Raw genomic sequence first — 55074 nt, 5'->3', positions numbered from 1 at the left:
CTCTTCCAACCCCATCAGGTGGCGGCCCTGCGCCGACCCCGTACAGAAGCAAGACCCCGGCGGGCGGACAACGCAAAGGGATTGACTAATCGAGGCCCGTTACAGAAGGGTGGGCAAAGGCGCACTTCGCGCCGTGCCCACCATCAAGAGCGGCGCAAGTAGCGGTGGGCACGCTGCGCTTTGCCCACCCTACGGCGTCGCCATGATGAACTAGGCTTTCGCCGCAACCCAATCCGCCACGAGCAATCCGGCGGTCGACGCGACCGCCGTCACCAACGAACCCCACGCGATATCCACGATCGCCACCGGCCAGCTCCAGTGCTTGAGCAGCGCCAGCGATGTCAGGTCGAAGGTCGCGTAGCAGAAGAAGCCGAACAGCGCGCCATAGAGCAGCGTCGATTGCGAGCTTGCCCCTGCCCCGCCGCTGACGAAGATCACAGTGCCGGCGACGTAGAGAAGATAGAACAGGATCGCCGGCACGAGTTTGACCTCGCCCAGCATGTTGCCGACCTCTGAGGTGAAAAACCCCTTGGCGACCACGCCAAGGAACAGGAAATCGGCCGGGACGATGACCGACAACGTCACCAGATAGATCACGGCATATCGGTTCACGGGAAGCCTCCAGCCCGCCAACGAGGGGCAATCATTCGCAGTAGAGGCAAACTACGAACGCGGAGACTTCAGGTTTCAGCGGCGGCGTGATGCGCCGCCGCAATGGCTCAGGCGGCGCGGACGCGATCGAGGAATTTCTCGACCTCGGCCTTCAGGTGCAGGCTCTCACTCGAAAGATTCTGCGCGGAGGCAAACATCCGGCTCGACGTCTCGCCGGTCTCCTCGGCGCCCTGCGCGGCGTTGCGGATATTGGCGGCGACGTCGGCCGTGCCGCTCGCCGCTGCGCGCACGCTCTGGGCGATGTTCTGGGTCGCGCCGCGCTGCTGCTCGACCGCCGCCGAGATCGAGGTGGCGATATCGCTGATGCGCTCGATGGTCTGGCCGATCGCCTTGATCGCGCTGACCGACTCTTCGGTCGCAAGCTGCATGCTGCCGATCTGGCTGGAAATCTCCTCGGTCGCCTTCGCGGTCTGGCCGGCGAGGCTCTTGACCTCCTGCGCCACCACCGCGAAGCCGCGGCCGGCGTCGCCTGCCCGCGCCGCTTCGATGGTGGCGTTGAGCGCAAGGAGATTGGTCTGCTCGGCGATCGAGGTGATCAGCTTCACCACGTCGCCGATCCGCGCGCCGGCTTCGGACAGTTCGTTGATGCGCTGGTCGGTGGCGACCGCCTGCTTGACGGCGTCGGCCGCGATCCCGTTCGACTCCTGCACGCGGCGGGTGATTTCCGCGATCGAGCTGGAGAGTTCGTCGGAGGCAGCCGCCGCGGTGCGGACGTGCTCGGATGCGGTCTCGGAAGCGCCGGCCGACTTGCCGGAAAGGCCGGCAGTTGTCCGTGCGGTCTCGGTGAGTTGCCGCGCGACGCGCTCGAATTCACCGGAGGAGGTCATTACCTTGTCGATGATGCCGCCGACGCTGGCCTGGAACTCGTCAACGAAGCCGCGCAGCTCGGCCTTGCGCTGATCGGCGGAAGCAACGGCTGCCGCTGTCTGCTCGTCGCGCATGCGGCGGCGTTCGGCCGAATTGCTCTTGAAAACGGCGATGGTCCGCGCAATCTCGCCGATCTCGTCCATCCGGTCGTCAAAGTCGATCTCGACATCGGCGTTGCCGTTGGCGATCGCCGTGATCGAGGCCGTGACCGAGGTCAGCGGCTTGGTCACCCGGCGCACCAGCACCATGGTCAGCAGCATCACCAGCAGCGCGGCAATGCCGGCGGCGATCGCCATGTTCTGAATGGCATGCGACAGCATGGTCTCGTAGTGCGCCATCGGAATACCCACATAGAGAAGCCCGATCACCTTTCCGGCCGCATTCACGATCGGGTAGTAGGCCGTCATGAAGGTCTTGCCGAACAGCGTTGCCGGTCCCTTATAGGCATCGCCGCGGCGGACCACCGCCTGGCCGGGGTGGTCGGGGGCAAGCTGGGTGCCGACGGCGCGGTCGCCGTTCTCCTTCTTCACATTGGTGGTGCGGCGCACGAATTGATTGCTCGCCTCGTCATAGACGAACAGCGTCGCGTTGCCGCCGGTATAGCCCACCGCGCGGTCGACGATCGCGTGGTCCTTGAATTCGGGCATCTTGGGAATTTCGGCGCGGACGACGGCCCCATCCCTGATGGTGATCTTGGCATCGCCGTAGGTCTCGGCGAACGCCAGACCCAGTGTGCGCAGGTTGACCTCGATGTCGCGCAGCGCGCGATCGCCGAACTCGGAGGTGAGTGACCAATGGGCTGCGCCCACAACCAATCCGGTATTGACCGCGATCAGAAGGATGGCGGAAATGACAGCCTTGGTACCGAGGCGCAGCTTGAGCGCCGGCAGAAACTTTCCAATGGATCGCGTGGTCATAACGAGAAATCCCCCAAAACCGAGCCCAATCTGCCGCGTTTTGCTTACGATCGCCTTAATGGGCACAACTCAGGGAAAATACTGATAAGGCTCATGAAATTTACACGTGCATGGCGACCAAGCGCTCTACCTCAAACTGAGCGACGGTTGACCAGTAGCACCGCCGCAGCGCAGGCCACCATTCCGGCGATCGAGATCGAGTCCAGCCGTTCACCGAACAGCACATACGCCATCAGGGCCGTGACGGCGGGGACCAGGTAGAACAGGCTCGCCACCGAGGTCGCGGCCGAGCGGCGGATCAGCCAGTACAAGAGCCCGATCGATCCGATCGACAGCACGACTGCAAGCCAGGCCAGCGCCAGGATGAACTCCGTGGTCCAGTGCACCACATTGGTCTCGAACAGCCAGGCGCCCAGGCCGAAGAAGATCGTCACCGCGACGTATTGCACGAGATTGCCGGACCGCCAGTCGATCGCGCTGCAGTAACGACGCTGGTACAGCGTGCCAAGCGTGATGCTGACCAGCGAGACGGCCGAGGCGAGCCATCCCCAGCCCGCCTCCCCGCTCATCGGCCGGTCGTGCAGGATCAGCGCGACGCCGGCGAGCCCGAGCAGCAATCCGCCCCATTGCAGCGGCGTGACGCGTTCGCCAAGCCAGCGGCTCGCAAGCGTCGAGGTGAGGATCGGCTGCAGCCCCGGGATCAAGGCCGACAGCCCGGCCGGAATCGAATGCGCAATGGCGATCGCCGTGCCGCCGAGATAGATGCCATGCACCAGAATGCCGGCGACGGCGCTGTGTGCAATGCCGATGCGATCCGGCCAGCGTGGTCGCGCCACCGCCACGATGATCGCCATCAATCCCACGACAAACGCCATGCGGATCGCGAGATAAGTCAATGGCTCGGCGCTGTTCAGGACATACTTGGTGCCGATGAAGCCGGTGCTCCACAGCACGACAAAGATCGCGGGCGCCGCCCGTGCGGCTATTTTTTCGAAGTCGCCGGTCATTTGCCGTCCGTGTTGCCTGATCATGTGCTATGCGGCAAGGACCGATCGCGCGAGGTAACCCGCGCGGGAAAGGCACCGCCTTCGGCGGCGCGCGGGGCCGCACCGACGTGCCGAAGGTCGGCGACTGGTACATGCAGGGCAAGATCCAGATCGACCCGATGATCACGCATGTGATGCCGCTTGCCGAGATCAACAACGCATTCGAGCTGATGAAGCGCGGCGAGTCGATCCGCGGCGTGGTGACGTTCTAGGGCGGCGTCGCGCGTCTCCCTCACCATCGCTCGTCATATCCCGCGAATGCGCATGCGGGATATCCGGTACCTGTGGCTTCTCGATTCGATAACAGGCGTTTCTGGAATACTAAATCGCCCGCTTTCGCGGGCGATGACGAGGGCAAAGGCCCAAACTCAGTGAACCCAGCTCACCACTCCTCCGGACAGGGATCGACGATCCTCCAGAGCTCTTTGCCGTTCTTGATCTTCTTCATCTCGGTGGTGAGCCCGCCGTTGCGACGGATCCAGTCCTTCACCGTTTCCGGATAATAGGACATCAGATCCGACGTCCCCTCCGCACTCGTGACCTTGATGCCGAAGGTGAAGGCCTTGTCGTAATAGGCCTGGTGGAAACCAACGCTCGCCTTCGGCGTCACGCAGATCTTGTTCATCGGCACGATGCCGAACACCAGCGTGCACGCCGAATTGCAGATGCCGTCGATGATCACGCGCTCCTTGCGGTCGCGGATGCGCTTGTACTTGGTCTTGTACTCCTCGACATACCCGCCATGGTCACGCGTAATGTGCAGGTCGGCGCGCGCCGGGCTCGCGACCAGGACCGAGAGGAACAGCAGGGCAAGGGGCGTGATGCGCATGGGATCGATCAGAAACCGGATGGCCTTTCAGACCTGGAATAAGTCGGTCCGTCTACAGGACCGGGCAGAACTCTGGCCGGACTGTGTTGGGAATTCGTTAAGCATCCCTTGAGGCCAAAAATAGGCGCGCCAGGGTGCTTTTCCGCAGCTATTCTACCGGCCTCTCCTGAAATGGGAGACCAGATGGGCCAAGATATCGGAGGTGCCGGCTTCAACCGAATCAGAACTTGAGCTACTATCTCACTGTTTTAGCAAACCTTTTTGATGAACCACCATCCGCTCAGACCGAATCGCGCCAGTTCCAGTGAGGCTTCCGGAGAATCGAAATGACCAAAGCGAAGTTTTTCGTTGCCGCCGCCCTCCTCTCCACCGCGGTCCTGGCGCCAAACCTGGCGGACGCCCGCCATAATCGGCACTACCATTTGTACAATTGGGGCCTGCCCTACCCGATCAGCTTCCTCCACAATTACGGGCCCGGCGTGGAACCCGGCAGGTTCGCCTATTACGACGGTCCCTCCACCGTCCTGTGCCGCCAGGGCGCGGCCGCCTATATCGGCCAAGACCGCCGGCGGCATCCCTGCTACTAGCGCGTCGCGGCTGGCCCTATCAGACCAAGTCTGATACGAGCCAGCGCAAGGCGCTCGTAGCTCAGCTGGATAGAGCATCGGATTTCGATTCCGAGGGTCGGGAGTTCGAATCTCTCCGAGCGCGCCACGCCATTTATTTTATTTGCGGTCTGTCGAGGCGGGTTCCGCCGCGTCGTTTGCCGGCATGGCGGCCTCCGGGTTCATCCACACGAGCTCGAACACGTGACCGTCGGGGTCTTCAACAGCGCGATTGTAGAGGAAGCCCATGTCGATCGGCGCGCGGGTGTCGGCCTTGCCGCCGGCTCTTGCTGCAGCCTCGGCAAGCGCATCGACCTCCGCCCGGGTGTCGCGCGACAGGCACAGCAGCACCTGGCAGGTCGCATGCGCATCCGCGACCGGTTTCGACGTGAAGGTCGTGAAGTAATCGCGCGCCAGCAACTGGAAGTTGATCAAGTCCGACCAGACCATCGACGATGCCTTGTCGTCGCTGAACTGCTCGTTCTTCCGACACCCGATCGCTTCATAGAAGCGGGTGGATGCGGCGAGATCCGCCACAGGAAGGTTCACAAAGATCATTTTTGACATGTCTTCTCGCCGTTCTAACGCTGTCATATGGTTCGACGTCGAGTGCCGAAACCTGCACCCTTGAAGCAAGGGATAGTTGCAATGCGTTCCGGCAACAATGACCTAAATCCGGCAAAAAAGGCCATGAGCCGCGCGATCGCTCTCGATTGCGTCGCTGAGGCGGCGTGCTGCTTGTGGTCGCAGCGCCAAATCGTAGGCAGTCGCGCATTCTCGGGTTCTGGCGTGTGATAGGCTCCGGTGTCATAGCGCCACGGCGAAGCAATAGTGCCCATCTTCATGGGCCGTGGCGCACCATTCTACGCCAGTGCACGCTGCAGGCGCCTTTTGGGGTCCGCACCCGTGCTCTCATTGTTGCCGCTCACGCTGGACCGCTGAGGCGAACTCGCGGCACACGTTGGCGGCTATTGTCCGGGTGACTTCAAGCCCCAGATCGAGGGCATCGTCAAGGCGGTCTCAGGTGAGCGAACTATCGAACGCGACGACCAGCGATTGGTCTTGCGAGACGTTCAGGGAACGATTCAGGCCATACTGAGACCTTGAACCGGAACATAGCTTCGTCCCTCGCGCAGATGTGCATGGGGCGCTGCTAGCGCCGGCACCGTCGTGCTCCGGCCCGGGACGAAAAATGCAGCTCGTGACCCATAAAAAGCTGAAGGCCGGCCGCCTGATGCCCTGGGGCAAAGGCACGGTCGTCACCGGGGCAAAGGGATTGGTTTCCTCGCCGGCAACACTGCGACCACCGACGACTACGAGCCCTTCCAAAAAGGCGGCGGCGCCGTGGGCGACGCGGCTGCCCAGTGGCGCAGCATACTTGCCAATATCAAGGCCGACCTGGAGGAACTCGGCACCTCGCTCGACCATCTGGTCAAGCTGACGTTTTTCGTGAAGGGACCGTTTCCCAACGGTGGCGTGTTGAGTTCTCCCAACTTCCGTCAGGACGTGATGGACGCGTTTTCGCGCGGCATTGCCCGAAGCATTGCAGCAGCAACAATCCGGCCCCTCCGAGGTGATCGGAGTTGCGGCGCTCGCACATCCCGACCTCGTCATCGAGATCGTAGCAGTCGCGGCCCTCCCCGATTAGCCTCGCCCCACGCTCCGCCACGCCCTTCACAGGGACGCCGTTACGAGACAGGCAGCATGCCGATCAGGAACAAATCCAAATGATCGCAACCGCAATCGGAACTCCCAAACCAAGCGCCCCGAAAATCGCCGCAACGAATTCGGAAAGCAGATTTGCTTGGTGTCGTACGCCAGGTGACGACATGACGTTGCTCCTTGGAGCCCCGCGAGCTCCCGCCCGCCCCCAAGATGAACGATCAATCGCGCCTACGGGCTAACGTCCGTGGCGACTCCCATTGACGGCCATGCTGGGACGATATGGTTAACAAGACGTTAACCGACACGGAAAAGCTTGAGTGGCGCCTATTTGGCGCCACTCCTTTTAGGCGTTCTTACGCCGATCAGAACGAGCAGCCATAGGCTGTGAGCGAGGCCTTCGTCGCGTCCAGGGTCTGCTTGCAGGTCGCTTCCATGGTCGCCTTGGTCGACGGATTCTTGGCCATGTCGACCCACGCCTTGCGGGTCTGGTCGATCTGCGTCTTGTACATCGCACGCTGTGCCTCGGGGACCTTGGAGACGATGCAGGCGTCGTACTTGGTCAGGAAGTCGTCGCAAGAGGCGATGCCGGTGCTCTGCGCGTGGGCAGCGGTGACGCTCGCGAGCAAGGCGACGCCGGCCGCGAGTGATAGCGCCTGTCGACGATTCGCGCACGAACCGGTCGCCGCCTTGGATGTTGCTTGACGCATGACTTTCATTCCTCTGTATCAACTGAATAATTTGGATCGCCGGCAAACGTCTGGTGTCGCCCGTATCTCCCCGATCGACTCGCAAAGCGTCGCGCGCCGACAACCGGTCGGCGTTGCGGACGTTGAGCAATTCAAGCGTGCAGTTCGAGGCGAGACCGGCACTATCGTGCCGGCCACGAATAAGTGTTCCGTCAATTTGGCGAGATTATGGGTGACAACACGGTGACGTTGTGGTGGCCGCTTGCCGGCAATAGACGGGCGCCATCAAGTTGCCGCGCGACGCCCGTTGCGCGGGAGAGATCACGCCGTCGAAGTATCAATCGAGCGGCGTATCACCTTCCGCACCTCGGCGTTGGAGAGGAACAGGTCGTGGTTGATGACGCCCCAACCTGAATCGGACGCATCGATGACGCGCACCCCGAGCCGCTCGATAGCGGCCTTCTCGGCGGCGCCGACCCGTGTCATTCCGCCGGCCAATCGCCCCGAGATCGCCAGCGCTCGGTCGTTCGTCGCGGCGACGACGGTGATCTTGCGGCCGAGCGGGCCCATGCGGGTAATTGACGACGCGAATATGTCCATGTCGATATCAGGCGAGGCGAACACCACGGCTCCGATCCTGTCTGAAACGGTGTCGCCATTTCGCGCATAGAGCTGGCGCAAACTTTCGAGCGCGAGCATGGTGCCCATGCTGTGCGCGACGATGTGGACACGCCCGGCGCTCGGGCTCGTGACGGCCGAATTGAGCACGCGCTCGAAATCGTCGCGTGACCACATCGCGCTGTCGCGATCATAGGCATAGTCGAACAGCCCCGCCTTGGACGGCCACGAGAACACCATCGTCCGGCCGCGGAATTTGATGCCGTCGGCGAGATGCGCGGCATCGAGCGCCGCCGTCTCGAAGGTCTGCTTGAAACCATGCACGTAGATCAGGACGTCGCCCTGCCCGAGAAGATCGCTGACGTCCCCCGACACCGGCTCGACGGCATCGAGACGCCAATCACCGATACCCGCCGCGGCGAGCGAGAAACGGCTCTCGTCAGGCGGCACCAGTTTCGCCCGGGCGACGGTCATCCTCGTAGCGCGCTCCGGCCCGAACCAGGGCTTCGCCCGCGCACCGTTCGCCGGCTTGCGCGTGGTGGCGACGAGCAATGTCGGCTCGGCCGAGAGCGAGGATGCGTCGTAACGCGCGCCGGTCGCGCCCAGGCTGGCGCATCCGCCGAGCGCCAGCACGCTGGTTGAAGACACAATCCCGCGCAGAAACGCACGGCGGGATGTCACGGTCTCGTTTTGCAGCAAATGTTGGACGATCACACTGGACCTTTGGGAACAACGCCCCTTCGCAGAACCCGCCCGACGCAGGTCTCCTCAATCAGCATGGCGAGAAAAGGGCGGGCGGCGGAGATCGCAATTGTTCCGGTTCCATCGCGCTTCTGTGATCCCCTAGCGGCCGCGACGAAACCGTTTTGCCCCTGCCGCGAAGCGCTCCGGAAACAAAGCGCCGTTACGGTTTGGCCCAATCAAGCACGGGGTTAGATCATGTTAGTAACGGTCCTGAACCTCATTTACCGCGAGTTCCTCAAGCGTGCCCTCTCCGGCATGACCATACAGGGAGGAAGGCTATGACCGAGGTCGTGACGGCGTTCCTCATCTTCGTCAGCATCGGCGTGTTCCTGGCCCACGCATTTGATGCCTATCGGCTGCGCTAGGTCTCCGCGCCGCACCTGACACGGTTGCTCCGCGAGCGCTGTCGGCATTTTCGCGCACGCTTTGCGGAGCCGTTATCAGGTGCCATCCCTGCCGGCGATGAACACGTCGCGATCCGGGAATTTTCCGAACGCCTCCGCCGGCTGTCCGAAATTTGTGGCGAGCACGTCCTTGGGATTGGCTGCGATCCATTGCGACAGGTCGATGGTCTCGTAGGTGCCGTCATTGAATCCGATCAGGATGCGTGCAGCACGGCTGCCGACATTCTCGATCGAGTGCCCATAGCCTTGCGGAATGTAGCCGACGTCGCCCTTCTGCAATCGCTCGGTCCGGTAGCGGCCGTGAGAGCCGAACAAGGTGACGCTCACCTCGCCTTCGATGACGTATTGCCACTCGTCGGCGTTCGGGTGCCAGTGCAGCGTCCGCAGCGCGCCGGGATCGAGATCGAGCACGACACCGGTGATCGTCTTCGCAATCGGGAAGCGGCTGGAATCGACGCGCCACTCGCGGCCGCCCCGATAGGTCGCATGCGGCGGCTGCGCCAGCAGGCGGTATTTGTGGGTCTCCGGCGGCAGCTTCCAGCCCTGCAGCGGTACTGAGGGCTCGGCCGGCGGCGGTTTGCCGCGGGCGAAATACACTTCCTCCTTTGGAAACGTCGCGAACGTAGCTTCAAGCAGGCCGAAATTCTTCGCCAGCAGCGCCGGCGGCGTATGCCCGATCCAGTCGGTGATGCTGAAGGTGCCGAACTCGGAGAAATAGCCGTTGTCGAAGATCAGGATGAAGTGGCAGGGCTTGTCATCAAGGCACTGCAGCATGTGCCCGTGACCGCGCGGGAAGTACCAGACGTCGCCCGGGTCGAAATCGTTGGTCTCGGCAAGGCCGTTGGGGTCGACGACGGTGGTGCGCACCCGTCCCTCGATGACGAACGCCCATTCGGCGGCGGTAGCGTGCCAGTGCAGCTCGCGCATCGCGCCGGGCTCGAGCCGCATTGAGACCCCGGCGATCCCCTTCGAGATCGGCAGCTGCGCGACGGTTGCCTCCTTGCCGTAGCTGCCGCCGATGACCTTGCCGTCCGACTTCTCCAGCGCGAATTTGAAGGTCGGCAGATCCTTGCCTGCGAGCTCGGGGTCCGGGATGTTGTTCATGAAGCTCGGATCGCCGCCGGCGGCTGGCTGCGCCACAGCCAGCGCTGTCAGCGAGGCGATGCCCGCGGCGGCCAGAAATTCCCGGCGTTGTGGATCGGACATGATGCATTCCTCCGCGACCATAAATTCCCCGGGCGGCCGTCAACCCATATGCCACCAGAGGTCACTCTATACCACGCCGACACCCTCCGGTCCTGGGGTGGCCTATTCGAATGGCCATTAAATCAACTAGTTAGACAGACGCTCTGGGATGGTGCTAGAGATCGCTGGCGCGCAGCGGGATTTTGCGATTCCGAAGGTCGGGAGCTCAGGTCTCTCCCGGGCGCGCTCGTCGCTCACGGCTATTCGGACATTTCAATATGAAAAAGATCATCCTCGCGCTGGCGGTGCTCTATCCGGCCGCGGCCTTTGCGCAAACGACCGCCCCAGCCCCCTCCGCCGCTCCTCCGACGGTCGGTGGCAAGCCCCTGGTTCAAGTCGGATCGAAGGGCAAGAAGGAAGCCCCGGCCAAACCCCTGTCAGCCGCCCAGAAATTGCAGGCCTGCCAGGACATCGACGACGAGACCAAGGAACGGCTGAATTGCTACGACGCCGTTTATGCGCCGCAGCCCAAAGCGAAGGCGCCGGCGGCGAAGAGCGTCAGCGAGTGCCGCTTCGTCAAGGAGGAAGACGAGCGGCTGACCTGCTTCAACGGTTTTGCGGACAAGATTCCGAAGCTGCCGCGCTAAATCAGGCGAGCAGGCCTACCAGGTCCAGGTTGAGCGCGAGCTCGGACCGCCGAAGAAGCCGAATTGCGACTGCTGTGCGACCCGCACCTGCGGCGGTTGCGCAAACTGCATCGGCGGCGCCTGACGGCTCCTGGCGACCTTGCGCTTGCGCTGAACCTGCGGCTCGGGCTTCTTCGCCTCGCCCGGGACGAACTGGGCAAACGTCTCCCGCACACGGGCCTGCGCGTTGGCGTCGGCCGAGGCAGGGGGCACGGCGGCGGATGCGGAAGGCGCAGTGGCCTGGGCGATCACGGCCGGCGGCGGAACAATGGTCGGAAGGCTGGTGTCGTAGACCACCCGCTCCGGCAGCTTCTGGTCGGAACGAATGCGAACGACGGTCTTGTCGACCGAAGGAGCGGCTTGAGAAGCGGCTTGGCTGGCCACGACAGCCTGCTGGGGAACAAACGCATCGATCGCCAACAACAGCGCGAGCAGCACTCCGCCGACAAACAGGAAATAACGCGCTACGGGCATTGGACTCGCTCCCCCCGCGCGAGCATCGCGCGGTTCAATCGCTCAACGGGCGATATACCGATTAGTTCCTGGCCGACCGGCAAGGTTCAAAGGCACAGCTCACATTTCCGGGATGAAAGGCGGATTCACGCGGCGCAGACGCAGGGTTAAATACGGCTGGCGGTCACCAGTGAACATTTCGCCTTATTTGCGTTGACGTTGACGAACCCCACGAGCATGCCGGCATAGCGCTTCCGGCTCTTCATGTTCACGGTATCGGGGATGATGCGCCGGCGGTCGGTCAGATGGCTGCCGTCCTGGCGGACGAAGCGGCAGGCAATCTCGATATCCTTCACCGCGTAGTCATTGGTATTGCGAAGCGTGAAGGTCACCAGCGCCTTCGAGCCGAGCCCGCCCCTTCGCCATGACTGGGAGACAATGCGCAGGCCGTCGAGCGGCGACCCGGCGGGGGCCACCATTTCGGGCGGCGCGATATCGGAAGGCACTGCGGCGGCGGGGTTAGCATCCGAAGGTGCCTGGTTCGACAGGGTCGCCTGAGTCGCAGCCGTCTCGTCCGTGCGGGATGCATCTTGCGTGATACGGGTGACTTGAGGAGGCATCGCCGCGGAATGGCTCTCGGCGTCGCTCGCTTGCGGGAGCATCAGCCAAATGGTGCATCCGGCAATGGCGATGGCCGGCAGTGCGGCAAGCCGCGCTTCCGACTTTCCGAGCGACCAACCGGCGATCCTCATAGCCGTGCCCTCAACCCGGCAGCGCCGACGATTGCCGTGCCGCGCATGAAAAAAGCCCTACGGGCGTTTTCCCGTACGGCTATTCTCACGACCGCCGCTGTACGGATCCCGCCGCGCATCAACAATCACCCAAGGCAGAAATGGTTTCATACCACCTCGACAATATTGCGGCGGTAGCGCAAGGCTTGCAGGATGGAATCGTGGATACGCGGCGACTAGATTGCCGCCGCACTACGACGTCGGCTTTGGAGCCGCAACAACAACAATGGGGAAGACCGAAATGCCTACCGTTACCTGGGACCATGTCCATTTGCGCAGCCCCGATCCCGAAGCGACCGCGACTTGGCTGCAAGACGTTCTGGGCGGCGAAATCGTCCGTGGCCCGGGGCGGATCGACGTCAAGCTCGGCGGCGCCAATGTCTTCATCGCGCCGGTCACCGCCGGCGACGGCGTCAACACACCGCCGGTCACGCCCTATCAGGGCCTCGACCATTTCGGCCTGACGGTGAAGGACATCGACGCGGTCGCCGCCGAGATCAAGGGCAAGGGCGTCGAGTTCACGAAGGAGCCGACTACCATCCGGCCCGGCGTGCGCATCTGCTTCATCCGCGGGCCGCAGGGCATCTCGATCGAGCTGCTCGAACGCGACAGGAAATATGCGTGACCGCTAGGTCATGCTGCCCGGCATGAAACAGCGGATGCTCAATCCCTGATAGCCGCGGATCGGCCAGACCATGGTCCGCCCGACGCGGTTGGGCTCGGTGATGACGGCATCTTCGGGCACGTCATGCCACTCGCCGTCGATGCGAACGCGGTAGCGCCCGCTCTTCGATTCCCAATCCACGTCGCTGACGGCGCTGCCGTCGGCGTCGGAGCAGCACGGTCCCTTCCCGCTCCTCAGACTGTCGAACCATTGCTTCAGCGGTGAGTTGGCATAGCGCCCGTCGGGATCGCGGGCTTCGCCGGGATTGGAGACGAGCGGCATCAGCAAAACGCCGCCGATGATCAGCGGTTTTTTCCAGCGGCCCGCGCGGTGACGGCCCGTGGTTACAAGACTGCCATTCTCGGCGTAGAGGTGCGGCACGTGGCCGCCGGAATTCATCCAGTTGGTCACTGTTTCTCTTGCTCCAGCACCCGCCGGCCGGTGCCGAAATCAACTATGCATTTCGCGGGCCAATTGCGTCGCCTCGTCCCCCGGCCTCATCCCTGCGTCACGCCGGAGTGGTGCGCTTCACGTTTGCTTCCTGCACGGGAACAGGCAGGCCTCCTGACGCGTTGACGGTGCAGGCCACGCTTTGGCATAACCCCTTGATCGGCTTCGGTGGGCGCTGCGGCCGGCACCTGGGACGTCATGAAGAACGGGCTCTATTCGATCCACGTCACCCTGCTGGATGGGCGTACCGGCAAGGGCAGCGGCGTTATTTTATTCCGGGATGGTCAGATTCTCGGCGGCGATGCCTATCTGTTTTATACCGGCAGCTACACCGTCAAGGGCGACACATTCAAAGGCGAAGTCCTGGTGCAGCGTCACACCACCCCGCGCGATAACGACAATCCGTTGTTCGGCGGCCCCAGTCCGGTTGGCATCGGCGTATCCGGCACGTTTACCGACACCCGCGGCAGCATGAATGGAACCGCGCTCGTTGGCAAAGCCAGCCAGATCTTCGGCGCCACGCTGCACAAGCTCGCGGATATCAACTAGCGGCTCCGAACGCGTGTCTACTCCGCCGCCTGCTCCAGCGGCGCGGTGCGCGGCAGAATCATCTGGATGCGCGTGCCGCCGCCCGGCTGTGAATCGAGGTCGAGCCGGCCACCGAGGCGCGTCGTCACGATGCTGTAGACGATGTGCAGGCCGAGACCGGTACCGCCCTGATCGCGCCGCGTGGTGAAGAACGGATCGAACGCGCGGCGGCGGACATCGAGGCTCATGCCGCAGCCATTGTCGGAAAAAATGATCTCGACATTATCCTTGCCGGACTCCCGCACCTGGATATCGACCGTGCCGGGCTTGCCGTCCGGAAACGCATGCGCCACCGAATTGAGGAACAGGTTGGTGAGCACCTGTCCGTAGGGCCCCGGATAGCTGTTCATGATCAGGTTGGGCTGGCACTCGACATTGAGCGTCAGATTGTGTTTGCGCAGGCCAGGCCGCAGGCTCATCACCACCTGCTCGGTGAGATCGCCGAGGTCGAAAGAGCGCTGGTCCGAATAGTTGCGGTCGGCGGCGACCTGCTTGAACGACTGGATGAGCTCGGCCGCACGGTTGAGGTTGGCGACGAGTTGCGACGACGCATCGCGGCTGGTGCCGAGAAAATCGTTCAGGCTGGAGCGCCGCAATTCGCCGCGGGCGACCTCGGCCGCAAAATTCGACGTCTTGCGCTCCAGGGCGGAGGCGACCGTCAGGCTGATGCCGACGGGATTGTTGACCTCGTGCGCGACGCCGGCCACCAGCCGGCCCAGGGCGGCGAGCTTTTCCGCCTCGATCAGCGAATTCTGTGTCTCACGCAAGTTTCGCAGCGCGCCCTCCGCCGCATCCTTGGCCTTGCGCATCTCGGATTCGACCCGCTTGCGCTCGCCGATATCGAGCGCCACGGTCACGATGTTCTCGATCTCCCCGGCCGCATCGAGGATCGGCAGCTTGTTGACCAGCCACTGCCGCATCTGGCCGGACACATCCTTGTATTCCTCCTCGTAGAAGCCGAGCTCCTTGCCGGCCGCCAGCACCCGCTTGTCGGGTTCGCTGGTCTTTTCCGCGCCGTAGCGCGACATCAGGTCGGCCGTGGTCCGGCCGATCGCATCCCCCGGCTCGACCCCGAAAATGCCGGCCATATAGCGGTTCATCAGGACGTAGCGAAGCTGCCTGTCCTTGACGTTGATGACCGCAGGCACGGTGTCGATAACCATCTGCAGCAAGCGTCGGCCTTCGGCGACCGCATCCTCGGCGCGCTTCTGGTCGGTGATGTCGCGCACCGTTCCCTCGTAGCGGACGATGACGCCGGCCTCGTTGTGCACGGCGCTGGCGCTGTCGGAAAGCCACAGCACCGAGCCGGTGCGCGTGCGAACCTGGTACTCATATTCGCGAACCATGCCGTCACGCTGCATCAACCTCTCGTATTCCGTCCGCGCCTCTGGATGGACGTAGACGGTATCGGCGATATCGCCGATGCCGTTGATCAGATCCTGCGGCGTGGCATAGCCCATCATCCGCGCCAATGCCGGGTTGGCGTTGAGCAGCGCCCCGCCCGGCGTCGTGACATAAATTCCGTCGACCGAGGATTCGAACAGCTTGCGGTAACTTTCCTCGGCAAGCCGCTGCTCGGCGAGCGCGCGCACCGCCGCCTCGCGCGCACTGTCGGCATCGACCAGCGTCTGCCTGAATACTTCCGCAGCGCGGGCAATGTCGCCGATCTCGTTGTCCACATCGGTCGCCGGAATCGAGGCGCTCTTCTCGCCGCCGGCCACCGCGCGGATCGAGGATGCAATCGCGGCAAGTGGACGCACGGTTCGGCGAACAACAAGCAGCGAGGCAAACAGTCCGATCAGCACGCCCGCAGTGCCGAGAACGATGCTCTGCCACTTGGCTTCCGCCAGCGTGCGGGCGAAATCGCGGGAGAGCACACGCCCTCGCCGCTCGCTGACGTCGCGCAGTAATTCCGTGACGCGCTGGATCAGGCGGCCCTCCGCGCCCAGCACCTCCTTGTCGATGTCGGAGATCTGCCCTTCGCGCCTCGATATGCCGATAATCGCGTCGGCATAACCATCAACAGCCGCGCGGAGTTTCGGCTCCGTAATGGTCATAGAGCGCATGCCCTCTGCGGCATTTTCGGCAGCCGATGGATTACGCGCCAGCAGCGCCGAAGCGATCCGGCTCTGGCTCTGAAACAATGCCGACGCAACATGGGGATCGGGCGTGTCGGCGATCGCGGCGTCGAACTTTTCGCGCAGGGGCGGCAGCGCAACGATCATTTCGGCGCGGCGGTTGATCAGCGCGGAAATCCGCTCGATACCGTTGCGGTAGGTCGTCAGGCGCTCGGATACGCCGTCGATCATGTCCTGCTGCTCGGGAGCGAGTTCCAGCCGCGTCTTCTTCAGGACCTCACTGAGCGCGGCCGCGGCGTCGCCGACCTGGAGCGACTGGTTGCCGGGATCGGTGACGAAATCCCGCGCGGCAAGCCGCAACTCGTTCATGCGGCGGTCGATGTCCTCGGCGAGGTCGCCGACGCTCTGCAGCCGCTGAAGCTCGGCAAAGGTCGAATCGATGTGGCGAATGGCGATGACGCTGGCGGTCGAGGTGATGATGATCACCGCCAGCACCAGCATGAAACTGCCGAATGTCAGTTGGCCGATCGAAAGCGAGAACGATCGCGGCGGCAGCGAATTCGGCGGCGTTTCAGCGGTCATGTGGGGTCGGGGCAGGCTCCAATCGGGCGCAATATACGATGACTTCCGGGCCGTGGGGAACATGCCGGCGGGTGGTTTAATGACGGTATATGAGCCGAATCGCCCGGATCAGCCCGGCCCCGGCTTCAGGGCCTTCGCCAGGTCCGAGGGCATCAGGCCGAACATGTCGCGAAATGCGCTCGAGAAATGTGCCGAGCTCGCGAAGCCGGCCGCGTGGGCGGCCTCTGTCAGGGATGCCCCCTCGCCGCTGGCGCGGACCGCGGCCCCCATCCGGTTCCAGATGCGGTAGCGCCGCAGCGGCACCCCGGTCTCCGCCTTGAACAAATGCAGGAAGCGTGACGGCGACAGGCCGGCGCGGGCCGCAAGGCTGGTCAACCGGTGCGCGCGGTGCGGCTCGTCCCGCATGTGCCGCAGCGCTGCAGCAATTCGCGCGTCGGGACTAGCCTGCCCGCCGATCCCCAATAGCCCACCGAGGGATGCGCGCCCCTCCGGTGCCGCGATCCGGTTTTCGGCCAGCCCCATCAGGACCTCGATCACGGCGGGTTCTTCCCGCAGATCGAAGGCTGCGCTCGGCGTCGCGTCCCTCATCCGCGGGATCAGCGCCCTGAGATCGCGTCCGAACGGATCGACGTAAAGGAATGCCATCCGGCCCCGTTCGATGCGCAAATGGTGCACGCTGTTAGGCAGGATCAGCACGCTGCGGGCTGTGCGATAACGTGTCGTGCAATCGCTCGGATCGTCAGCGACTTGCAGCGGCCCGTCGAGGCCGACGGCAAGGACGGCGGTCGCGTTCCGGTGCGGCGTCAGCCCGAAGGCCGGGCCCAGATATAGCACGCGGGCGCCCCACCCGATCAATTTCGCTGCCGCCGTCTCGCCCATAGCCAGTTCTTGAAAGCCCCGAAGGTTCGGCCGGTCCAATCATTGCGGATGACAACGGTCAACGAGATGGACAACGATGGCAAATAGCCGTCCCGAAATCGAGCCCGAAGCTGCGGTCGAGCGCAACCGCCAGGCTCTCGGCCGCTACGCGAGCGCCTGGCTCGCCGGCGATCGTGCAGCGCTTGCCGCCTGCTATCATGACGACTTTACGCTGCATTATTTCGGTCGCCACCCCCTTGCCGGCGATCACAGCGGGAAGGCCGCCGCGCTCGCCATCCTGGCCGAGGTCACCAGGCGCACCAATCGCCGGCTGCTCGCCATCGTCGACGTCATGGCCGGACCCGAGCGCGGCGCGCTGCTGGTCCGCGAGCGCTTTGAGCGCGACGGCAAGACAGCCGAGGTCGAGCGCTTGCTGGTGTACACTGTGCGCGACGGCCTGCTCTCCGAATGCTGGGTCTACGACCAGGACCAGGCCGTGGTCGACGCCTTCCTCGCCTGAACGGGGTTCACGCGGCCGCGGCGGACCGCTTCCGGGCAGGGATCGTCATGGCGGCGACGCTGACGACGACACAGGCAAGCCCGATCCAAATCGTCGAGCTCAACTGCTCGCCGAGGAAGATCACGCCCACCGCGACACCGATCGGCACCCGCAGGTAGGCCTGCGCGATGGTGCCGACCGAGCCCAGGGTGCGGATCAGGCGGAAATAGATCACGAAGGCGAGCGCCGTCGAAAACACCGCGAGCGCGACCAGCGCCAGTACCGAGCTGATCGACGGCTGCAGCGTCCACGGCCGCTCCGCGACCAGGCTGACCGGAATCAGGATCGCCGCACCGCACAGCAGCGAGCCCGCCGCAGGCACAATCGGGTCGAGACCATTGAAGCCGCGGCCGAGGATCGCCGCGCCCGCGTAGCAGACGGCGGCCAGCACCATCACGATCTGGGCTGTCAGTTCCTGACCGAAGCCGGACAGCGCCTGCACGCCGACGATCAGGCAGATGCCGGCCATCCCGGCGACGACGCCAAGCAGCTTCCGGGACGTCACGGCCTCATGGCGCGTGATGGCAAGCGTCAGGAAAAATGTGAATATCGGCGCAGTGGAATTGAGGATGGTTGCCACCCCCGCGTCCAACGCCTGCGCGCCCCAAGCGACCATGATCCACGGGATGACGCTGTTGAGGCAGGCCTGAAACAGGAAACGTCGCCAGGTCGCGGCATCAACCGGCATGCTCACGCCGCGCCAGCGCATGATGGCCAGCAGCAATCCGGCAATCAGCGTGCGGCACGCGATCAGGGTGATCGGCGGAATCGTCGCTACGCCGATCCGGATGAAGGTGTACGAGGCACCCCACAGCGTCGCCAACGTCATCAGCAGCGCCAGTTCGGTCGTCATGCCCGCAGGTCGCGGATGTACTTCTGCCATGCTTCGCCGGCCCATTATGATTGCCTTCGAAGCAGAATCTACCGCGCTTGCATACAGAGATACTTCGTTACCCGTCGAACTGTGCTATCCGACCGAGCCGACCTCGAACACGTCGCCGTCATAGCCGGCTTCGAGGGGAATCCGAAGCTGGCGGCCGCCATTATTCCTGGTCATCACCGGCGTCACGGTGACAACGGATTTGCCCCTGGAGTCGTCGAGCGCGGCCTGCACGCTGGCTTGCTTGCCGAGCTTGATCAGGTTGCGCGTGGTCGGGAACGGCAGCTTGAAACGTCCGCTCTCGCCGCCCTCCAGCGCCTCGCGCGGCGAGACCCAGATCGAGTCGGTGGATTCCTTGCCGTCATGGGCGCCGACCTGTTCGGGCGGCGCGGCGGCGAGGAAGAACCAGGTGTCGAACCGTTTTGGCATGCCCTCCGGCGTAATCCAGTGCGCGTACGGCATCAGTTCGTCGAGCGCCAGCACCATGCCGTTGTCGCTGAGCACCTTCAGGAAGCTGATCTTGCTGTCGCAGAGGTCGGCGCGATGCGCCGCCTCGATTTCGCTGGCGCGCTTGGCGTCGACCAGCGTCCTGGAACCTTTTGGCCGCGTCAGCAGGATGCCGCTCTCCTCAAAAGTTTCGCGGATCGCGGCGATGCGGAAGCTCAGCGTGGCATCGTCGAGCCCCTCGCCGCCCGAATAGAGTTCGGGCCGCGCGATGATCTCCTTATCGCCCTTGTCGACGCTGCCGCCGGGAAACACCAGCGCGCCGGAATTGAAGTCGATCTCATAATGGCGGACCATCATGAAGACCTCGATCTCCCTGGCGTCAGCGCTGTCGCGCAGCAGCAGGATGGTGGATGCAGGACGCGGGACGACGGCTTCGGCCATGTGACTAGCCCGCCGCGCTGGATTGCGGTTGCAGGTTGGCGCGGCGATCGACGCGCGCGACCCGCGACAACAGATAATCGACCTCGGCCTTTGCGGTCGCCGTGATCGTCGCCCCGGGCTTGCGCTGGGCGCTGGACGAAATGATGCCGCGCTTCTGCAGCACGTATTTGCGTACCGACAGGCCGGCGCCGGGCTGCTGCTCGTAGCGGATCAGCGGCAGATGCGCGTCGAACAGGTCGTGCGCAGCATCGCGCTTGCCGGCCTTCGACAGCTTGACGACGTCGATCAACAATTCGGGGAAAGCGTAACCGGTCATGGCGCCATCGGCGCCGCGCTCCATTTCGAAATCGAGGAACAGCCCGCCATTGCCGACCAGGATCGACAGCGGCCGCAGCGAGCCGTCCTTCTGGAAATTGCGCAGCGTGGTGATTTTCTCCAGGCCCGGCCAGTCCTCGTGTTTGAGCATCACGCAGGACGGCGAATCCATCACGATCTTGCGGATCACGGCGGGCGTGAAGATCACGTTGAGCGTCAGCGGATAGTCCTGCAGCACCCAGGGAATCTCGTCGCCGATCGCTTCCTGCGCCTGCTTGAAATAGCCCGTGATCTGGTCGTCGGTGCGCAAATGCGGCGGCGGCGCGATCATGACGCCGGCGGCGCCGGCATCCATCGACGCCTTGGCCAGCGAGCGCATCGAGGCAAAGCCCGGCGCCGAGACGCCGACGATGATCTGCATGTTCTTGGCGCGCTTGACGAAGCGAACCGCCACCTGCTCGGCTTCGGCCGCATCGAGCTTGGGCGCCTCGCCGAGAATGCCGAGCACGGTGACGCCGTCACAGCCGACTTCGGCGTAGAAGTCGGTCAGGCGATCGATGGATTTTTCGTCGATGCGGCCGTCATCGTGGAACGGGGTCGGCGCAATTGCGAAGGTGCCGGCGGCCTGGGCGGTGAGTTTGGTCATTCGTGCGTCTATCCTCTTTCGTCGTTCCGGGGGCGCGCGCCAGCGCGAAACCGGAACCCTTTCGCCCGTGCTAGCATGGATTCCGGGCCCACGCCTCGCGAGCCCCGGAATGACAGCTATTTGAATCGCCGCGCCGACTTCTTGATATCTTCCTCGGAGAAGAAGATTTCCTTGGCGTGGGTCACGATATCCTCGGCCTTCCACCCCGTAAACGGCGGCGTCCAGCCTTCCATTTCCATCATCCGCATCTCGCGGACCCCACGGGGGCCGGAAACGCCAAGTACCTTGCCGGTCTGGTCGCCCGACAAGTCGCTGACCATGTAAAGCACGGCCGGCGCGATGCCATCAGGGCCGAGCGCGGCGCCCGGGTTCTCCTTATAGCGCGGCAGATCAGCGGTCATGCGGGTCAGCGCGCCCGGAGACAGCGTCCAGACCCGGATGTTGTACTTGCGGCCTTCAATGGCCAGCACATTCGACAGTCCCCAGATACCGCCCTTGGCGGCGCCGTAATTGCTCTGGCCGAAATTGCCGATCAGGCCCGAGGTGGAGGACGTGTTGACGATGACGCCGCCGCCGTTCTCGCGCATCCATTTGAATACCGGCTGGGTGCAGCAGAAGGTGCCCTTGAGGTGCACCTTGATCACCTTGTCCCAATTGGCCTCCTTGGCCTTGGCGAAGGTCTCGTCGAGCAGGATGCCGGCGTTGTTGACCAGAATATCGGCGCGACCGAAATTCTTGATGGCGTCGTCGAACACCGACTGCCCGCCGGCCATGGTCGAGATGTCGGAACCGTTGGCGACGGCGCGGCCGCCCTCGGCCTTGATCGCATCCACCACCTGCTGGGCCATCGACTTGTCGGAGCCGGAACCGTCGCGGGGACCGCCGAGGTCGTTGACCACGACCGCCGCGCCCTCGCGCGCAAACAATTTGGCGTAGGCCTCACCGAGCCCGCCGCCCGCGCCGGTGATGATGGCCACCTTGCCGTCGAGTAATCCCATGGTGTTTTTCTCCCGTTTTTCTTTCTTGCTTACCTTCGCCCCGCTTGCGGGGAGAGGTCGGATCGCCTCGGCGATGCGAAGCATCGTCCGGTGCGATCCGGGTGAGGGGGTACAGGTTTATCCAGCGACACCAGACTCGCGGATAGGCCCCTCACCCCGACCCTCTCCCCGCGAAGAGCGGGGCGAGGGAGAACACTGCCCTCGCCGCTTCTAACCCAGCACCGTCTTGCCGCTCTTGATCACGGTGACGCCCCTCGCCTTCACTTTCGCTTCGAACGAGACGACGTTGCCGTCCTTCCACAATTCCATCGTCACGGTCTCGCCGGGATAGACCGGCGAGGAAAACCGCGCCGCGTGCTGCTTGAAGGCGGACGGATCGTAATCGGCATAGGTCTGCAGCACGCCGCGGCAGGTGATGCCGTAGGTGCACATGCCGTGCAGGATCGGCCGCGGAAAGCCGGCCTTCTTGGCGAATTCGGGATCGGAGTGCAGCGGGTTGCGGTCGCCGCAGAGGCGGTAGACCAGCGCCTGGTCGGGCCGCGTCGTGATGTCGACGACCTGGTCGGGGGCGCGGTTCGGCACCTGGTGCGGTTCGGGCTGGCCTTCGGACGGACCGCCAAAGCCACCGTCGCCGCGCGCGAAGCGCGAAGCCATCAGCGTCGCCAGCTTCTCGCCGTTCTCATCCTTCAGTACGGTCTGGTGCCGGATGACGGCGCCCTTGTCCTTGCCCTTGTCGAAGACGTCGAGCACGGTCGAGTCGGCCGTGATTTTGGCGGCGCTCGGCAGCGGCTTGTGGAAGGTGATGTCGCGCTCGCCATCGACCACCATGACGCGGTTGAGGTTCATCTCGCCGGGGTTCGAGCCCCAGGCTGCCACCGAGGCGAAAGTCGGCACGACCTTCAGGGGACGCGGGGTGAAGGTGCCTTCGTTGACATAGGCGAGCTCCTTCTCGTCCATGGGATCAGCGCCCATCCCGATGCCGTAGGCGTAGAGCATCACGTCACGGTCGGTATAGGCGTATTTCTGGCCGAGATTTTTCAGGGCCATGAGCTGTTCGTAATTGATTGGCATTAGTTTCTCTCCCGAACCTCTTTTCGCCGATGCCGATTTGTTGCGCCCTCTCCCCTTGTGGGAGAGGGCATCGCTGGCAGCAGCCACAAACTCTCTTGGGTGAGGGGTTGGCTCCACGGACACATCTGTCTCGTGGATAGAACCCCTCATCCGGCGCTTCGCGCCACCTTCTCCCACAAGGGGAGAAGGGAAGATGGACCGGCAGCTTGGCTGCCACTTCTCCCACATCCGCCTTCGCCTAGGCTTCGGCGGACATGAGGGGAGAAGGTATTTTTCAGGCCGCGGTGAAGAACGGCAGCGGCGCGCCGTCGGTTGGTTTCCACACCAGCTTGACCTTCTGGCCGATCTTGATCTTCTCCAGATCGCAATCAACGATGTTGGTCTGCAGCGACGGGCCTTCCTTCAGCGTGACATAGGCGATCGCATAGGGACCGGTCGGCGATTTGCGCATCAGGCTGTAGGTGTAGACCGTCGCCTCGCCGGAAGCTTCCTCCCACTCCGTCTTGTCGGAGAAGCAGAACGGGCAGATCGAGCGCGGGAAATAATGCCGCTCGCCGCAGGCGGTGCAGCGCTTGATCAGGAACTTGCCGGCCTTGGCCGCTTCCCAGAACGGCGCGGTCTCGGGATTGGTCACCGGCGTCGGATATTTCTTGGCTTCAGCCATCACACGCGCTCCAGAATGCAGGTTGAGGCGGCGTGACGCACGCCGAGAAGTCCGCCGGTACCGTGGGCGATCGCGAGGTCGCAATTCGGAACCTGCACCTTTGGATGGGCTTCGCCACGCAATTGCCGGACCGCTTCGAGGATCTTCGTCATGCCGCCGCGGTTGACCGGGTGATTGCTGCAGAGGCCGCCGCCGTCGGTGTTGAACGGCAGCTTGCCGACGCCGGAGATGAGATTACCGTCGGCGACGAACTTGCCGCCCTCGCCCTTCTTGCAGAAGCCGAGATCTTCGAGCTGCATCAGCACCGTGATGGTAAAGCTGTCGTAGATCGAGGCGTATTTGATGTCCTTCGGCGTCACGCCCGCTTCCTCGAAGGCGCGCGGGCCGGACCAGACGCCGGCGGAATAAGTCAGATCGAGATCCTTGCCACCGCGCGGGCCCTTCATGGCTTCGCCATGGCCGATCAGCCGCACCAGCGGCTTCTTCAGGCTCTTGGCGATCTCCGGCGTGGTCACGATAACAGCGCCGCCGCCGTCGGTGACGACGCAGCAATCCATCCGGTGCAGCGGGTCCGAGATCATCGGCGAGTTGATGACGTCCTCGACCGTGACGACATCCCTCAGCATCGCGTGCGGGTTGTATTGGGCGTGATGCGAGGCCGCGACCTTGATCCAGGCAAGTTGCTCGCTGGTGGTGCCATAGTCGTGCATATGGCGCATGGCACACATGCCGTAGGCATTGTGGGTGGTGGCCCCGTACGCCGCCTCGAAGTCGGCTTCGGCGCCGGCGGCGCGCGGCGGCATCGGCCCGGTGCGCGGCTTGCCGGCGAGCGTCACCAGCGCGATCGAGCATTTGCCGGCGGCGATCGCCTCGGCCGCATGGCCGAGATGGATCAAATAGGAACAGCCGCCGGTCTCGGTGGAATCGACGTGGCGTACCTTGAGCCCGAGATAATCAACCATCGGCCAGGCGCCGCCGGGGGCATCGCCGGCGCAGAAATAGCCGTCGACGTCGGCCTTGGTGAGCCCGGCATCCTCGATCGCGCCCTTGGCGACCTCGGCATGCAACTGCGCCGTTGATTTATCGGGTGCGTGCCGGGTGGGATGCTCGTAGATCCCAGCAATGTAGGCTTTGCCTTTGATGGTCAAATCGTTCTCCGTTGGCGTTTCTTCTTCCTGAAAGTTTTTTCTGGCCTGTTGGACGAACCTTGGCAAGCGCGGAAATATTCCGCCGGGCGAGAGGGTAGCGACTAGACTCAAGTCGGGATGATTATCTGCAGAAATCGTATCAGGTCGGCGAGGCGGATATGCCAGCGCGTTCTCGCGGCGCGACGCGCCCGAGTTGTGCATGGTCACCTGCCCTCGTTGTGAGAGGGCGCAGGGAAGACCGGGTGCGCGCTGCACCCGCGGTCTCGTGTGCAATGTGCATAAGGAAATGCGCACACGAGCATACAGGTCCAGCGGAGAGCATCCGGCCTTCCCTGCGCAATGGTTTGACGGCTTATGGCGCGCTCTCCCTGGAGACGAATTCCTCTTGCCTCCATCGCCGGCGGATTGAAGGGTTTGAAAACCCGGTCGGGTCTTGCAAAACCTCCGCCGGCTTAACGCCAGCCACGGGCGCCAGAACCACACGCTTTTGCCGTACGCGAAATGCGCCGCTCGTCCTGCGCTGAGATCGATCGCTCACAGCCGTAAAGGCCGCCCTGCAATGCCTCGCGCGCGCGAGCGCTTTCGCGTCCATCGCTCCCCGCACTCCACGTATCGTGACGACGCGTACGCCCCTCTTCATGAGGCGGGATGGCGCGAACATGGAGCTGATTTGGGGGAAATGAGAAGCGATATATTTTCGCAGCGCGATCTGGACGACCCAAATCACGTTGAATCGGCTGGTGAAATTCGTTTATTCGCGCAAGCCGGATTTGCGGCGGGTTTGGGCCGCGCGGCAAGATCGGCGCCCGTTGATCGCCGACGGGCCAATTGGCAAGCGTCAGCCCGTATTCCTGACCGCATCGACCAGCATGGCATAGAGCTGGCGCTTGGTGAATTCCTTCGGCTGCGTTGCTGCAGGCTTGGTCGCTGCCGGCTTTCGCGGAGACATGACCTTGTCCGCCGGGCGGTCACAGGCCGCTGACAGCGCCGTCTTTCGTTTCGGTGCCGACACGATCATGGGGCTCGCGGTTGGCGGCTTGTGACCGCGCTTCTGGCCCATGCGCTTCAACTTGGCGCTCACGGCATTGCGGCTAAGGCCGAGCCGACTTGCGATCTGACCGGCACTGTGGCCGTCGGCCCAGAGTTTCTTGAGCAGTGCTACGTCGTTCGCATCCCAACCCATGAGGATGATTATACATCGACTGCGAGCAACAGGCTAGTCGTTGCGCACGTTGCTTGAACGAGTAGATGGTCTTGTCGTTAACGCCGCGTCGTTGAGAGGATGGCAAGCGACTAGCCCGCCGTAGTTCAACGAGCGAAGGCCCCCCCACCGCCACGAGCGGAGTGTGAGATGGTGGGCACGGCGCGTCGCGACCTTGCCCCACCCTACGCGGCTCAACAAAGCCAACGGTGCGCGCGAACTAGCATCAGAGCCATCGAGCGCGTTTGAAACGCAGGTAAAGCACCGTGCAAAGCAGGGCAATAGTGCCAATGACGACAAAATAGCCGTACTGGGTCTTCAACTCGGGCATATTCTCAAAGTTCATGCCGTAAATCCCGGCGATCGCGGTGGGGACGGCCAGTATCGCGGCCCAAGCGGCCAACTGCCGCGTGATGACGCCCTGACGCTGCTGCTCCAGGAGATTGCTCACCTCGAAGACCGAAGTCAGAACGTCTCGCAAGGCGTTCACCATCGCATCGACGCGTCGCACATGATCCAGGACGTCCTGGAAATATGGACGGGCGTTGGCGTCGAGACATGGTGTATCAAGATGTACGAGCCGGCCGCAGACCTCCGTCATGGGGCCGATGATCCGCTTAAAACGGATCAGCTCCTGGCGCAGCCCGAAAATTCGCTTGATCTCTGCGCGGCTGAGGAAGCTGTCGAGAGCGCTTTGCTCCATGACCAGCACGCGTTCCTCGATCGTTTCGACGACGGGAAGATAGCCATCAACGATGAAGTCGAGGATGGCGTGGAGAACATAGTCCGGGCCCTGGCCCAGCAGGCTGGGCGCGGCTTCGAGTTGCGCGCGGAGGTCGCTATGCGCCCGTGCCGAGCCATGCCGAACCGAAATGATGAAATTCGTCCCGGCAAAAATTGCGGTTTCGCCGTAGGCGATGTGATCGTGCTCAAGATGAGCGGTGCGTGTCATTACGAACAGTTGTTCGCCATAGACATCAACCTTCGGCATTTGATTCGCTTTGAGCGCATCCTCGATCGCAAGAGGATGAAGCCCGTAGTTTTGCTCAAGTTGCTCAAGCTCTCGTTTCGAAGGCTCGAATAGTCCGATCCAGACGAACTCGGACTTGCCCTTGCAATCGATGGGCTCGTCCAATGTAACGGCTCTGAGTTTCTTGCCATTACGATACAGGTGGGCTGCCACGACGCTCACAATGCGCTTTCCTCCGAACCTATTGAGCCTTGTAGGGTAGGCAACGCGAAGCGTGCCTACCGTTAACACCGCGAATGCACGGCTACAGCGCCTTGGTCCGCCTCAGCAGCCACCAGGTCAGTGCTCCCGCGGCGATCACCAGCAGAAGCGCATACCAGGTGCCGCCATCGCCGGTCTGGAACGGCATGTCCTTGGTGTTCATGCCGAAGAAGCCGGTGACCAGCGTCGAGGGCAGCATGCATGCGGTCAGGACCGACAGCGTGAACAGGCGGCGGTTGGTGATCGCCGTCATGCGGCCGGCGATTTCGTCCTGCAGCAGCCGCGCGCGCTCATAGATCGCGCTGAACTCGTAGTCGAGCGCGTCGAACTTCTGCGCAAGCTTGCGCATCGCCGACAGCAGGGTTTCGGATTCGACGTCCTCGCGCGTCTCCAGGCGATGAAACAGCGCACGGATCTGCGAGAGCTGCCGCCGCGTGCGGATCGCCTGCAAACGCACGCGGCCGAGCCGCAATCGCTCATCGTCGATCTCATCGTGCAGTACATGATTTTCGACGATGTCGAGCTCGTCACCGAGGCCCGCCGAATAGCGTCCGATCACATCGGCGAACTGGTCGACGATCGCATCGAACAGCGACACCGGGGTGGGAAACTTGCGGCCGCTATCGAGCGCACGCCGTGTCAGCTCGATCGCGCGCAGCGGCTTGCGCCGGGCGGTAATCATCAGCCTTGACGAGATCGCAAAGTGCACCCGCAGGAGATCGTCGCCCTCCTGCATGAACTCCTGGTGCAGGTCGGGCAAAACGCCGGCAATCTCCTCGTCAAAGATATCGAGGCGGATGTGCTCGTCGGCATCGAGCAAGGTCTCGCGCGCGACATCGGACAGCGGCGCACTGGCGAGCCAGTCGTGGCAGCGACGGTTGGACAGATTGAAATGCAGCCACAGCCAGCCATGCGGATTGGCGAGTTCCACATGGAGGTTCACGATCTCGAGCTTCGTCGCGGAACCGTCGTTCGCGAAGCGATAGGCGGAGATGATGCCGATGTCGGCGAGGGGCTGGTCCATCTGCTAACCCGTTGCTGGTGCGAAGCAGGCAATGCGTCAACGCAGTGGCAAGCTGATGGCGACTACACCCCATCGAAGCTCTGGAGACAAGCTTTTGATTGGGCAGTGAATTGTAGGGTGGGCAAAGCGAAGCGTGCCCACCATTCGCGAGCGGAGTGTTGGATGGTGGGCACGGCGCAAGAGCGCCTTTGCCCACCCTACGGATCCCTACTCCGCCGCGATCTGCCGTGGCGCGGGCGGCGGGTTGGCGAGGTCGGCGGCGAGTTGCGCATGGCGCGCTTTCGCGTCCTGGACCGCCTTCTCCTTGACCGGGCCGTAGCCGCGGATGCGGTCGGGCAAGGACAGGAGCTCGACGGCGGTGTCGTGGGTCACCGGCGACAATAGGCCGAGTACCGTTTCGACATCCTTCTCGTAGGCTGCGATCAGTTCACGCTCGAGCTTGCGGTCAGCCGAGTAGCCGAAGATGTCGAACGGCGTGCCGCGCAGGAAGCGCAGTTTTGCCAGCGTCCGGAACACCGGCATCATCCAGGCGCCGAACGCGCGCTTCTTCGGGCGGCCGAGCGCATCCTTGCCGCCGCCGAGGATGGGCGGCGCGAGATTGAAGTTGAACTTGAACTCGCCTTCGAACTGGTCGCGGAGCTGCTTTTCGAACTTTCCGTCGGTGAACAGCCGCGCGACTTCGTACTCGTCCTTGTAGGCAAGCAGTTTTGCGTAATTGATCGCGACCGCGCGCGGCAGTGCATCACCATAGCCGCCATCGGTGGCCGCATCGCGCACTCGCTTCACGAGAGCCCGATAGCGCTCGGCGAGCGCAGCATTTTGATAATCGGCGAGGTGCGCGCTGCGGTGGGCGATGACCTCGTCCAGCGTCATCGCATCAAGCGTCTTCGCGGCCACCGGCTCGTCCTGGCCCTTCATCATCGCCTCAAGCCGCGCCGGATCGGCGGCGGCCAGACGGCCGAGCTGGAAGGCTTGCGTGTTCATCTTGATCGAGACGCCGTTGACCTCGATTGCCTGCAGTATAGCCTTTGCCGACAGCGGCAGCAGGCCCTTCTGATAGGCATAGCCCAGCATCATGATGTTGGTGGCGATGGAATCACCGAGCAGCGTTTCGGCCGGCTTGGTGAAATCGTAGAACGACGAATCCTTGCGCAGCTCGGTCTCCAGCACGTGGTTGACCTTGCGGCTCTGGAAATTGAAGTCGCGATTGAGGATGAAGTCGGCGGTCGGAATGACGTGGGTATTGATGACGCCGACGGTGCGGCTGGCTTCGCAGAGCGTAATCGTGTCCTTGGCGGCGGCGACCACCTCGTCGGCGGCCATCACGAGATCGGCGGTGCCGGTGACGATGCGCGAACAGGTGACGTCGGCGGTATGCTCGGAAAGGCGAACGTGGCTCAGCACCGCTCCGCCTTTTTGCGCGAGGCCGGACATGTCGAGGATCATGCTGGCCTTGCCTTCGATATGCGCGGCCATGCCGAGCAGCGCGCCGATGGTCAGCACGCCAGTGCCGCCAACGCCGCCGACGGCGATGTTGTAGGGCCGCTGCAGCGACGGGAATGACGTCGGCTCGGGCAGATCGCCGATCTCACCGAGGCCTGCACCATCAAGGCTTGCCGGCGCCCGGCGGCGCGGCTTGCCGCCGTCGATGGTGACGAAGGACGGGCAAAAGCCCTTGAGGCAGGAATAGTCCTTGTTACAGGTCGACTGGTTGATGGTGCGCTTGCGGCCCATCTCGGTTTCCAGCGGCTCGACCGAGATACAGTTCGACTGCACCGAACAATCGCCGCAGCCTTCACATACAGCCGGATTGATCATGACGCGGCGCGCCGGGTCTTCCATCAGCCCACGCTTGCGGCGGCGGCGCTTTTCGGCGGCGCAGGTTTGCACAAACACAATCGCCGAGGTGCCCTTCAGCGTGCGGCAAGTTCTCTGGACCGTGTCGAGTTCGTCGCGATGCGCAACCTTGACGCCGGGCGCGATGTCGGACGCCGGATAGGCACCCGGATTTTCAGAGACCAGATAGATGTTGCGGATGCCTTCGGCGTGAAGCTGGAAGGTGATCTGCTGCGGCGACAATTCGCCATCGACATGCTGGCCGCCGGTCATCGCGGTCGCGTCGTTATAGAGGATCTTGTAGGTGATGTTGGCGCCCGAGGCGATCGCCTGCCGGATCGCGAGGCTGCCGGAGTGGAAATAGGTGCCGTCGCCGAGATTGGCGAAGACATGCTCTTCCTTGGTGAAGGGAGCGACGCCGACCCACGGCACGCCCTCGCCTCCCATATGGGTGTAGGTCTCGGTGTTGCGGTCCATCCACAGCGCCATGAAGTGGCAGCCGATGCCGGCAAAGGCGCGGCTGCCCTCGGGCACTTTGGTCGAAGAGTTGTGCGGGCAGCCCGAACAGAAATACGGCGTGCGGGTGACGGGGGCGACCGCCTGCATCTGGGTCGCCTGCCGGCCGTTGAACCAGTCGGCCTTGGCGCGGAGCATCGCGGCGATTTCGGGGTTGAGGTTAAGTCGAAGAAGTCGCTCGGTCAGCGAGCTCGCAAGCGAGGCAACGGAAAGTTCGGCGGCGAAGGTGAGAAAGCGTTTGTCGTGGTCGTCCATCTTGCCGATGATGCGCGGACGGACGTCGTCGCGCCAGTTGAACAGCTCCTGCTTGACCTGGTTCTCGACGATCTCGCGACGTTCCTCGACGATGAAGATTTCCTCGAGGCCGACGGCGAAATTGCGCACGCCCTCCGGCTCCAGCGGCCAGGGCATGCCGATCTTGTAAAGCCGAAGCCCGATCTTGGCCGCAACCTCCTCGGTAATCCCAAGCTCGCGCAACGCCTGGCGGATGTCCTCGTAGCTCTTGCCCGACGCCATGATGCCGTAGCGGGCATTCGGCGAATCCATGGTGATGCGGTTGATCTTGTTGGCGCGGGCGAAGGCAATCGCGGCATAGCCCTTGTAGTCCTGCAAACGCAGGTCCTGCGCATAGCGGTCGTCCGGCCAGCGCAGGTTGAGGCCGCCGGGCGGCATCTCGAAATCGGCCGGGATCGCAAACGGCGTCATCTCGTCGGTGAGATCGATCTCGGCGGTGGTTTCCACCGTCTCGGTGATCACCTTCATGCCGACCCAGCAGCCGGAGTAGCGCGACATCGCGATACCCAAGAGGCCCATCTCGATCATTTCATGGATGCTGGAGGGATAGAGATACGGCATCAGCGCGGAGATGAAGGCGTGGTCGGACTGATGCGGCACGGTCGAGGATTTCGCGCCATGGTCGTCGCCGGCGAGGACGAGCACGCCGCCGTTTTTGGCTGAACCGGCCGTATTGCCATGCCGGAACACGTCGCCGCAGCGGTCGACGCCGGGGCCCTTGCCGTACCAGATGCCGACCACGCCGTCATATTTGGCGCCGGGCGAGAGGTTGAGCTGCTGCGAGCCCCAGATCGCGGTGGCCGCAAGGTCCTCGTTCACGCCGGGCTGGAACTTGATGTTGTACTGGTCGAGATGTTTGCGGGCCGCGAAGAGCTGCTGGTCGTAGCCGCCGAGCGGCGACCCGCGGTAGCCGGAAATGAAGCCTGCGGTGTTGAGGCCCGCGGCGCGGTCGCGGCGGATCTGCGCCATCGGCAGGCGGACCAGCGCCTGGATGCCGGTCAGGAAAATGTGGCCGGTGCCTTGGGTATATTTCTGGTCGAGACTGATCGGACCTTGGTTGATTCCCATTGCAGCCCTCTTTGCCAGCCGGTGGAGCCTTGTTTCGCAACGACTGTTTTTAGCTAGTCATCTGAACTCATTAGAACCAGTCTATGTCGGATTATTCCGTGGGCGCAGCACAAATCTCGCCCCGCAGGCCGCCGCTTCAAAGATCGCAATTTCGTGCCGGGAATAACGCCAGCGCTTTTCGGTTTGTGTCGTCCGGAAGCCCCGGCGCGAAATGCCATGACGCCCCTCCTCTGTCCGCTTTCGCGCTATAACGCCCGAGGAGGCCAGATGGTGCAGGGACGACGTCGGATCATGCGGGCGATTCTCGCTGCCATGCTATTGTGCACTGCGCTCGCGGGCGGCGATGTCCGTGCCCAGTCCAAGGTCGAGCCGACGGCTGAAGACATCGCGCGCGGCAAGGCGCTGACCGAGGCCGGCGACTGCGCAAGCTGCCATACCGCCGATCGCACAAAACCGTTCGCCGGAGGAAAACGGATCGATACGCCGTTCGGCGGCATCTATTCGCCGAACCTGACGCCGGATCGAGAGACCGGCTTGGGGGCGTGGAGCGACGACGATTTCTACCGCGCGTTGCGGCTCGGCGTGGCGCGCGACGGCTCGCGCTATTACCCGGCGTTCCCCTACCCGAATTTCACCAGGCTGACGCGCCAGGACATTGTTGCGATCCGCGCCTATCTGGCGACGCTGACGCCGGTGCGCAGCGAGCCCCGCGCGCCGGACTTGCGCTTTCCGTTCAACTACCGCTTCGTCATGCGCGGCTGGAACTGGCTGTTCTTCAAGCCCGGCATCCTGATGCCCGATCAGCAGAAGAGCGCGGAATGGAATCGCGGCCGCTATCTGGTCGAGGGCGTCGCTCATTGCGGCGCCTGCCATACGCCGAAGAACATCTTTGGCGCGGACAAGCGTGGCCAGAAGTATGGCGGCGGCCGTGTGCAGGGCATGTTCGCGCCGCGGCTCGATGCTGCCGAGCGCAGCGGCCTGAAGTCGTGGAGCGTGGAAGATATCACCGAGTATCTGCAGAGCGGCCGCAACGCCAAAAGCCATGCCGGCGAGCTGATGTCGGAGGTCGTGGTCAACTCGACCTCGAAGCTGAGCGACGCGGACGTTCGTGCCATCGCGGTCTATCTGAAGGATCTGCCGGCCGGCGCACCGGAGCCGAAGGTCACCCCGCCCTCGCCTTCGCAAATGGCTGCGGGCGAAAAGCTCTACAACGGCGCCTGCATCGCCTGCCACGAGGAGGACGGATCGGGCGCGCCGCGGATCTACCCGCCGCTGCCCGGCAACGCCAATTTGCAGTCCGCCGACGCCACCAGCACGCTGCGTATCATCCTCGACGGCGCCGAGACCGTGACGACGCCCCGCGCGCCTAACAAGGGATCGATGCCGGCCTATGCCGCGAAGATGACGGATCAGGAGATTGCCAACGTGACCAACTACATCCGCAATGCCTGGGGCAATGCGGCGCCGCTGGTGACGGCGGACCAGGTCGCGAAAGCGCGGCGGCCCAAGTAGCAGCTCACCGCTGCTCCCCATTGAACACGAATTTCGGCATTTCCCATTTGTAGCGGATGGCGAGCAGACGCAGCGTCAGACCGAGCACGAATGTCAGCGCCGTCCAGAGCGGGGGATTGAGGTTGAGTCCGAAGGCGGTGGCGTAGAACAGTCCGGTCACGACGGAGACGCTGGCGTAGAGTTCGGCTCGAAACAACAGCGGCACGTCGTTGCAGAGAATGTCGCGCAGCACGCCGCCGGCGCAGCCCGTGATCATGCCGGACACGATCACGATCGGCAGCGAAGCGTTCATCTGCCAGGCGACATCGCAGCCCGCCATCGTGAAGACCACGAGCCCGATCGCATCGAGCACCAGGAATGCCGCATTGAGCCGATGCACCTGCCGCGCGATCAGGATGGTCACGAAGGCCGCGATCCCGGTCAGCGCCAGGTAAGACGGGTTCTGCACCCAGACCAGCGGATATTGCCCGAGCAGCACATCGCGGATGGTGCCGCCGCCAAGTGCGGTAATACAGCCGAGCATGCATACGCCGGCCCAGTCCATGCTACGCCTACCCGCCGCGAGTGCTGCGGTCATCGCCTGCGCGGTCAACGCGACGTAAGTCAACAGATGCAGAACGGTATCGCCGGGCGGCAGGCTCCACATGGCAAACCTCACGTTCGGAACCTCTGGGAATCAGCGGTTCCAACATTACAGGGTTGCAACTTGGCGCGGAACATCCGGTCCTGCCAGCCATTGTCTTTCCGCTTAGCTGGGATGCTAACGGAGGAACTCATTCATGCAACCCAATCCTAACGATCCCTACCGCGCCGGCCTGAGCGATGAAGAAATCCGCCGTCAGGCCCGCTTCAACAGCCTCGACAATGAGTTGCAGCCTGACCCCGCGCTGGCCGAGGGTTCGCCCAGCGGCGCCAAGGTCGCAATGTTTGCGGTCGCGATCGCGGTCGTGCTCGGCGCGTTGTTCTATGGCCTGAACAACACCACCGTGAACCAGGCCGGCACTACGCCGCCCAATCAAACCGCGCAGACGCAACCGGCCAACCCCGCAGCGCCTCCAGGCATGCGTGACGTAACGCCGAAGGCGAACACCGAGCCGGGAACCACCACCGGCGCCGCGACCACTCGCCCGACACCGCCGTCGCAGAACCCGACGGGTACGGAAGTCGATCGCGCCAAGCAGTAACGGGTGACGATTTGAACAACGAGCAGCGGGCCAAAAGCCCGCTGCTTTTTTTTGCGTCAAGGCGAAGTGCCGAGGTGTCAACCATGCACACTGAACATGCGAACCGCCAAACCTGACCTCGCTGCTTGCGCACGAGGCCTTTCAGCTTTGAAGCATGCCTCTATCTTCATTATGGAAATTAACGTGGCACAGAATATCTACGACAATCCCGATTTCTTCGCTGCCTACAGCCAATTGCCTCGCCAGGTGCATGGGCTGGACGGAGCGCCCGAATGGCCAGCAGTCCAGGCCATGCTGCCGGCGCTGAGGGGAAAGCGCGTCGCCGACCTGGGCTGCGGCTTCGGCTGGACCTCGCGCTGGATGCGCGCGCAGGGCGCGGTCTCGGTGCTTGGCCTCGATCTGTCGCAGAACATGATCGCACGCGCCAAGGCCGATACCACGGACCCCACCATTGAATATCTGCTCGCCGACCTCGAGACACTCGAACTGCCGGAAGCGGCTTTCGATCTCGTCTACAGCGCCCTGACCTTTCACTATGTCGTGGATTTCCCGCGCCTTGCGCACATGATGCACAAGGCGCTGGTGCCCGGCGGAGATCTGGTATTCACGATCGAGCATCCGATCTTCATGGCTGCGGCGCATCCGCATTGGATGGCCGATGAAGACGACCGCAAGACTTGGCCAGTCAACGGCTACTCGGTCGAGGGCGAGCGACGCACGGACTGGTTCGCAAAGGGCGTGGTGAAGTATCACCGGACCCTCGGCACAACGCTCAACGCGCTGATTGATGCGGGCTTCCAGTTACGTCGGGTCAAGGAATTCGCCCCGACGCGCGAACAGATCGAGCGCGCGCCCGAACTGGCCGAAGAGCTGGAGCGACCGATGATGCTCCTGGTCTCGGCACGAAAGCCAGAAAGGCGTTAAGAGACCGCTTGAAAACGGGGTGGCGGTTCAGGCCGTCCATGATTCAAACTTCTGATGTGGACAGCAGCGAATCGGACCCGGAGGGCCGCCGGGCGTTGGGAGCACCTCAAGCGTCCGTGTTAGGACTAGGCGACAGCTTGGAGATTGGAAACATGGCGCTCAAGCGGATGGACAACGTAGGAATCGTCGTCGAAGACCTCGGAGGGACGATTGAATTCTTTCGCGAACTCGGCCTCGAGCTCGAAGGGCGGGCCACGATCGAAGGAGAATGGGCCGGACGTGTCACTGGACTCGGCGATCAGCATGTCGAGATTGCCATGATGCGCACACCGGACGGCCATAGCCGGCTCGAGCTCTCCCGCTTCCTCACGCCGCCTGTCGTCGCAGATCACCGGAACGCCCCGGTCAACGCACTAGGCTACCTCCGCGTCATGTTCACCGTGGACGACATCGACGAGACGCTTGAAAGGCTCCGCACGCGCGGCGCGCAGCTGGTAGGCGAAATAGTCCAGTATAAAGACGCGTATCGGCTGTGCTACATCCGTGGGCCTGAAGGGCTTCTCATCGGACTCGCCCAAGAACTCAGCTGAGCGCGATACGAAGAAAGGGGTCGTCGAGCGGACCTTCGGCTGGATGACACGATGGCGGCGCCTTGTCCGCGACTACGAGGCCCGCATCGACGTGTCAGAAGCCATGATCCATGTCGCCATGGGCGGTCTTCTGCTCCGGCGTATCAGCCACCGACATTTTCAAACAGCCTCCAAGAGCCGAGCCGCCCGTGCCGCATGACACGGGGGCCTGCGATTGACTGCAACCATAAGATCGATGGCGCGGGGCCAACAGTCACCTAACGCCTTCGGCGGGGTATAGGACCTGACCTTAGCTAAACATCTTGTTGAGTTCGCCGCCGGAATAGCCGTTGGCAAATTCGCCGAACGTGCCCTCCTCCGCCATCTCCTTTGACGCCTTCATGAAGCCGGCCCACGCCATTCGCGCAAGCGAAGCGCCGATGCTGATGCGGCGCACGCCGAGAGCGGAAGCCTCCTTCAGCGAGGGACCGGTGCCGACCAGGAGATTGACGGGTTTTGGTTGCACCGCTTTCACCACGGCCGCAATCTCTTCGGCCGTCGCAATGCCCGGCGCATAGAGGCAATCGGCCCCGGCCTCGGCATAGGCGGTGAGCCGGTCGATCACGAGATTCAAATCCTTCTGCCCGCGCAGGAACGCCTCGCAACGGCCGGTGAGCAGGACGCCGCTGTTATCGGCATCGATCGCCTGCCGCGCCGCCCTGATGCGGTCGACGGCAAGCGCGCGGTCGAACAGCGGTTTTGCGTTATCGCCGGTAAAATCCTCGATCGACAGGCCGGCGACGCCGGTCTTCACAGCGCGCGCGACATTGACGGCGACCTTGTCCGGCTCATGCGCAAAGCCGTCCTCGAAGTCGGCGTTGACGGGAATATCGACCGCCGCGCAGATCGCCGCGAGATGATCGCAGACGTCGTCGACGGTGACGCGGTTGTCCGCCTTGCCGAGGGTCCACGCAAAGCCGGCGCTGGTGGAGGCAAGCGCCTTGAAGCCGAGGTGTTGCAAGGCTTTCGCGCTGCCGACGTCAAACGGATTGGGGATGATGAAGCATCCGCTCTCGTGCAGTTTCCGGAATGCAGCGCGTTTGTCAGCAGATGTCAGCATGGTCGTTCCCCTCAATGTTTGTTGGCGCCGGGTAGATAGGAATGCATCGCTCGGTCCGCCAGACGTATCACGCCACGACCTTGCGCAGGAATGTCCGCTCCTCCGCAAGAATGAACTGGTTCTCCTCGGCGAAATTGAAGTTCGCCATGCCTTCGCTGTCCGCACGCAGCCGCGCCCGGTAGCTTTCATAGGCCGCTAGACTCTCGAACGAGATCAGCGCGAAGGCGATGTTGTTGGTGCCCTCGTGCGGCATCCAGTAGCCGAGGAGATCGCCGCCGCATTTCGGGATGATGGTGAGCCAGTTTTTTGAGTACTGCTCGAATAGCGCGCGTTTGAAGGGATCGAGCTGATAGCGGATGAAAACGGTGACGGTCATGGTTTATCTCCGGTGTTTGTAGCCGTCATTGCGAGGAGCGAATGCGACGAAGCAATCCAATCCTTCGCGTGTGGCACGATGGATTGCTTCGCTTCGCTCGCAATGACGGAGCCTGTTGCTTCGAGCAGAGAATACCCGCTTGCCCTACCGCAATGCTTCGGCTATCATCGAACTATGAAAGCAGGCCCCGACATTGCCATGGTCGCCTCTCTCGTCGGCGACCCCGCCCGCGCCAACATGCTGACCGCGCTGATGGACGGCCGTGCGCTGACCGCGAGCGAATTGGCGCACCAGGCCGGTATCACGCCGCAGACCGCGAGTTCGCATCTCTCCAAGCTCGAGGCCGGCGGGCTGATCGAGCCGGAGAAACAGGGCCGCCACCGCTATTACCGGCTCACCGGGTCTGACGTCGCTCACGTGCTCGAGGGACTGGCGGGCTTGGCCGAGCGCGCCGGCCATACCCGCGTGCGCACCGGACCGAAGGAGCCGGCGCTGCGGCGGGCGCGGATCTGTTACGACCATCTCGCCGGCGATCTCGGCGTGCAGATGCTCGACAGCCTGCGCAAGCAAAGACTGGTCCGGCAAACCAAGCAGGCCATCGAACTCACCGGCGAAGGCAAGCGCTTCATGGCGGAGGCGCTGCAGATCGACACCGAAGCGCTGGCGCATCCGCGGCGTCCGGTGTGCAAGGCCTGTCTCGACTGGAGCGAACGGCGTCATCACCTCGCCGGCACGCTGGGAGCTGCGGTGATGAACCGCTTCACCGAATTGAACTGGGCCGCGCGCGATCCCGCGCCGGGCAGCCGCGTCGTGAACTTCACCCGCACCGGCGAAAAGCGCTTTGCGGCATTGTTCGGAAGCGAGCAGGCATAGCCGGGACGCTTGAACTTTTTCGTCGGCAACGCCGACCAAACGGCGACCAGCGCTTCCGACGAGATTTTCATGAACCGTTTGCTTCGAACCATTGCCACAGCGATGCTGATCGCGTGCTACGCCCTGCCGGCCCCGGCTGAAGACCTGCCCAAATTCAGCGATCACAAGGTGAAGGTCTATACCGGCAAGCGCGCCAAGCCGCGGCTCGACCACGAGTTCTGGCGCGATCAGAGCCACACCTATCGCGCTGCGATGCGAGACGACAACGTGAATGCCGGCGGGCGCTTCATCGTCGTCATCCTGCCCTGCGGCACCGAATGCCAGGCGCCGACATTCCTCGACGTCCGCACCGGGCGGATTACCCAGTTCTTCACCGTCTCGAATTGGGGTGATGTGCCAGATGAGTTCGAGCCCGTGATAAGCCGGGCCGACAGCCGCCTGATCGTGTTCCGCGGCAAGCGCAACGAAAAGGGCATCAACGGCAACCACTATTATTCGATCGATGACCGCGGCGAACTCAAGCACCTGCACTCGACGGACACCGGCGGCGATTTCAGCGCGGCGCTGAAGGCCGAGTGAGGCGGATGCAAGCCCCTCTCCGACCATGTCGTGATTTCGGATATTGCTCGCCGGATGGGTCCGATCTAGTGTCGCGCCATGGAAGACACGATTACGGAAGCGGTCAGGCAGCAGTACGAAGCGTATAGCTATCCGCCGCCAATTGAGGACGGCGAGAAATTCCTGAAGAAGTGGGGACCGCTGACCTGTGACCCCAAATTTGCAGGCATTCAGCTGTGGCCGGAGGGCCGGCCTCGGCAAGACCTGCGCATATTATGCGCCGGTTGCGGTTCCTCCCAAGCGGCTCTGATCGCCCTCAATAACCCGGACTGTGCTGTCCTCGGTATCGACCTTTCCGAGACCAGCCTCGCTCATTCGAAGCGTCTTCGCGATCGACACGGCCTCGCCAACCTTGAACTTCAGCAAATGAGCCTGCTGGATGTCGGCGAGCTAAACAGCCGCTTTGACCTGATCATTTGCACTGGCGTCCTTCATCACCTTCCCAATCCGGACGCCGGACTAAAGGCTCTCGCGGATGTACTCGATCCATCCGGAAGCATGGCAATCATGCTTTATGGGAAGACGGGGCGCGCTGGAGTCTATCTGGTCCAGGACATCTTGCGGCGGCTTGGAGCCGGTCGAAACGCCGAGGGCGTCAGGATTGCCCGCGAACTTCTGAAGTTTGTTCCATCGAACCATTACCTGATCTCGGCGACCGGCAAACTACCCCATGATCTTGCCTACGATGCGGGCATCGTGGATATGCTGCTTCACCCGCAAGATAGAGCCTACTCGGTGCCGGAGATCATCAAGTTTGTCGAAGCGGCTGGGCTGGTTTTCTCCGGCTGGAGCGATAACGCCCTCTACTGCGCCGACCGGTATCTCAGCGGAGAGATGCTGGAAAGGGTTTTGACGCTCCCGCCCGCGGAGCAGTGGGCCGTCGTCGATAATCTTACCATGCTGAACGACAGGCACGATTTTTTCGTCAGGAAGCCGGAAAGCACGCGCTTCCTTACCCGTTTCGATACAGATGATTTTCTGTCATATGTCCCGCACATTCGATCCGGCGTCCGCTTGGCTGGTGACGTCAACTCATTGGTCTTGACGCGCCCTGCGCCTCAAGGGGAAGTCATTATCCCGATATCGAGATCGGAAGCGCTCATGCTGGAGCAGGTGGACGGAAAAAAGCGGATATCGGATATTCTGTCCCACTCCATTTTCACAGGATCCGAGCCCGACAAAAGAGCGAATTTCGCGCGCGCCGTCTGCGAGCGCATGTGGCGATCGGGGCATGTCCTGTTTGGCCGATCCGGCTCTTAAGCTCCAGGCCGGGAGACCGGATGGCACGGCGGTGTGGAATGCTCTCGCCAACGTGAAACGGAAAGTCTTTACATCGTGTGAGGTCAGCATCAATACGCGCCTGTCTTACAGGAGTGTTTGAGATGCGAAGGATGTGCGTCATCGCGCTAGCAGCCGCTTCGGCCTTGATTGCGTTATCGCCTGCGGCATCAGCAGAAACCGAACGACCCGCGGCGCGCGAGCCCTACGGCATCGCGCTTGAAGGTTTTGCCTATCCCTACCCCGTCCATCTGCTGCCGCTGGTGAACGACGGCGAGCAGGTGCGGATGGCCTATATGGATGTCGCGCCGGCGCAGCCGAACGGACGCAGCGTGGTACTGCTGCACGGCCGCAATTTTCCATCGAGCTACTGGGCGCCGGTCATAAAGACCTTGAGCGATGCCGGCTATCGCGTGATCGTGCCGGACCAGATCGGTTTTGGAAAATCGTCGAAGCCGCAGGGCGATTTGCATTTCGATACGCTGGCGCGCAACACGATGGCGCTGCTCGATCATCTCGCCATCGCCAAAGCCGACATCGTCGCGCATTCGCTCGGCGGCATGCTCGGCGTGCGGATCGCGCGTGCCTATCCCGACAGGATTGCGCATCTGGTGCTGACCGCGCCGATCGGGCTCGAGGATTACCGGCTCTACGTGCCGCCGACGCCGACCGAGAAGATTCTGGAAAACGAGGACAAGTTGACCGCGGAGGCCTATCGCAAGCAGCTTGAGACCAATTACGCGCTGAAACTGCCGCCTGAACAGGTCACGCCGTTCATCGACGCGCGCTTCAACATCAAGGGCAGCGCCGAATATAAGCGATGGCTGCGCGCCTTCGTCAGCTCGGCGCAGATGATCTACCGCGAGCCTGTAGCGCACGAGATTCCGCTGATCACGCAGCCGACGCTGTTCGTGATGGGCGCCGACGACCACAACGCGCCGGGCCGAGCCAATGCGCCGGAGGCGCTGCGCGCGAAAATGGGCCAGAACGCCGAACTGGCCAAGGCGCTCGCCGCCAGGATGGGACGCGGCCGGGCCGAGGTGATCCCGAACACCGGGCATCTGGTCTTTCTCGAGGCGCCGGGCAAATATAACGAGCTGGTGCTCGGATTCCTGGCCGCTCCGTAGCGTCAGGGAACATTCATGTTCCATTCAGGTCCCGGGACTAAGTTCCGTTGCGTGCCGCCTTGCGGCCGAAAACGGGAGAAAACATGAAATACCTCTTCGCAGCAGTTTTGGCCCTGGGCACCGTTGCCAGCTTTAGCGCCGCAGAAGCGGCTGGCGGATGCGGCCCCGGCTGGCATCGTGGTCCCTATGGCGGCTGCCAGCCCAATCGCCGGGCGGTTGTGGTTCGTCCAGCCCCTGTTGTCGTGGTGCGGCCCGCAGCTCCGGCCGTCGTCGTGCGGCCCGGGCGCGTGTGCCCCTACGGCACCGTCTGGCGCTATGGCCGCTGCCGCGCTTATTGATAGTCAGCGCACAACAACAAAAGCCCCGCTCCCGCGGGGCTTTTTTATTGCTTCTCTAGATTCTTATTTTGACGCGTTGTCTTAACGCGAACCGGCGTCCACTTCGCTCGGCAACGCTTTAGATGATCGCTGGCGGCGGCTTACCAGTAGTAACGACGCCGACGCCAGTAGCGGCGACGCCAACGACGGCGGCGGCGATGCCAGCCCCAATACCGGCGACGGCGACGCCAGCCCCAGTGACGGCGGCGCCAGCCCCAACGCCTTCGGCCCCAACCGCGCCCACGGCCGCGGCCCCAGCGCACTTCTTCGGGCGAAAGGCGATCGACCTCGTCGCCTGACGTGACGGCGGGTTGCGCATCCTTGTTGTCGGGCAGCTTGTTGGCGTCGTCAGCGAGCGGCGTCGGCATCAGCGGCGCGGCCTCCGCGCTCGCTGCGAGCGCGGCGCCGCCCGCAACAAATCCTAAGGCGAGTTTCAGAAAGTGGCGACGCTCCATCACATCTCCTCCTCCGTTTGCTGGGTGCGAGAAGGAGAGTTTCGATGCGCCGAGATGAACGCGCGGTGAATTGCGCGTTCAGCTTTGTCGTAGTCGCAGTCTACCCCAGTTTATTTTCGCGCGCTGTTGCGCGCGGCGGAACCTTTGTCGTTGCTGCGGCATTTTCGTGTCGAGCGCGCGTGTAACGATCCGCCATCGCAACGAACGCGTCGCCATCTTACGCCGCCAACTCTTCCGCCAGCAGCAGCACTTCGCGCGTCCGCGTCACGTCTGGCCAATCGCGATTGAAATCGGCGACCAGCCGCTTCATTTCCGGCCCATCGGTCGCGCGTTCGAGCGCGGCCTTATCAGGAAATTGATACATCGCGTGGTGCACCGCCGGATCGGTGGCGCTCCAGTAGCGCCACGCCTTCACGGCGCCGAACGACTTCATGGCGTCCGGCAGATGCTCGCGCGAATACCAGGCATCGAAGGCCTGGCGTTTGGCGGGATCGGAGACGGTGGCGCGGACGACGAAAAAAGCTGCGGGCATATCGTTTCTCCCTGGAATTGTTCTTGTAGGGTGGGCAAAGCGCAGCGTGCCCACCATTCTTGCGCCGTTGTTGATGGATGGTGGGCACGCTGCGCTTTGCCCACCCTACGGCAGCTCCTAACATGCAACTGTCACATGCTCCGTGATATCAAGGCCGCGCGCAACGCGTTATCCGAGGTGCCACCTATGCCTGCCCGCCATCGCTCCGCCCTGCTCGCCGCGCTCTGGCTCTTGATCGCGCCCCTGCCCGCCGCGGCCGACGACATCCTGCTGCCGCGCGAGCCGCAGATAGGGCCACGGCCGTTCTATCTCGTCGACAAGATGAAGGATGGTCCGCTGAAGCAACAACTCAGCCAGTGCACCGGGCCGTTTCGCAAGAGCGACTTTTCGATCGGCCACCGCGGCGCAGCGCTGGAATTTCCCGAGCATACGCGCGAGTCCTACATCGCCGCTGCCCGGATGGGCGCCGGCATCATCGAATGCGACGTCACGTTTACGAAAGACCGCCAGCTCGTGTGCCGCCATTCGCAATGCGACCTGCACACCACCACCAACATCCTGACCGTGCCGGCGCTCGCCGGCAAATGCACGCAACCCTTCAGCCCGGCCGATCCCGCCACCGGCAAGAAAGCCTCCGCAAAGTGCTGCACCAGCGACATCACGCTGGCCGAATTCCGGATGCTGAGTGCGAAGATGGACGGCTTCAATCCGGATGCCAAAACGCCGGAGGAATATCAGAACGGCACGCCGCGCTGGCGCACCGACCTCTATGCCAATTCCGGCACGCTGATGACGCATGACGAGAGCATCGCGCTGATCAAGAGTCTCGGCGCCAAATTCACGCCGGAACTGAAAGCGCCGGAAGTGCCGATGCCGTTCGACGGCGACTACACCCAGGAGAAATATGCCAGCCAGATGCTGGACGCCTACAAGAAGGCCGGTATTCCCCCGAGCGACGTGTTCGCACAAAGCTTCAACCTGGCCGACGTGCTCTATTGGGTGAAGACCGAGCCGGAATTCGCCAAACAGGCGGTCTATCTCGAAGAACGCTATGAGAAGCAGGGCCTCGATCCCGCCAAGCCGGAGACCTGGAAGCCCTCGATGGCGGAATTGAAGGCGCAAGGCGTCGCCATCCTCGGCCCGCCGATCTGGACCATGCTGACGCTGAACGACAACAAGGAAATCGTTCCCTCCGAATACGCCAAGGCCGCCAAAGCCGCCGGCCTCGACCTGATCGGCTGGTCGCTGGAGCGCGACGGCCCGCTGCACAAGGGCGGCGGCTTCTATCACCGCTCGATCAGATCAGCCGTCGACCGCGACGGCGATACGCTGACGGTGCTGGATGTATTGGCAAAGCAGGTCGGCATCCGCGGCATGTTCTCGGACTGGCCGGCGACGACGACGTTTTATGCGAGCTGCACCGGAATGAAGTGAGCCTCGTAGGTGGGTTAGCGCAGCGTAACCCACCGAAGTCTTACCACGCGGTCGGTTCGGCCGGTGGGTTACGCCTTCGGCTAGCCACCCTACGCGGTCCCTCCTCCTAATTCTTCGAACGCGTAAACGGCACAAAGCGCACGAGGGCGACGGCGCGCGCCGTCGTCTTGTCGGGAGCGGTTTTTTCGACGACCGTGAGTTGCTGAATGGAGTAAGCGGCGCCCACCGGCATGACTAATCGGCCGCCCACCTTGAGCTGCTCGATCAGCGGCGGCGGAACCTCGCCAAGCGCGGCGGTCACGACGATGGCGTCAAAAGGACCGCATTCGGGCCAGCCGGCAAAGCCGTCGCCCAGACGGACACTCACATTGTCATACGCGAGGTCTCGAAGTGTTTTCGTGGCGACCTCGGCCAGTGGCGGGATGATCTCGATGGTGCAGACCTTCCGCGCGAGGTGCGCAAGGATGGCAGCCTGGTAGCCCGAACCCGTGCCGATTTCGAGCACGACATGATCGGGCGCGACCTCGGCCAATTCTGTCATCAAGGCCACGATATACGGCTGCGATATGGTCTGGCCGTGACCGATCGAAACCGGCATGTCCGCGTATGCGATGGAGCAGGATCGTTCAGGGATGAACAGATGGCGTTTGGTTTGCCGCATGGCCTCAAGGACTCTCTCCGAGAGGCCCTGCCGTCCCAGACCACGGGCGTCGGAACGGCCGTAGGCACGGACGGTTTCGACCATGTCCGCGCGTTCGCGGGCGCATTCGGCGTCCTGTGCCGTCGCTTCCCGCGCGCCGGCAACCATGGACAGCACGAGTGGCAACAAGATCCTCATGATCGTGCGCTCAGCCATGCAACAATCGAAAGCACCGTCCGCCGTCGCGGAAGGAAGCAATGATGCTGTCGTGCCCTAACGGAACGCGCGGGCAGACCGATGCCCTGCCCGAGGTCCAGCCGCCGTGCCTTCCAGCAAGAAATCGGACACCGCCTTTCGGCGGACGGCGGCGCCGATGATAACTACTGTTGCGCGGACGGCAACCGTACCGGCGGCCGCGCCTGCGCTCTGGCTTCCGTTGCCGGAGGCGTCGACACCGGCTTCGGCTTACGCGCGGGGGTGGCAACCGGCAGTGGCGGAGCAGCGGTCGTCCTGGGCCGCAGGTTTTGCTCGGAGACGTTGGCGATCGTGCGCGCCATTTGCTCCTGGTTCGCCTTGAGTTGCTCGGCGGTCTTGGCACTTTCGCGGGCCAATTCTGCCTGGCTGGCCTTGAGCTGTTCGATCTCCTGCTGCACGCCTGCGAGATCGCGCGCCATCGTCTGGAGCAACTGGGCCTGCTCGGCAGCGATCGCGGCGGCTGCCGCATCTTGCGGTGCGGCCTGGGGCGGAGCCGGCAATTGCGAAACTGCGGCATCGGCCGCAGCCAGCCGAACGGCAGGCGGGCTCTGCTGGTCGGCAAGAACAGGCGTTTCCGATGGCAATGACGAAGCCGCGGCCAGTTGCGGTGCCCACCGGGCGACCATCGGCCTGACCGTCTCGCCATAGGATTGCCAGGCGAAAGCAGCGGTACAGATGCCCACAGTCAACAGCAGGCCGATCAAGCCGCGTAGCGCCGGCCTGCCGCGCGATGGCTGACGAGACTTCTTCGCCTTCTCCAGCCTGGAAATCTGCTCATTGAAGCGCGCGAGCTCTTCATCCGCGCGGGCAATCTGCTCATAGGCATGCGCGAGCCGTTCATCGGCGCGCGCGACCAGTTCTTTCTCCTGCGCGGATAGTGCTGGATTGACCTGCGGATCGGTCTGCGTGGTGCTCGCCGGGGAATCCATGGGGCGCCTCCTGCCAGTTTTGCCGTCAACTGAACGGGCGATCGTCGGATTGTAGACACTCCCTACCGCGGTTTTGACGAAAGCATGGCTGGAGGATGGAAAGTCTGGGGCGATTTGAACAGTGCCCCCGGGGCACCGCGCATGCCTTGAGGGGGATCTTCAGATCGCGCGCAGCTATCCACCTCCCGCATCCGGGAAGCGAGTGACCTTGGTTGTTTCGACGGCTCAGTTCGCCTTGCGGCCCAGGAAGGCCGGAATATCCAGCACCTTTTCCTCGATCGGGTTGTGCACGGGAGCCGCGCGGCCGTATGGGTCGAGGCGCTGCGGAGCCGCGGCATGCCTCGCGTGTTCGGCGACCGCCGGTCGTGTTTCGGGGCGGCGGAGCGGCGGCGGGCTGGCGAATTGCGGCGGCGGCGCACCGCGCTGGTCGGCGATGCGGCGCCGGTCGTTGGAGAGCCTGCCGGCGAGATCGGTAAGCAGGTTTTCCGCGACCTGGGTCTGGCCCGTCGCTTCGACATTGTCGATGCCGGTCGCCACGACCGAGACGCGGACGATGCCTTCGAGGCTGGCATCGAAGGTCGCGCCGACGATGATGTTGGCGTCCTGATCGGCCTCGTCGCGGATGCGGGTCGCGGCTTCGTCGACCTCGAACAGCGTGAGATCCCGGCCGCCGGTGATGGAGACGATGAGGCCGCTGGCGCGCTTGATCGAGGGGTTCTCGATCAGCGGGTTGGAAATCGCGGCTACCGCGGCATTGAGCACGCGCTTGGGGCCGGAGGCCTCGCCCCTGCCCATCATCGCCTTGCCCTTCTCGCGCATGACCGAGAGCACATCGGCGAAATCGAGATTGATCAGGCCTTCCTTGACGATGAGGTCGCTGATGCAGGCCACGCCCGAATACAGCACCTGGTCGGCCATCGCAAAAGCGTCCGCAAAGGTGGTCTTCTCGTTGGCCACCCGGAACAGGTTCTGGTTCGGGATGATCAGGAGAGTGTCGACCGCTTTCAGAAGTTCCGCAATGCCGGCTTCGGCATAGCGCATGCGGCGCGCACCCTCGAACTGGAACGGCTTGGTGACGACGCCGATGGTGAGAATGCCGAGCTCGCGCGCAATCCTGGCGATGACGGGCGCGGCGCCGGTGCCGGTGCCGCCGCCCATGCCGGCGGTGATGAACACCATGTGGGCACCGGTCAGATGATCGCGGATCTCGTCGGTGGTCTCTTCCGCCGCCGCACGCCCGACGTCGGGCTGGGCGCCGGCGCCAAGGCCCCCGGTCACCTGCGTGCCCATCTGGATGACACGCCTGGCCTTGGAACTGGTGAGCGCCTGGGCATCGGTATTGGCGACGATGAATTCGACGCCTTCAAGCCCGGCGTCGATCATGTTGTTGACGGCGTTGCCGCCGGCGCCGCCGACCCCGAACACGATAATGCGCGCCCTCAGCTCGCGAATGTCGGTGCCAGTCATTGTTGCCCCACGGTTGCTCCGCTCAACCGCGGAATGAGAGAAAAGGGATTGCTATCCACGAGACGCCCTGCGGTCTGCTTCCACCAGGCTCGCCGCCACATGCCCGACCCGGCGCGCAGAATGTCCGTGATTCTCGTCTGAACTGGAAGTTCGGACAGCGGCCCGCAGGGCCACCACCTCGCCCTCCAGCCGCGCCGTCGCCTCCCGGGCGGCGGTGGTCTCGGCAGTCGCCTGCAGCAGTTCCGCCATCAGGCGGTCGGCGCGCGCGCGTTCGTGCTCGAAATCCCAGCGATTGCCCGCTGCCCTGGCCTCGAGCTGCACGATCTCCGCCTGCAGCGTCACGACGAGCGCCTTTAACTGAGCGGCCTCGCCCGCCCGGTGACCACCCGGTGGGTGTGGCGTATGCCTGATTTCGGCGAGATCGACGCTCACCAGCGCCTTCCCGTCGTCGGAAAGCGAGCGCGGCAAGTGGAGCCGCCTGGCAAGCGAACGGGCGGCCGCTGCCGAGATGTTCAGGCGGGCGCCCAGGGCTGCATAGGTCAGAATCTCAACGGACATCGGCTGTTCTCCCCGAACGAACCGCGCTGGAATCGTCTGATGATGACCGGATAGTGCCCGTGAGGCTAAGGGCAATATGGTTAACAGGTGGTTAACCGGCCGGTGGCGCCGTAACGATTTAGCCACCCCGCGGCCGCCCTGCCCGGCTGCGGCCGGCCGGCGAAAGCCAACCGGGATCGGGAACCGGCAGCAAGCTGGCGCGGGATCGACAGGTCGCGGTATATTCGGCCATCGCGGCTGAGGCGCGATAGAGATGGACGACGTAGAACTCGCTGACCTGCACCGATTCCTGGCCGAGTACCACCGCCGGCTCGCCCGGGAAGCCGTGCTCGATGTCGTGCAGCAATATCACTCCGACCTTGCCCAACGGCTCGCCGACGAGGCCGCGCTGATCCCGAGACGAACCGCGATCGCGCAGCGGCTGCGCGAGGGTGAGCAGCAGAAGCGTAACGAGATGGAGTGAGCGGCGGAAGCCTATCATCACGCTGCACCACGCGATGGGGGCGGATGATCCGAGGGAGGCCGTCATGAACCAGCCGCAGCCAGTCAAGGACGCCAGCCACCTTTACGAAGTCGAGCGCCGCGCCGAGCATGCGGCGCGCCCCGGCTTTCGCATCATGGAGTTGCAGCTCTCCGAAACCCAGAAGGTGCCGTGGCACACCCACAGCAATGTGTCAGATACTTTCTACGTGCTGGAAGGCCAGATGAGGCTGTTCCTGCAGGATCCGAAAGAGGAAGTGAGTTTGAAGCCCGGCGAAGTCTATGTCGTCAGGCCGACGCGACCGCATCTGGTGACGAACGGGGGCACGAAGTCGCTCACCTTCCTGGTTCTGCAAGGGGTCGGCGAATACGATTTTGTTCCGCTCCTGAAGGGTTAGGTTCCTGGGGAACTGGCAGCGGACATGCATTGACGCGCCACCAATGCGCGGACTGCCGTCACACTTTGTTCAAACAACGGATCGACAATCGCGGCAATACAAGAGCGGGCTGGGCCGTCCTGCATGGATCAAATCCATCAAACCAAGGAGACAGCCATGGCAAGTAAAGTAAAGCCGGTTCCCGAGGGATTCCACACCGTCACGCCTTATCTCGTCGTCGACGGGGCCGACAAGGTCATCAGCTTCATGAAAGAAGCCTTCGGAGCCCAGCCGGTATTCGAGCCGATGATGCGGCCCGACGGCAAGGTCATGCATGCGGAGTACAAGATCGGAAATTCCATCGTGATGATTTCCGACTCCTCGGAGCGCGCGCAAGCAACATCGACCATGCTGTATCTCTACGTACCCAACGTCGATGCCGTTTACCAGAAGGCGCTCAAGGCCGGCGCGACATCGTTGATGGAGCCCGCGGATCAATTCTATGGCGACCGCAGCGGCGGCGTGAAGGACCCTGCCGGCAACTCCTGGCACATCGGTACCCACATCGAGGACGTATCGCCGGCTGACCTCAAGAAGCGCGCGGCGGAGGTCATGAAGCAGCAGCACAAGGCGGCGTAGGCGAAACGCGCAAGATTTGTAGGGTGGGTTAGCGAAGCGTAACCCACCACGGTCTCGATTTGCGGTCGGCTCGACCGGTGGGTTACGCCTTCGGCTAACCCTACCCTACGCATCTGTCACAACGGCAGATTATCGTGCTTCTTCGCCGGCATCTCGACCTTCTTATCCCTGAGCATCGCGAGCGCCCGCGCGATGCGCCGCCGCGTCGAATGCGGCATGATGACGTCGTCGATGTAGCCGCGCTCGGCGGCGATGAAGGGCGACAAAAACCGGTCTTCATATTCCTTGGTGCGCTTGGCGATCGCGTCGGGGTCGTTCATGTCGGCGCGGAAGATGATTTCCACCGCACCCTTGGCGCCCATCACCGCGATCTGCGCGGTCGGCCAGGCGTAGTTCATGTCGGCGCCGATTTCCTTTGACGCCATGACGTCGAACGCGCCGCCATAGGCTTTGCGGGTAATGACGGTGACAAGCGGCACCGTGCATTGCGAATAGGCGAACAGCAGTTTTGCGCCGTGCTTGATCAGGCCGCCATACTCTTGAGCGGTGCCCGGCAGGAAGCCCGGCACGTCCACAAACGTCACGATCGGGATGTTGAAGGCATCACAAAAACGGACAAAACGCGCGGCCTTGCGCGACGCATCGCTGTCGAGCACGCCGGCCAGCACCATCGGCTGGTTGGCGACAAAACCCACCGTGCGGCCGGCGATGCGGCCGAAGCCGGTGACGATGTTCCTGGCGAAGGTTTCCGAGATTTCGAAGAAATCGCCCTCGTCCACGACCTTCAGGATCAATTCCTTCATGTCGTAGGGTTTGTTCGGATTGTCGGGGATCAGCGTGTCGAGCGACATGTCGACACGCTCGATGTCGTCAAAGCTCGGCCATTCCGGCACGCCGTCAGAATTGTTTGACGGCAGGAAGTCGATCAGCCGGCGCATCTGCAACAGCGTTTCGACGTCGTTCTCGAATGCGCCGTCGGCGATCGAGGAGCGCGTCGCGTGCACCGAGGCGCCGCCGAGCTCTTCCGCGGTCACCACCTCATTGGTGACGGTCTTCACCACGTCGGGGCCGGTGACGAACATGTAGCTGGTGTTCTTCACCATGAAGATGAAGTCGGTCATGGCGGGCGAATAGACGTCGCCGCCGGCGCAGGGGCCCATGATGACGGAGATCTGCGGGATCACGCCTGACGCGATGACGTTGCGGCGGAACACGTAGGAATAGCCCGCGAGCGCGGCGACGCCCTCCTGGATGCGCGCGCCGCCGGCGTCATAGAGGCCGATGATCGGCGCCCTCGCCTTCATCGCCATGTCCTGGAGCTTGGTGATTTTCAGCGCGTGGGTTTCCGACAGCGAGCCGCCGAACACCGTAAAATCCTTGGCGAAGACAAAGGTCTTGCGGCCGTTGACGGTGCCCCAGCCGGTGACGACGCCGTCGCCCGGCACCTTGGTCTTTTCCATGCCGAATTCGGTCGAGCGGTGCTCGACGAACATGTCGAATTCCTCGAATGAGCCCTTGTCGAGCAGGAGTTCGATGCGCTCCCGTGCCGTCAATTTCCCGCGGGCGTGCTGCGCCTCGATGCGCTTCTCGCCGCCGCCGAGCTTGGCGCCGGCGCGCCGTTCTTCGAGGGTGTCCAGGATATCCTTCATGCTGCTTCCGCCCGCCTTTTGGGTAACGATTTGAAGGCCTTCTAACACGGCCTTTTCGGAAGCGGAAACACCCATCCGGCATCTGGTACCGCCGCCTTGCGCCCCCTATATGCCGATCCTGACCATGGGGACCGGAATGACCGATATCGCTGGCGCCGACACCTCGGGCGCCGTTACTAGGGGCGTGCGCGCGGTGCTCCGGCTGGAAGGATTAGCGCTATTTATCGGAATGACGCTGCTTTATTACATCTGGGACGGCGACTGGTGGATTTACGGCCTGCTGTTTTTCGTCCCCGATCTCAGCTTTGCGGCCTACCTGTCAGGGCCGCGTTTCGGCGCCATGATCTACAACGCAGCGCATAGCTACCTGGCGCCGATGGCGATGATGACGACCGGCTTGGGCACCGCTTCGCCGCTCATCCTCTCGATCGCGATGATCTGGCTGGCCCATATCGGCTTCGACCGCGCGCTCGGCTATGGGCTGAAATACGAGACCGGTTTCTCGTTCACGCATCTGGGGCGGATCGGGAAGTCTGCGAATTGACAGCCGATCTGTAGCTTGATGTAGTCGCCCCAAAGCTGCCGCAGGACAGCAAAAAATTGGGGGAAACGAATGCTGACGGATTGGCGCGCCGCCGTGACCGGCGCGATTCTTTGCACCGCTGTTCTATTCACCGGCATCGAAGCATCGGCGCAGTCGATCCCGAAGGATGTCGCGGCGCGCACCGAAATCTACGCCATTCCGTCGCTGACGATCTCCGACCAGCAATTCCTCAGCGGCGATGCCAATGGCAAGCAGGTCACGGTTGCCGGCGAATTCCGTATCGCGCAAGGCACCGGCAAACTTCCCGTCGTGGTGCTGATGCATGGATCGAGCGGCGTCGGCGCCGGCATGGATCCGTGGGTGCGCCACTTCAATGCGATGGGCATTTCGACCTTCGTGATCGACGGGTTCAGCGGCCGCGGGCTGACCATGGTCGGCCCCAACCAGGCCCTGCTCGGCCGGCTCAACTTCATCGTCGATATCTACCGTTCGCTCGAAATCCTCGCCAAGCATCCGCGCGTCGACCCTGATAGAATCGTGCTGATGGGATTTTCACGTGGCGGACAGGCGGCGCTCTACGCCAGCCTCGATCGCTTCCACAAGCTCTGGAACAAGTCCGGCGCGCAGTTCGCGGCCTATATACCGTTCTATCCGGATTGCTCGACGACCTACGCCACCGACACCGAGGTCGCGGCGCGTCCCATCAGGATATTTCACGGCACGCCTGACGACTACAACCCCGTCGCCACCTGCAAGGCCTATCTCGCCCGCCTGCAGGACGCCAAGCGCGACGCGACGCTGACGGAATATCCGGATTCCCAGCACGGCTTCGATGCGGGCCTGCTCGGCCTCAGCACGATCGTCGTATCAGTCAACGCACAGTCCGCCCGCAATTGCCGCCTCAGGGAGGGCGAAGCGGGCGTTCTCATGAACGACGACACCAAGGAGCCCTTCACCTATAAGGATGCCTGCATCGCGCTCAATCCGCATGTCGGCGGCAACCCGGCGACTGCGAAAGAAGCGCAGAAGGCGGTGAGCGAATTCCTGCAGGCGTTGCTCAAGCTGGGATAACGACTTGGTGAAACTCCACCGAGCCGCGCACCAATGGAACCGATGAACCCGTTTGCGATTTTGGCGTTGATTGCCAAACCGAACGGAGGCCATCAAGATGTCTGGATCCAACCTCACGCGAACGGCGCTGCTGCTTGCATCGCTATCGCTGGCCGGCAGCGCGGTGCTGGCCGCGCCTGCCTCGCCCTTCGTCGCCATGGCCGGCACATGGTCCGGCGGCGGGGTGCTCAGCACCACCGACGGACAGCAGGAGCAATTGCGCTGCCGCGCGGCGTATGATGTCGCCGGCAGCGGCGAGCAGCTTCGGCTCAATCTGACCTGCGCCAGCGCAAGCTATAAGTTCGATCTCGCAAGCGAGGTCGAGTACCGTGGTGGCACGATTTCGGGCTCATGGACCGAAGCCAGCCGCAACGCTTCCGGCACCCTTTCCGGACGCGCCGCCGGCGACCGTGTCGAGGCTGCGGCACGAGGCGACAGTTTTTCGGCGCATCTGTCGCTGACGACCCGCGGCGGCAAGCAGACGGTGTCGATCCAACCCCAGGGCACCAACATCACCTCGGTCTCGCTGGCGCTGAACCGGCGTTAGCCCAGCGGTTCGCCAAACGTCAGATCGCCACGATATCGGCGAGGCATTGCTGCACGACGGTCATGCGGGCGGCGATGTGGCTCTGCTCCTTGCAGTCCATGTTCATGGCGAACACGGTTTGCTGGCTGCCCTTCTCGGCCCAGCCGACCATCCAGCCCAGTGACGGCTTGCCCGCTTCCGCACCCAACAGGCCGCTCTTGGCGCGGATGGTGGCGTCGCCGACCTTCGTCACGGGGATGATGTCGCGCGTCAATTCCTGGCTGCGCTTTCCGACCGGCAGCACGCCGCGCCGCAAGCGATCGACGAAATCAATCTGCTGGATCGGATCGATGCGCAGATTGCCGGTCAGCCAGAACTGGTCGATGCCGCCGCCGATGTCGCGATTGCCGTAGTCGAACAGGTCGAGATATTTCTGCATGCGCTCAGGCCCGACGCGCCGCGCGATCTCCTGATAGACCGGCACGGCGGAAACCGCGATCGCCGAACGCAGCGTGTGGTCCTTGTTCCAGGCCTCGATGCTGCGCGTCACGCCATCCCACTTGAAGACGTCCTTGTCGGGATCCTCGACCACGCCGGTATCCAGCGCGATGAGCGAATTCGGAATCTTGAAGGTCGAAGCCGGCAGCCTGCCCTCGCCCGAGCGCACCTTGTCGCTGGCGATGATCAGGTAATCGTCGATCTTGTAGGCAACGAAGGTGCCGACGGTGCCGAGATCGAAAAAGCGCTTGGAGAGGTCGTCGCGAAACTCGCTGCGCTGGTAGGAGACGTTGGCAAGGGCGCGCGCGGGCGACAGAGTGGTCGCGGCAAGGACACCGAGCGCATGACGACGAGTGATCACGGGAACATCCGAATGATGAACGGGTGCGGAAACGATGCTGACCGCATCGTGGAGAAACTATGACAATAGCAGGAACCGATCCAGGGCGAGTACTCATAAATCAGGCGCTTGGTTATGGTCGCGCCTGCGCGCGTCGGTTCGAGGATCATTCGTGAACGACGGGGGATTGCTCGCGGACCGTCAACGTCCAGGGACCTTGATCGTACATCTCGGGCTCATCGCTCTTGCCGTAGCGCAGTCGCGCACCTGCTTCTAGCCGAGTGCAGATCCGCACCACGAGTGGCTCTTGAGGCTCGACGCCACGGACGGCAAGGGCCGCTCGCAGTTGCCGCCAACGTTTCTCGGTGAAGGCGCCGGTATGGCACATGCCTTCGCAGCAGCAATACGTTCGACCGGCGCGAAACGTGATGTACAGTTCGAACTCCTCGCCGTGGCCTCGGATGTTCTCGATGCTCAGGGAATAGTACTGGTCGGGACGTCCTTCGGCGCCTCTGTTCTGTCGGAGCAAGTCAATCCAAGCAGCACAGATACGGGCTTGTAGGCTCGTGTGTTCATCCATGAAAGTGGCGCTGACAGCGCGTTCATTCGGATCAAGGACCTAGCAGTTCGGTCCTGCATTCGAGCTATCGTGCCTTAGGCCCCTTGTCTAGCGTGAGGACTCTTGCGTCATTGAGCTAGGCGTGCTGCCGAACGAACGTCCTAAAGTCCGCAATGGGTCAACAAGCGACCTCGCCGATCCATCAGGCGCTAGTCCGCTCCACCCCACAAACCGGACATCTGCGCGCTCGGCACGCAAGTCAGCAACGGGCCGATTCCGTTGAAAAAGGCGGCAGTAGTTTCGTCGTGAACGCCCGCTGTTCCGCGGACGAGTCGGCTTGATGAGGCTCACGCGGGCATCGGGATCAGCTTGGCCATCTTACGAAGGTTCTGAGCGG

Annotated in this window: 57 protein-coding genes, 1 tRNA gene and 2 pseudogenes; 24 read left to right on the top strand and 36 right to left on the bottom strand. The window is 63.2% G+C overall.

Going from position 1 to position 55074, the window contains the following annotated elements; all coding sequences use genetic code 11:
* Positions 1–210: 210 nt before the first annotated feature.
* The 3 genes from AC0QUY_RS36050 to AC0QUY_RS36040 form a co-directional block, all read right to left on the bottom strand.
* On the bottom strand, positions 211–612 hold the full coding sequence (locus AC0QUY_RS36050) for a DUF2177 family protein (protein ID WP_475390771.1): 402 nt from the start codon (positions 610–612) through the stop codon (positions 211–213).
* 107 nt (positions 613–719) lie between these two features.
* Entirely contained in the window at positions 720–2456 is a 1737-nt protein-coding gene (locus AC0QUY_RS36045) for a methyl-accepting chemotaxis protein (RefSeq protein WP_161855237.1), read from the bottom strand.
* A gap of 131 nt (positions 2457–2587) precedes the next feature.
* On the bottom strand, positions 2588–3463 hold the full coding sequence (locus AC0QUY_RS36040) for a DMT family transporter (RefSeq protein WP_475390769.1): 876 nt from the start codon (positions 3461–3463) through the stop codon (positions 2588–2590).
* Between the two features lie 71 nt (positions 3464–3534).
* Here AC0QUY_RS36040 and AC0QUY_RS36035 point away from each other — a divergent pair.
* A pseudogene (locus tag AC0QUY_RS36035) lies at positions 3535–3714 on the top strand (S-(hydroxymethyl)glutathione dehydrogenase); the annotation flags it as partial.
* 170 nt (positions 3715–3884) lie between these two features.
* Here AC0QUY_RS36035 and AC0QUY_RS36030 read toward each other — a convergent pair.
* On the bottom strand, positions 3885–4331 hold the full coding sequence (locus tag AC0QUY_RS36030; RefSeq protein ID WP_475390767.1) for a hypothetical protein: 447 nt from the start codon (positions 4329–4331) through the stop codon (positions 3885–3887).
* Positions 4332–4657: 326 nt separating this feature from the next.
* Here AC0QUY_RS36030 and AC0QUY_RS36025 point away from each other — a divergent pair, with 326 nt between their 5' ends.
* Positions 4658–4918, top strand: coding sequence for a hypothetical protein (locus AC0QUY_RS36025; protein WP_475390765.1), 261 nt, complete (start codon positions 4658–4660; stop codon positions 4916–4918).
* Positions 4919–4968: 50 nt separating this feature from the next.
* Positions 4969–5045, top strand: a tRNA-Arg gene (locus tag AC0QUY_RS36020).
* An 11-nt stretch (positions 5046–5056) separates the two neighbouring features.
* Here AC0QUY_RS36020 and AC0QUY_RS36015 read toward each other — a convergent pair.
* The 4 genes from AC0QUY_RS36015 to AC0QUY_RS36000 all read right to left on the bottom strand — a co-directional run bounded on the left by AC0QUY_RS36015 (position 5057) and on the right by AC0QUY_RS36000 (position 10259).
* Positions 5057–5503, bottom strand: a complete 447-nt coding sequence (locus tag AC0QUY_RS36015; protein ID WP_475390763.1) for a VOC family protein — start codon at positions 5501–5503, stop codon at positions 5057–5059.
* A gap of 1460 nt (positions 5504–6963) precedes the next feature.
* On the bottom strand, positions 6964–7308 hold the full coding sequence (locus AC0QUY_RS36010) for a hypothetical protein (protein ID WP_475390761.1): 345 nt from the start codon (positions 7306–7308) through the stop codon (positions 6964–6966).
* A 300-nt stretch (positions 7309–7608) separates the two neighbouring features.
* Complete coding sequence (locus AC0QUY_RS36005) at positions 7609–8586, bottom strand: alpha/beta hydrolase (protein ID WP_475390760.1); 978 nt, start codon at positions 8584–8586, stop codon at positions 7609–7611.
* Between the two features lie 503 nt (positions 8587–9089).
* Positions 9090–10259, bottom strand: a complete 1170-nt coding sequence (locus AC0QUY_RS36000; protein ID WP_475390759.1) for a cupin domain-containing protein — start codon at positions 10257–10259, stop codon at positions 9090–9092.
* Positions 10260–10516: 257 nt separating this feature from the next.
* Between AC0QUY_RS36000 and AC0QUY_RS35995 the strand changes: the two genes are divergently transcribed.
* Positions 10517–10885, top strand: a complete 369-nt coding sequence (locus AC0QUY_RS35995; RefSeq protein ID WP_161855243.1) for a hypothetical protein — start codon at positions 10517–10519, stop codon at positions 10883–10885.
* Between the two features lie 15 nt (positions 10886–10900).
* Here the strand turns inward: AC0QUY_RS35995 and AC0QUY_RS35990 are convergent, their stop codons facing one another.
* Together AC0QUY_RS35990 and AC0QUY_RS35985 are read right to left on the bottom strand one after the other, a co-directional pair.
* Positions 10901–11398 (bottom strand): hypothetical protein, encoded by a 498-nt coding sequence (locus AC0QUY_RS35990; protein ID WP_475390758.1) that lies wholly within the window; start codon positions 11396–11398, stop codon positions 10901–10903.
* Between the two features lie 146 nt (positions 11399–11544).
* Positions 11545–12129, bottom strand: a complete 585-nt coding sequence (locus AC0QUY_RS35985; RefSeq protein WP_475390757.1) for a hypothetical protein — start codon at positions 12127–12129, stop codon at positions 11545–11547.
* Positions 12130–12409: 280 nt separating this feature from the next.
* On the opposite strand from AC0QUY_RS35985, the gene AC0QUY_RS35980 reads away from it, so the two are divergent.
* On the top strand, positions 12410–12793 hold the full coding sequence (locus AC0QUY_RS35980; RefSeq protein ID WP_161855245.1) for a VOC family protein: 384 nt from the start codon (positions 12410–12412) through the stop codon (positions 12791–12793).
* Positions 12794–12796: 3 nt separating this feature from the next.
* Here the strand turns inward: AC0QUY_RS35980 and AC0QUY_RS35975 are convergent, their stop codons facing one another.
* Positions 12797–13243 carry a hypothetical protein gene (locus AC0QUY_RS35975; RefSeq protein WP_161855246.1) on the bottom strand — a complete coding sequence of 149 codons (447 nt, stop codon included), beginning with the start codon at positions 13241–13243 and terminating at the stop codon, positions 12797–12799.
* 237 nt (positions 13244–13480) lie between these two features.
* Between AC0QUY_RS35975 and AC0QUY_RS35970 the strand changes: the two genes are divergently transcribed.
* On the top strand, positions 13481–13831 hold the full coding sequence (locus AC0QUY_RS35970) for a GrlR family regulatory protein (protein ID WP_161856748.1): 351 nt from the start codon (positions 13481–13483) through the stop codon (positions 13829–13831).
* 17 nt (positions 13832–13848) lie between these two features.
* Here AC0QUY_RS35970 and AC0QUY_RS35965 read toward each other — a convergent pair whose 3' ends face one another.
* Both AC0QUY_RS35965 and AC0QUY_RS35960 read right to left on the bottom strand, forming a co-directional pair.
* The gene (locus AC0QUY_RS35965) at positions 13849–16530 is read right to left on the bottom strand and encodes a PAS domain S-box protein (protein WP_475390756.1); all 2682 of its coding nucleotides are present in this window, start codon (positions 16528–16530) and stop codon (positions 13849–13851) included.
* A gap of 108 nt (positions 16531–16638) precedes the next feature.
* Positions 16639–17409: a helix-turn-helix domain-containing protein gene (locus tag AC0QUY_RS35960; protein WP_475390755.1), complete on the bottom strand. Its 771-nt coding sequence runs from the start codon at positions 17407–17409 to the stop codon at positions 16639–16641.
* A 76-nt stretch (positions 17410–17485) separates the two neighbouring features.
* Here AC0QUY_RS35960 and AC0QUY_RS35955 point away from each other — a divergent pair, with 76 nt between their 5' ends.
* Positions 17486–17908, top strand: coding sequence for a nuclear transport factor 2 family protein (locus AC0QUY_RS35955; protein WP_475390754.1), 423 nt, complete (start codon positions 17486–17488; stop codon positions 17906–17908).
* A 7-nt stretch (positions 17909–17915) separates the two neighbouring features.
* On the opposite strand, the gene AC0QUY_RS35950 is transcribed toward AC0QUY_RS35955, so the two are convergent.
* From AC0QUY_RS35950 to AC0QUY_RS35900, 11 genes are all read right to left on the bottom strand, one after another.
* Positions 17916–18800: a DMT family transporter gene (locus tag AC0QUY_RS35950; protein ID WP_475390752.1), complete on the bottom strand. Its 885-nt coding sequence runs from the start codon at positions 18798–18800 to the stop codon at positions 17916–17918.
* Positions 18801–18914: 114 nt separating this feature from the next.
* Complete coding sequence (locus AC0QUY_RS35945) at positions 18915–19715, bottom strand: NUDIX hydrolase (protein WP_475390750.1); 801 nt, start codon at positions 19713–19715, stop codon at positions 18915–18917.
* Positions 19716–19719: 4 nt separating this feature from the next.
* A complete protein-coding gene (locus tag AC0QUY_RS35940) occupies positions 19720–20676 on the bottom strand; it encodes a dihydrodipicolinate synthase family protein (protein WP_161855251.1) in 957 nt (318 codons plus the stop codon).
* Between the two features lie 116 nt (positions 20677–20792).
* Positions 20793–21674, bottom strand: a complete 882-nt coding sequence (locus AC0QUY_RS35935; protein ID WP_161855252.1) for an SDR family oxidoreductase — start codon at positions 21672–21674, stop codon at positions 20793–20795.
* A gap of 210 nt (positions 21675–21884) precedes the next feature.
* Positions 21885–22745 carry a MaoC/PaaZ C-terminal domain-containing protein gene (locus AC0QUY_RS35930; RefSeq protein WP_475390747.1) on the bottom strand — a complete coding sequence of 287 codons (861 nt, stop codon included), beginning with the start codon at positions 22743–22745 and terminating at the stop codon, positions 21885–21887.
* A gap of 274 nt (positions 22746–23019) precedes the next feature.
* Positions 23020–23409, bottom strand: a complete 390-nt coding sequence (locus AC0QUY_RS35925; protein WP_161855254.1) for a Zn-ribbon domain-containing OB-fold protein — start codon at positions 23407–23409, stop codon at positions 23020–23022.
* Positions 23409–24557 carry a thiolase domain-containing protein gene (locus AC0QUY_RS35920; RefSeq protein WP_475390746.1) on the bottom strand — a complete coding sequence of 383 codons (1149 nt, stop codon included), beginning with the start codon at positions 24555–24557 and terminating at the stop codon, positions 23409–23411. The genes AC0QUY_RS35925 and AC0QUY_RS35920 overlap by 1 nt, the downstream gene beginning before the upstream one ends.
* Before the next feature lie 838 nt (positions 24558–25395).
* Positions 25396–25740: a GcrA family cell cycle regulator gene (locus AC0QUY_RS35915; RefSeq protein ID WP_475390744.1), complete on the bottom strand. Its 345-nt coding sequence runs from the start codon at positions 25738–25740 to the stop codon at positions 25396–25398.
* A gap of 244 nt (positions 25741–25984) precedes the next feature.
* Positions 25985–26950 (bottom strand): magnesium and cobalt transport protein CorA, encoded by a 966-nt coding sequence (locus AC0QUY_RS35910; RefSeq protein WP_475390742.1) that lies wholly within the window; start codon positions 26948–26950, stop codon positions 25985–25987.
* Between the two features lie 82 nt (positions 26951–27032).
* On the bottom strand, positions 27033–28013 hold the full coding sequence (locus tag AC0QUY_RS35905) for a transporter (protein WP_475390740.1): 981 nt from the start codon (positions 28011–28013) through the stop codon (positions 27033–27035).
* A 207-nt stretch (positions 28014–28220) separates the two neighbouring features.
* Entirely contained in the window at positions 28221–31727 is a 3507-nt protein-coding gene (locus AC0QUY_RS35900; protein WP_475390738.1) for an indolepyruvate ferredoxin oxidoreductase family protein, read from the bottom strand.
* 291 nt (positions 31728–32018) lie between these two features.
* On the opposite strand from AC0QUY_RS35900, the gene AC0QUY_RS35895 reads away from it, so the two are divergent.
* Positions 32019–33239: a cytochrome c gene (locus tag AC0QUY_RS35895; protein ID WP_475390775.1), complete on the top strand. Its 1221-nt coding sequence runs from the start codon at positions 32019–32021 to the stop codon at positions 33237–33239.
* Between the two features lie 4 nt (positions 33240–33243).
* Here the strand turns inward: AC0QUY_RS35895 and AC0QUY_RS35890 are convergent, their stop codons facing one another.
* A complete protein-coding gene (locus AC0QUY_RS35890; RefSeq protein WP_475390774.1) occupies positions 33244–33885 on the bottom strand; it encodes a trimeric intracellular cation channel family protein in 642 nt (213 codons plus the stop codon).
* Between the two features lie 133 nt (positions 33886–34018).
* On the opposite strand from AC0QUY_RS35890, the gene AC0QUY_RS35885 reads away from it, so the two are divergent.
* From AC0QUY_RS35885 to AC0QUY_RS35870, 4 genes and pseudogenes are all read left to right on the top strand, one after another.
* Entirely contained in the window at positions 34019–34423 is a 405-nt protein-coding gene (locus AC0QUY_RS35885; protein WP_161855261.1) for a hypothetical protein, read from the top strand.
* Positions 34424–34606: 183 nt separating this feature from the next.
* Entirely contained in the window at positions 34607–35347 is a 741-nt protein-coding gene (locus tag AC0QUY_RS35880) for a class I SAM-dependent methyltransferase (protein ID WP_475390736.1), read from the top strand.
* A 152-nt stretch (positions 35348–35499) separates the two neighbouring features.
* Positions 35500–35937, top strand: coding sequence for a VOC family protein (locus AC0QUY_RS35875; RefSeq protein WP_475390734.1), 438 nt, complete (start codon positions 35500–35502; stop codon positions 35935–35937).
* Between the two features lie 10 nt (positions 35938–35947).
* Positions 35948–36136, top strand: a pseudogene (locus AC0QUY_RS35870) (hypothetical protein); the annotation flags it as partial.
* Positions 36137–36226: 90 nt separating this feature from the next.
* On the opposite strand, the gene AC0QUY_RS35865 reads toward AC0QUY_RS35870, so the two are convergent.
* Both AC0QUY_RS35865 and AC0QUY_RS35860 read right to left on the bottom strand, forming a co-directional pair.
* Positions 36227–37036: an isocitrate lyase/PEP mutase family protein gene (locus AC0QUY_RS35865; protein WP_475390732.1), complete on the bottom strand. Its 810-nt coding sequence runs from the start codon at positions 37034–37036 to the stop codon at positions 36227–36229.
* Positions 37037–37103: 67 nt separating this feature from the next.
* On the bottom strand, positions 37104–37412 hold the full coding sequence (locus tag AC0QUY_RS35860; RefSeq protein WP_161855265.1) for an NIPSNAP family protein: 309 nt from the start codon (positions 37410–37412) through the stop codon (positions 37104–37106).
* Between the two features lie 174 nt (positions 37413–37586).
* Here AC0QUY_RS35860 and AC0QUY_RS35855 point away from each other — a divergent pair, with 174 nt between their 5' ends.
* The 5 genes from AC0QUY_RS35855 (at position 37587) to AC0QUY_RS35835 (ending at position 41646) form a co-directional block, all read left to right on the top strand.
* On the top strand, positions 37587–38285 hold the full coding sequence (locus AC0QUY_RS35855; protein WP_161855266.1) for an ArsR/SmtB family transcription factor: 699 nt from the start codon (positions 37587–37589) through the stop codon (positions 38283–38285).
* A 69-nt stretch (positions 38286–38354) separates the two neighbouring features.
* Positions 38355–38864: a hypothetical protein gene (locus AC0QUY_RS35850; RefSeq protein WP_475390730.1), complete on the top strand. Its 510-nt coding sequence runs from the start codon at positions 38355–38357 to the stop codon at positions 38862–38864.
* A gap of 78 nt (positions 38865–38942) precedes the next feature.
* Positions 38943–40163 (top strand): class I SAM-dependent methyltransferase, encoded by a 1221-nt coding sequence (locus tag AC0QUY_RS35845; protein WP_475390729.1) that lies wholly within the window; start codon positions 38943–38945, stop codon positions 40161–40163.
* Between the two features lie 131 nt (positions 40164–40294).
* Positions 40295–41308, top strand: coding sequence for an alpha/beta fold hydrolase (locus tag AC0QUY_RS35840; protein ID WP_475390773.1), 1014 nt, complete (start codon positions 40295–40297; stop codon positions 41306–41308).
* Positions 41309–41391: 83 nt separating this feature from the next.
* Positions 41392–41646 (top strand): GCG_CRPN prefix-to-repeats domain-containing protein, encoded by a 255-nt coding sequence (locus AC0QUY_RS35835; RefSeq protein WP_084030351.1) that lies wholly within the window; start codon positions 41392–41394, stop codon positions 41644–41646.
* Positions 41647–41786: 140 nt separating this feature from the next.
* Here the strand turns inward: AC0QUY_RS35835 and AC0QUY_RS35830 are convergent, their stop codons facing one another.
* Positions 41787–42140: a twin-arginine translocation (Tat) gene (locus AC0QUY_RS35830; RefSeq protein ID WP_475390726.1), complete on the bottom strand. Its 354-nt coding sequence runs from the start codon at positions 42138–42140 to the stop codon at positions 41787–41789.
* Between the two features lie 217 nt (positions 42141–42357).
* Complete coding sequence (locus AC0QUY_RS35825) at positions 42358–42672, bottom strand: EthD domain-containing protein (RefSeq protein ID WP_475390724.1); 315 nt, start codon at positions 42670–42672, stop codon at positions 42358–42360.
* Positions 42673–42858: 186 nt separating this feature from the next.
* On the opposite strand from AC0QUY_RS35825, the gene AC0QUY_RS35820 reads away from it, so the two are divergent.
* On the top strand, positions 42859–44106 hold the full coding sequence (locus AC0QUY_RS35820) for a glycerophosphodiester phosphodiesterase family protein (protein ID WP_475390722.1): 1248 nt from the start codon (positions 42859–42861) through the stop codon (positions 44104–44106).
* A gap of 106 nt (positions 44107–44212) precedes the next feature.
* Here the strand turns inward: AC0QUY_RS35820 and AC0QUY_RS35815 are convergent, their stop codons facing one another.
* From AC0QUY_RS35815 to AC0QUY_RS35795, 5 genes are all read right to left on the bottom strand, one after another.
* On the bottom strand, positions 44213–44962 hold the full coding sequence (locus tag AC0QUY_RS35815; RefSeq protein ID WP_246738277.1) for a protein-L-isoaspartate(D-aspartate) O-methyltransferase: 750 nt from the start codon (positions 44960–44962) through the stop codon (positions 44213–44215).
* 164 nt (positions 44963–45126) lie between these two features.
* The gene (locus AC0QUY_RS35810; RefSeq protein WP_475390720.1) at positions 45127–45930 is read right to left on the bottom strand and encodes a hypothetical protein; all 804 of its coding nucleotides are present in this window, start codon (positions 45928–45930) and stop codon (positions 45127–45129) included.
* A gap of 225 nt (positions 45931–46155) precedes the next feature.
* Entirely contained in the window at positions 46156–47397 is a 1242-nt protein-coding gene (gene ftsZ, locus AC0QUY_RS35805) for a cell division protein FtsZ (protein ID WP_161855272.1), read from the bottom strand.
* Positions 47398–47448: 51 nt separating this feature from the next.
* Positions 47449–47955, bottom strand: coding sequence for a hypothetical protein (locus AC0QUY_RS35800; RefSeq protein ID WP_475390719.1), 507 nt, complete (start codon positions 47953–47955; stop codon positions 47449–47451).
* A 118-nt stretch (positions 47956–48073) separates the two neighbouring features.
* Positions 48074–48484 carry a hypothetical protein gene (locus tag AC0QUY_RS35795; RefSeq protein WP_475390717.1) on the bottom strand — a complete coding sequence of 137 codons (411 nt, stop codon included), beginning with the start codon at positions 48482–48484 and terminating at the stop codon, positions 48074–48076.
* On the opposite strand from AC0QUY_RS35795, the gene AC0QUY_RS35790 reads away from it, so the two are divergent.
* Together AC0QUY_RS35790 and AC0QUY_RS35785 are read left to right on the top strand one after the other, a co-directional pair.
* On the top strand, positions 48483–48833 hold the full coding sequence (locus tag AC0QUY_RS35790; RefSeq protein WP_161855275.1) for a cupin domain-containing protein: 351 nt from the start codon (positions 48483–48485) through the stop codon (positions 48831–48833). The genes AC0QUY_RS35795 and AC0QUY_RS35790 overlap by 2 nt on opposite strands.
* A gap of 156 nt (positions 48834–48989) precedes the next feature.
* Positions 48990–49451 carry a VOC family protein gene (locus AC0QUY_RS35785; RefSeq protein WP_475390715.1) on the top strand — a complete coding sequence of 154 codons (462 nt, stop codon included), beginning with the start codon at positions 48990–48992 and terminating at the stop codon, positions 49449–49451.
* Between the two features lie 116 nt (positions 49452–49567).
* Here AC0QUY_RS35785 and AC0QUY_RS35780 read toward each other — a convergent pair whose 3' ends face one another.
* Positions 49568–51100 (bottom strand): acyl-CoA carboxylase subunit beta, encoded by a 1533-nt coding sequence (locus AC0QUY_RS35780; RefSeq protein ID WP_475390714.1) that lies wholly within the window; start codon positions 51098–51100, stop codon positions 49568–49570.
* Positions 51101–51236: 136 nt separating this feature from the next.
* Between AC0QUY_RS35780 and AC0QUY_RS35775 the strand changes: the two genes are divergently transcribed.
* From AC0QUY_RS35775 to AC0QUY_RS35765, 3 genes are all read left to right on the top strand, one after another.
* Complete coding sequence (locus tag AC0QUY_RS35775; protein WP_161855279.1) at positions 51237–51644, top strand: DUF4260 domain-containing protein; 408 nt, start codon at positions 51237–51239, stop codon at positions 51642–51644.
* Positions 51645–51713: 69 nt separating this feature from the next.
* On the top strand, positions 51714–52715 hold the full coding sequence (locus tag AC0QUY_RS35770) for a dienelactone hydrolase family protein (protein ID WP_475390713.1): 1002 nt from the start codon (positions 51714–51716) through the stop codon (positions 52713–52715).
* Between the two features lie 97 nt (positions 52716–52812).
* The gene (locus tag AC0QUY_RS35765) at positions 52813–53301 is read left to right on the top strand and encodes a hypothetical protein (protein WP_475390712.1); all 489 of its coding nucleotides are present in this window, start codon (positions 52813–52815) and stop codon (positions 53299–53301) included.
* 19 nt (positions 53302–53320) lie between these two features.
* Here AC0QUY_RS35765 and AC0QUY_RS35760 read toward each other — a convergent pair whose 3' ends face one another.
* Positions 53321–54139: a penicillin-binding transpeptidase domain-containing protein gene (locus tag AC0QUY_RS35760; RefSeq protein WP_475390710.1), complete on the bottom strand. Its 819-nt coding sequence runs from the start codon at positions 54137–54139 to the stop codon at positions 53321–53323.
* 286 nt (positions 54140–54425) lie between these two features.
* Between AC0QUY_RS35760 and AC0QUY_RS35755 the strand changes: the two genes are divergently transcribed.
* Positions 54426–54680 carry a hypothetical protein gene (locus AC0QUY_RS35755; protein WP_161855282.1) on the top strand — a complete coding sequence of 85 codons (255 nt, stop codon included), beginning with the start codon at positions 54426–54428 and terminating at the stop codon, positions 54678–54680.
* Positions 54681–55074: the final 394 nt, after the last annotated feature.

It is taken from the genome of Bradyrhizobium sp. WYCCWR15520 (genome assembly GCF_056174665.1).
The sequence above is the reverse complement of the archived record's forward strand: the minus strand, read 5'-3'. Positions and strand labels throughout refer to the sequence as shown.

What these genes read in the sequence shown, in the direction of transcription:
- AC0QUY_RS35905 (WP_475390740.1), bottom strand. Translation starts at nt 28,013, where the DNA reads ATGGACCAGCCCCTCGCCGACATCGGCATCATCTCCGCCTATCGCTTC.
- AC0QUY_RS36025 (WP_475390765.1), top strand. Translation starts at nt 4,658, where the DNA reads ATGACCAAAGCGAAGTTTTTCGTTGCCGCCGCCCTCCTCTCCACCGCG.
- AC0QUY_RS35980 (WP_161855245.1), top strand. Translation starts at nt 12,410, where the DNA reads ATGCCTACCGTTACCTGGGACCATGTCCATTTGCGCAGCCCCGATCCC.
- AC0QUY_RS35780 (WP_475390714.1), bottom strand. Translation starts at nt 51,100, where the DNA reads ATGAAGGATATCCTGGACACCCTCGAAGAACGGCGCGCCGGCGCCAAG.
- AC0QUY_RS36030 (WP_475390767.1), bottom strand. Translation starts at nt 4,331, where the DNA reads ATGCGCATCACGCCCCTTGCCCTGCTGTTCCTCTCGGTCCTGGTCGCG.
- AC0QUY_RS35820 (WP_475390722.1), top strand. Translation starts at nt 42,859, where the DNA reads ATGCCTGCCCGCCATCGCTCCGCCCTGCTCGCCGCGCTCTGGCTCTTG.
- AC0QUY_RS35825 (WP_475390724.1), bottom strand. Translation starts at nt 42,672, where the DNA reads ATGCCCGCAGCTTTTTTCGTCGTCCGCGCCACCGTCTCCGATCCCGCC.
- AC0QUY_RS35795 (WP_475390717.1), bottom strand. Translation starts at nt 48,484, where the DNA reads ATGACGGCCTCCCTCGGATCATCCGCCCCCATCGCGTGGTGCAGCGTG.
- AC0QUY_RS35890 (WP_475390774.1), bottom strand. Translation starts at nt 33,885, where the DNA reads ATGTGGAGCCTGCCGCCCGGCGATACCGTTCTGCATCTGTTGACTTAC.
- AC0QUY_RS35995 (WP_161855243.1), top strand. Translation starts at nt 10,517, where the DNA reads ATGAAAAAGATCATCCTCGCGCTGGCGGTGCTCTATCCGGCCGCGGCC.
- AC0QUY_RS35895 (WP_475390775.1), top strand. Translation starts at nt 32,019, where the DNA reads ATGCGGGCGATTCTCGCTGCCATGCTATTGTGCACTGCGCTCGCGGGC.
- AC0QUY_RS35935 (WP_161855252.1), bottom strand. Translation starts at nt 21,674, where the DNA reads ATGGGATTACTCGACGGCAAGGTGGCCATCATCACCGGCGCGGGCGGC.
- AC0QUY_RS35800 (WP_475390719.1), bottom strand. Translation starts at nt 47,955, where the DNA reads ATGTCCGTTGAGATTCTGACCTATGCAGCCCTGGGCGCCCGCCTGAAC.
- AC0QUY_RS35900 (WP_475390738.1), bottom strand. Translation starts at nt 31,727, where the DNA reads ATGGGAATCAACCAAGGTCCGATCAGTCTCGACCAGAAATATACCCAA.
- AC0QUY_RS35845 (WP_475390729.1), top strand. Translation starts at nt 38,943, where the DNA reads ATGGAAGACACGATTACGGAAGCGGTCAGGCAGCAGTACGAAGCGTAT.
- AC0QUY_RS36040 (WP_475390769.1), bottom strand. Translation starts at nt 3,463, where the DNA reads ATGACCGGCGACTTCGAAAAAATAGCCGCACGGGCGGCGCCCGCGATC.
- AC0QUY_RS35950 (WP_475390752.1), bottom strand. Translation starts at nt 18,800, where the DNA reads ATGACGACCGAACTGGCGCTGCTGATGACGTTGGCGACGCTGTGGGGT.
- AC0QUY_RS35875 (WP_475390734.1), top strand. Translation starts at nt 35,500, where the DNA reads ATGGCGCTCAAGCGGATGGACAACGTAGGAATCGTCGTCGAAGACCTC.
- AC0QUY_RS35940 (WP_161855251.1), bottom strand. Translation starts at nt 20,676, where the DNA reads ATGACCAAACTCACCGCCCAGGCCGCCGGCACCTTCGCAATTGCGCCG.
- AC0QUY_RS35915 (WP_475390744.1), bottom strand. Translation starts at nt 25,740, where the DNA reads ATGGGTTGGGATGCGAACGACGTAGCACTGCTCAAGAAACTCTGGGCC.
- AC0QUY_RS35955 (WP_475390754.1), top strand. Translation starts at nt 17,486, where the DNA reads ATGGCAAATAGCCGTCCCGAAATCGAGCCCGAAGCTGCGGTCGAGCGC.
- AC0QUY_RS35850 (WP_475390730.1), top strand. Translation starts at nt 38,355, where the DNA reads ATGAACCGTTTGCTTCGAACCATTGCCACAGCGATGCTGATCGCGTGC.
- AC0QUY_RS35765 (WP_475390712.1), top strand. Translation starts at nt 52,813, where the DNA reads ATGTCTGGATCCAACCTCACGCGAACGGCGCTGCTGCTTGCATCGCTA.
- AC0QUY_RS35785 (WP_475390715.1), top strand. Translation starts at nt 48,990, where the DNA reads ATGGCAAGTAAAGTAAAGCCGGTTCCCGAGGGATTCCACACCGTCACG.
- ftsZ (WP_161855272.1), bottom strand. Translation starts at nt 47,397, where the DNA reads ATGACTGGCACCGACATTCGCGAGCTGAGGGCGCGCATTATCGTGTTC.
- AC0QUY_RS36015 (WP_475390763.1), bottom strand. Translation starts at nt 5,503, where the DNA reads ATGTCAAAAATGATCTTTGTGAACCTTCCTGTGGCGGATCTCGCCGCA.
- AC0QUY_RS35965 (WP_475390756.1), bottom strand. Translation starts at nt 16,530, where the DNA reads ATGACCGCTGAAACGCCGCCGAATTCGCTGCCGCCGCGATCGTTCTCG.
- AC0QUY_RS35885 (WP_161855261.1), top strand. Translation starts at nt 34,019, where the DNA reads ATGCAACCCAATCCTAACGATCCCTACCGCGCCGGCCTGAGCGATGAA.
- AC0QUY_RS35775 (WP_161855279.1), top strand. Translation starts at nt 51,237, where the DNA reads ATGACCGATATCGCTGGCGCCGACACCTCGGGCGCCGTTACTAGGGGC.
- AC0QUY_RS35815 (WP_246738277.1), bottom strand. Translation starts at nt 44,962, where the DNA reads ATGGCTGAGCGCACGATCATGAGGATCTTGTTGCCACTCGTGCTGTCC.
- AC0QUY_RS35930 (WP_475390747.1), bottom strand. Translation starts at nt 22,745, where the DNA reads ATGCCAATCAATTACGAACAGCTCATGGCCCTGAAAAATCTCGGCCAG.
- AC0QUY_RS35985 (WP_475390757.1), bottom strand. Translation starts at nt 12,129, where the DNA reads ATGAGGATCGCCGGTTGGTCGCTCGGAAAGTCGGAAGCGCGGCTTGCC.
- AC0QUY_RS35925 (WP_161855254.1), bottom strand. Translation starts at nt 23,409, where the DNA reads ATGGCTGAAGCCAAGAAATATCCGACGCCGGTGACCAATCCCGAGACC.
- AC0QUY_RS36045 (WP_161855237.1), bottom strand. Translation starts at nt 2,456, where the DNA reads ATGACCACGCGATCCATTGGAAAGTTTCTGCCGGCGCTCAAGCTGCGC.
- AC0QUY_RS35835 (WP_084030351.1), top strand. Translation starts at nt 41,392, where the DNA reads ATGAAATACCTCTTCGCAGCAGTTTTGGCCCTGGGCACCGTTGCCAGC.
- AC0QUY_RS35960 (WP_475390755.1), bottom strand. Translation starts at nt 17,409, where the DNA reads ATGGGCGAGACGGCGGCAGCGAAATTGATCGGGTGGGGCGCCCGCGTG.
- AC0QUY_RS35830 (WP_475390726.1), bottom strand. Translation starts at nt 42,140, where the DNA reads ATGGAGCGTCGCCACTTTCTGAAACTCGCCTTAGGATTTGTTGCGGGC.
- AC0QUY_RS35840 (WP_475390773.1), top strand. Translation starts at nt 40,295, where the DNA reads ATGTGCGTCATCGCGCTAGCAGCCGCTTCGGCCTTGATTGCGTTATCG.
- AC0QUY_RS35945 (WP_475390750.1), bottom strand. Translation starts at nt 19,715, where the DNA reads ATGGCCGAAGCCGTCGTCCCGCGTCCTGCATCCACCATCCTGCTGCTG.
- AC0QUY_RS35990 (WP_475390758.1), bottom strand. Translation starts at nt 11,398, where the DNA reads ATGCCCGTAGCGCGTTATTTCCTGTTTGTCGGCGGAGTGCTGCTCGCG.
- AC0QUY_RS35770 (WP_475390713.1), top strand. Translation starts at nt 51,714, where the DNA reads ATGCTGACGGATTGGCGCGCCGCCGTGACCGGCGCGATTCTTTGCACC.
- AC0QUY_RS35860 (WP_161855265.1), bottom strand. Translation starts at nt 37,412, where the DNA reads ATGACCGTCACCGTTTTCATCCGCTATCAGCTCGATCCCTTCAAACGC.
- AC0QUY_RS35865 (WP_475390732.1), bottom strand. Translation starts at nt 37,036, where the DNA reads ATGCTGACATCTGCTGACAAACGCGCTGCATTCCGGAAACTGCACGAG.
- AC0QUY_RS36010 (WP_475390761.1), bottom strand. Translation starts at nt 7,308, where the DNA reads ATGCGTCAAGCAACATCCAAGGCGGCGACCGGTTCGTGCGCGAATCGT.
- AC0QUY_RS35790 (WP_161855275.1), top strand. Translation starts at nt 48,483, where the DNA reads ATGAACCAGCCGCAGCCAGTCAAGGACGCCAGCCACCTTTACGAAGTC.
- AC0QUY_RS36000 (WP_475390759.1), bottom strand. Translation starts at nt 10,259, where the DNA reads ATGTCCGATCCACAACGCCGGGAATTTCTGGCCGCCGCGGGCATCGCC.
- AC0QUY_RS35855 (WP_161855266.1), top strand. Translation starts at nt 37,587, where the DNA reads ATGAAAGCAGGCCCCGACATTGCCATGGTCGCCTCTCTCGTCGGCGAC.
- AC0QUY_RS35810 (WP_475390720.1), bottom strand. Translation starts at nt 45,930, where the DNA reads ATGGATTCCCCGGCGAGCACCACGCAGACCGATCCGCAGGTCAATCCA.
- AC0QUY_RS35970 (WP_161856748.1), top strand. Translation starts at nt 13,481, where the DNA reads ATGAAGAACGGGCTCTATTCGATCCACGTCACCCTGCTGGATGGGCGT.